At 44.4% G+C, this 57,671-nt stretch carries 53 protein-coding genes (2 of these 53 cut by a window edge); 21 read left to right on the plus strand and 32 right to left on the minus strand.

Annotated elements, in window-relative coordinates:
• The 3 genes in view from R7D93_RS14810 to R7D93_RS14820 are tightly spaced (at most 55 nt apart) and all read right to left on the minus strand, a layout consistent with a single transcriptional unit that may run on beyond the window.
• A protein-coding gene (locus tag R7D93_RS14810) for an Hsp70 family protein (RefSeq protein WP_225496851.1) crosses the window boundary here: on the minus strand, nt 1-1,478 show its 5' portion. The gene continues 1,348 nt to the left of window position 1, outside the view; the window shows 1,478 of its 2,826 coding nt (coding positions 1-1,478); it begins with the start codon at nt 1,476-1,478; its stop codon lies off the left edge, out of view.
• 55 nt (nt 1,479-1,533) lie between these two features.
• Nucleotides 1,534-3,498 carry an Hsp70 family protein gene (locus R7D93_RS14815; protein WP_225496853.1) on the minus strand — a complete coding sequence of 655 codons (1,965 nt, stop codon included), beginning with the start codon at nt 3,496-3,498 and terminating at the stop codon, nt 1,534-1,536.
• The gene (locus tag R7D93_RS14820) at nt 3,498-4,130 is read right to left on the minus strand and encodes a DUF2760 domain-containing protein (protein WP_017634945.1); all 633 of its coding nucleotides are present in this window, start codon (nt 4,128-4,130) and stop codon (nt 3,498-3,500) included. Before R7D93_RS14820 ends, R7D93_RS14815 begins: the two co-directional genes overlap by 1 nt.
• 291 nt (nt 4,131-4,421) lie before the next feature.
• On the opposite strand from R7D93_RS14820, the gene R7D93_RS14825 reads away from it, so the two are divergent.
• Together R7D93_RS14825 and R7D93_RS14830 are read left to right on the plus strand one after the other, a co-directional pair.
• A complete protein-coding gene (locus R7D93_RS14825; RefSeq protein ID WP_005377686.1) occupies nt 4,422-5,963 on the plus strand; it encodes a sensor domain-containing diguanylate cyclase in 1,542 nt (513 codons plus the stop codon).
• Between the two features lie 83 nt (nt 5,964-6,046).
• Nucleotides 6,047-6,577, plus strand: coding sequence for a 3'-5' exonuclease (locus R7D93_RS14830; protein ID WP_033905248.1), 531 nt, complete (start codon nt 6,047-6,049; stop codon nt 6,575-6,577).
• A gap of 241 nt (nt 6,578-6,818) precedes the next feature.
• On the opposite strand, the gene R7D93_RS14835 is transcribed toward R7D93_RS14830, so the two are convergent.
• The 3 genes from R7D93_RS14835 to R7D93_RS14845 form a co-directional block, all read right to left on the minus strand.
• Nucleotides 6,819-7,259 carry a TerB family tellurite resistance protein gene (locus R7D93_RS14835; protein WP_017820644.1) on the minus strand — a complete coding sequence of 147 codons (441 nt, stop codon included), beginning with the start codon at nt 7,257-7,259 and terminating at the stop codon, nt 6,819-6,821.
• Between the two features lie 189 nt (nt 7,260-7,448).
• Nucleotides 7,449-9,389 (minus strand): alkaline phosphatase D family protein, encoded by a 1,941-nt coding sequence (locus R7D93_RS14840; protein ID WP_064353898.1) that lies wholly within the window; start codon nt 9,387-9,389, stop codon nt 7,449-7,451.
• Between the two features lie 9 nt (nt 9,390-9,398).
• On the minus strand, nt 9,399-9,746 hold the full coding sequence (locus R7D93_RS14845; protein WP_213886725.1) for a hypothetical protein: 348 nt from the start codon (nt 9,744-9,746) through the stop codon (nt 9,399-9,401).
• A gap of 235 nt (nt 9,747-9,981) precedes the next feature.
• Between R7D93_RS14845 and R7D93_RS14850 the strand changes: the two genes are divergently transcribed.
• A complete protein-coding gene (locus R7D93_RS14850) occupies nt 9,982-11,286 on the plus strand; it encodes a MipA/OmpV family protein (protein WP_054865630.1) in 1,305 nt (434 codons plus the stop codon).
• Nucleotides 11,287-11,351: 65 nt separating this feature from the next.
• The gene (locus R7D93_RS14855) at nt 11,352-11,738 is read left to right on the plus strand and encodes a hypothetical protein (RefSeq protein WP_225455410.1); all 387 of its coding nucleotides are present in this window, start codon (nt 11,352-11,354) and stop codon (nt 11,736-11,738) included.
• A gap of 94 nt (nt 11,739-11,832) precedes the next feature.
• Here R7D93_RS14855 and R7D93_RS14860 read toward each other — a convergent pair whose 3' ends face one another.
• Entirely contained in the window at nt 11,833-12,417 is a 585-nt protein-coding gene (locus R7D93_RS14860) for an FMN-dependent NADH-azoreductase (RefSeq protein ID WP_005377667.1), read from the minus strand.
• A 185-nt stretch (nt 12,418-12,602) separates the two neighbouring features.
• Here R7D93_RS14860 and hrpA point away from each other — a divergent pair, with 185 nt between their 5' ends.
• The 5 genes from hrpA (at nt 12,603) to R7D93_RS14885 (ending at nt 20,425) form a co-directional block, all read left to right on the plus strand.
• Complete coding sequence (gene hrpA / locus R7D93_RS14865) at nt 12,603-16,589, plus strand: ATP-dependent RNA helicase HrpA (protein WP_225496855.1); 3,987 nt, start codon at nt 12,603-12,605, stop codon at nt 16,587-16,589.
• A gap of 182 nt (nt 16,590-16,771) precedes the next feature.
• Nucleotides 16,772-17,251 (plus strand): outer membrane beta-barrel protein, encoded by a 480-nt coding sequence (locus R7D93_RS14870; protein ID WP_021033871.1) that lies wholly within the window; start codon nt 16,772-16,774, stop codon nt 17,249-17,251.
• A gap of 199 nt (nt 17,252-17,450) precedes the next feature.
• The gene (locus tag R7D93_RS14875; protein WP_213966940.1) at nt 17,451-17,966 is read left to right on the plus strand and encodes an outer membrane beta-barrel protein; all 516 of its coding nucleotides are present in this window, start codon (nt 17,451-17,453) and stop codon (nt 17,964-17,966) included.
• Nucleotides 17,967-18,328: 362 nt separating this feature from the next.
• Complete coding sequence (locus R7D93_RS14880; RefSeq protein WP_225496857.1) at nt 18,329-19,909, plus strand: BCCT family transporter; 1,581 nt, start codon at nt 18,329-18,331, stop codon at nt 19,907-19,909.
• 126 nt (nt 19,910-20,035) lie between these two features.
• Nucleotides 20,036-20,425: an ATP-binding protein gene (locus R7D93_RS14885; protein ID WP_225496859.1), complete on the plus strand. Its 390-nt coding sequence runs from the start codon at nt 20,036-20,038 to the stop codon at nt 20,423-20,425.
• A gap of 19 nt (nt 20,426-20,444) precedes the next feature.
• Here R7D93_RS14885 and R7D93_RS14890 read toward each other — a convergent pair whose 3' ends face one another.
• The 16 genes from R7D93_RS14890 to R7D93_RS14965 all read right to left on the minus strand — a co-directional run bounded on the left by R7D93_RS14890 (nt 20,445) and on the right by R7D93_RS14965 (nt 38,854).
• On the minus strand, nt 20,445-21,083 hold the full coding sequence (locus R7D93_RS14890) for a sugar transferase (protein ID WP_205390866.1): 639 nt from the start codon (nt 21,081-21,083) through the stop codon (nt 20,445-20,447).
• 10 nt (nt 21,084-21,093) lie between these two features.
• Complete coding sequence (locus R7D93_RS14895) at nt 21,094-22,284, minus strand: glycosyltransferase family 2 protein (protein ID WP_225496861.1); 1,191 nt, start codon at nt 22,282-22,284, stop codon at nt 21,094-21,096.
• Nucleotides 22,277-23,395, minus strand: coding sequence for a glycosyltransferase (locus R7D93_RS14900; protein WP_054574133.1), 1,119 nt, complete (start codon nt 23,393-23,395; stop codon nt 22,277-22,279). Before R7D93_RS14900 ends, R7D93_RS14895 begins: the two co-directional genes overlap by 8 nt.
• Nucleotides 23,396-23,616: 221 nt before the next feature.
• On the minus strand, nt 23,617-25,050 hold the full coding sequence (locus tag R7D93_RS14905; RefSeq protein WP_005377649.1) for a GumC family protein: 1,434 nt from the start codon (nt 25,048-25,050) through the stop codon (nt 23,617-23,619).
• Nucleotides 25,047-26,171: a glycosyltransferase gene (locus R7D93_RS14910; protein ID WP_225496863.1), complete on the minus strand. Its 1,125-nt coding sequence runs from the start codon at nt 26,169-26,171 to the stop codon at nt 25,047-25,049. The genes R7D93_RS14905 and R7D93_RS14910 overlap by 4 nt, the downstream gene beginning before the upstream one ends.
• Nucleotides 26,172-26,286: 115 nt before the next feature.
• Nucleotides 26,287-27,651 (minus strand): O-antigen ligase family protein, encoded by a 1,365-nt coding sequence (locus R7D93_RS14915; RefSeq protein ID WP_162497020.1) that lies wholly within the window; start codon nt 27,649-27,651, stop codon nt 26,287-26,289.
• A complete protein-coding gene (locus R7D93_RS14920; RefSeq protein ID WP_017820656.1) occupies nt 27,648-29,078 on the minus strand; it encodes a lipopolysaccharide biosynthesis protein in 1,431 nt (476 codons plus the stop codon). Before R7D93_RS14920 ends, R7D93_RS14915 begins: the two co-directional genes overlap by 4 nt.
• Complete coding sequence (locus R7D93_RS14925) at nt 29,071-30,243, minus strand: glycosyltransferase (protein WP_225496865.1); 1,173 nt, start codon at nt 30,241-30,243, stop codon at nt 29,071-29,073. Before R7D93_RS14925 ends, R7D93_RS14920 begins: the two co-directional genes overlap by 8 nt.
• A gap of 11 nt (nt 30,244-30,254) precedes the next feature.
• A complete protein-coding gene (locus R7D93_RS14930; protein WP_225496867.1) occupies nt 30,255-31,439 on the minus strand; it encodes a glycosyltransferase in 1,185 nt (394 codons plus the stop codon).
• Nucleotides 31,440-31,583: 144 nt separating this feature from the next.
• Entirely contained in the window at nt 31,584-32,654 is a 1,071-nt protein-coding gene (locus tag R7D93_RS14935) for a glycosyltransferase family 4 protein (RefSeq protein ID WP_017820658.1), read from the minus strand.
• On the minus strand, nt 32,629-34,155 hold the full coding sequence (locus tag R7D93_RS14940) for a sigma-54-dependent transcriptional regulator (RefSeq protein WP_031778967.1): 1,527 nt from the start codon (nt 34,153-34,155) through the stop codon (nt 32,629-32,631). The genes R7D93_RS14935 and R7D93_RS14940 overlap by 26 nt, the downstream gene beginning before the upstream one ends.
• Nucleotides 34,156-34,463: 308 nt before the next feature.
• On the minus strand, nt 34,464-34,844 hold the full coding sequence (locus R7D93_RS14945; RefSeq protein ID WP_225496869.1) for an Hpt domain-containing protein: 381 nt from the start codon (nt 34,842-34,844) through the stop codon (nt 34,464-34,466).
• 11 nt (nt 34,845-34,855) lie between these two features.
• Nucleotides 34,856-35,542, minus strand: a complete 687-nt coding sequence (locus tag R7D93_RS14950; protein ID WP_005377635.1) for an AAA family ATPase — start codon at nt 35,540-35,542, stop codon at nt 34,856-34,858.
• Entirely contained in the window at nt 35,542-37,644 is a 2,103-nt protein-coding gene (locus R7D93_RS14955; protein ID WP_213872005.1) for an SLBB domain-containing protein, read from the minus strand. Before R7D93_RS14955 ends, R7D93_RS14950 begins: the two co-directional genes overlap by 1 nt.
• Complete coding sequence (locus R7D93_RS14960) at nt 37,641-38,507, minus strand: OmpA family protein (protein WP_065274524.1); 867 nt, start codon at nt 38,505-38,507, stop codon at nt 37,641-37,643. The genes R7D93_RS14955 and R7D93_RS14960 overlap by 4 nt, the downstream gene beginning before the upstream one ends.
• Nucleotides 38,508-38,533: 26 nt before the next feature.
• Nucleotides 38,534-38,854: an STAS domain-containing protein gene (locus R7D93_RS14965; RefSeq protein WP_017634929.1), complete on the minus strand. Its 321-nt coding sequence runs from the start codon at nt 38,852-38,854 to the stop codon at nt 38,534-38,536.
• Nucleotides 38,855-39,276: 422 nt separating this feature from the next.
• On the opposite strand from R7D93_RS14965, the gene R7D93_RS14970 reads away from it, so the two are divergent.
• Complete coding sequence (locus R7D93_RS14970) at nt 39,277-40,122, plus strand: DNA ligase (RefSeq protein WP_005377629.1); 846 nt, start codon at nt 39,277-39,279, stop codon at nt 40,120-40,122.
• Between the two features lie 15 nt (nt 40,123-40,137).
• Here the strand turns inward: R7D93_RS14970 and R7D93_RS14975 are convergent, their stop codons facing one another.
• A complete protein-coding gene (locus tag R7D93_RS14975; RefSeq protein ID WP_081107491.1) occupies nt 40,138-41,136 on the minus strand; it encodes a DUF3080 domain-containing protein in 999 nt (332 codons plus the stop codon).
• 134 nt (nt 41,137-41,270) lie between these two features.
• Complete coding sequence (locus tag R7D93_RS14980; protein ID WP_005377626.1) at nt 41,271-42,641, minus strand: MATE family efflux transporter; 1,371 nt, start codon at nt 42,639-42,641, stop codon at nt 41,271-41,273.
• A gap of 392 nt (nt 42,642-43,033) precedes the next feature.
• Here R7D93_RS14980 and R7D93_RS14985 point away from each other — a divergent pair, with 392 nt between their 5' ends.
• Nucleotides 43,034-43,645 carry a riboflavin synthase gene (locus R7D93_RS14985; RefSeq protein WP_005377625.1) on the plus strand — a complete coding sequence of 204 codons (612 nt, stop codon included), beginning with the start codon at nt 43,034-43,036 and terminating at the stop codon, nt 43,643-43,645.
• Between the two features lie 75 nt (nt 43,646-43,720).
• Here the strand turns inward: R7D93_RS14985 and R7D93_RS14990 are convergent, their stop codons facing one another.
• Nucleotides 43,721-43,915, minus strand: coding sequence for a CPXCG motif-containing cysteine-rich protein (locus R7D93_RS14990; protein WP_017634925.1), 195 nt, complete (start codon nt 43,913-43,915; stop codon nt 43,721-43,723).
• Between the two features lie 253 nt (nt 43,916-44,168).
• Complete coding sequence (locus tag R7D93_RS14995) at nt 44,169-45,035, minus strand: fructosamine kinase family protein (RefSeq protein ID WP_005377623.1); 867 nt, start codon at nt 45,033-45,035, stop codon at nt 44,169-44,171.
• 224 nt (nt 45,036-45,259) lie between these two features.
• On the opposite strand from R7D93_RS14995, the gene R7D93_RS15000 reads away from it, so the two are divergent.
• The 3 genes from R7D93_RS15000 to R7D93_RS15010 all read left to right on the plus strand — a co-directional run bounded on the left by R7D93_RS15000 (nt 45,260) and on the right by R7D93_RS15010 (nt 47,731).
• Nucleotides 45,260-46,234, plus strand: coding sequence for a response regulator (locus tag R7D93_RS15000; RefSeq protein ID WP_151514771.1), 975 nt, complete (start codon nt 45,260-45,262; stop codon nt 46,232-46,234).
• Nucleotides 46,234-47,196, plus strand: a complete 963-nt coding sequence (locus tag R7D93_RS15005) for a GGDEF domain-containing protein (protein WP_025766666.1) — start codon at nt 46,234-46,236, stop codon at nt 47,194-47,196. Before R7D93_RS15000 ends, R7D93_RS15005 begins: the two co-directional genes overlap by 1 nt.
• Nucleotides 47,197-47,386: 190 nt before the next feature.
• Nucleotides 47,387-47,731, plus strand: a complete 345-nt coding sequence (locus R7D93_RS15010; RefSeq protein WP_005377620.1) for a DUF3802 family protein — start codon at nt 47,387-47,389, stop codon at nt 47,729-47,731.
• 45 nt (nt 47,732-47,776) lie between these two features.
• Here R7D93_RS15010 and R7D93_RS15015 read toward each other — a convergent pair whose 3' ends face one another.
• Nucleotides 47,777-48,271, minus strand: coding sequence for an NlpC/P60 family protein (locus R7D93_RS15015; protein ID WP_025998640.1), 495 nt, complete (start codon nt 48,269-48,271; stop codon nt 47,777-47,779).
• Nucleotides 48,272-48,405: 134 nt separating this feature from the next.
• On the opposite strand from R7D93_RS15015, the gene R7D93_RS15020 reads away from it, so the two are divergent.
• The 5 genes from R7D93_RS15020 (at nt 48,406) to R7D93_RS15040 (ending at nt 52,313) form a co-directional block, all read left to right on the plus strand.
• On the plus strand, nt 48,406-50,424 hold the full coding sequence (locus R7D93_RS15020; RefSeq protein WP_225496871.1) for a methyl-accepting chemotaxis protein: 2,019 nt from the start codon (nt 48,406-48,408) through the stop codon (nt 50,422-50,424).
• Nucleotides 50,425-50,631: 207 nt separating this feature from the next.
• Entirely contained in the window at nt 50,632-51,051 is a 420-nt protein-coding gene (locus R7D93_RS15025) for an NUDIX domain-containing protein (protein WP_053307086.1), read from the plus strand.
• The gene (locus R7D93_RS15030; RefSeq protein WP_225496873.1) at nt 51,041-51,454 is read left to right on the plus strand and encodes an NUDIX hydrolase; all 414 of its coding nucleotides are present in this window, start codon (nt 51,041-51,043) and stop codon (nt 51,452-51,454) included. The genes R7D93_RS15025 and R7D93_RS15030 overlap by 11 nt, the downstream gene beginning before the upstream one ends.
• 211 nt (nt 51,455-51,665) lie before the next feature.
• The gene (locus R7D93_RS15035) at nt 51,666-52,046 is read left to right on the plus strand and encodes a hypothetical protein (protein ID WP_005377611.1); all 381 of its coding nucleotides are present in this window, start codon (nt 51,666-51,668) and stop codon (nt 52,044-52,046) included.
• 48 nt (nt 52,047-52,094) lie between these two features.
• Entirely contained in the window at nt 52,095-52,313 is a 219-nt protein-coding gene (locus R7D93_RS15040; RefSeq protein WP_005389537.1) for a hypothetical protein, read from the plus strand.
• Nucleotides 52,314-52,416: 103 nt separating this feature from the next.
• Here R7D93_RS15040 and R7D93_RS15045 read toward each other — a convergent pair whose 3' ends face one another.
• Complete coding sequence (locus tag R7D93_RS15045; RefSeq protein WP_031781345.1) at nt 52,417-53,232, minus strand: sterol desaturase family protein; 816 nt, start codon at nt 53,230-53,232, stop codon at nt 52,417-52,419.
• Nucleotides 53,233-53,372: 140 nt separating this feature from the next.
• Between R7D93_RS15045 and R7D93_RS15050 the strand changes: the two genes are divergently transcribed.
• Nucleotides 53,373-54,122, plus strand: coding sequence for a tRNA-uridine aminocarboxypropyltransferase (locus R7D93_RS15050; RefSeq protein ID WP_054576894.1), 750 nt, complete (start codon nt 53,373-53,375; stop codon nt 54,120-54,122).
• Nucleotides 54,123-54,296: 174 nt separating this feature from the next.
• Nucleotides 54,297-55,205, plus strand: a complete 909-nt coding sequence (gene nagK / locus R7D93_RS15055) for an N-acetylglucosamine kinase (protein ID WP_005377586.1) — start codon at nt 54,297-54,299, stop codon at nt 55,203-55,205.
• Nucleotides 55,206-55,408: 203 nt separating this feature from the next.
• Here the strand turns inward: nagK and R7D93_RS15060 are convergent, their stop codons facing one another.
• The 3 genes from R7D93_RS15060 to mobA form a co-directional block, all read right to left on the minus strand.
• Nucleotides 55,409-55,675, minus strand: a complete 267-nt coding sequence (locus R7D93_RS15060; protein WP_005377584.1) for a DUF2960 domain-containing protein — start codon at nt 55,673-55,675, stop codon at nt 55,409-55,411.
• 74 nt (nt 55,676-55,749) lie between these two features.
• Nucleotides 55,750-57,528, minus strand: coding sequence for a bifunctional molybdopterin-guanine dinucleotide biosynthesis adaptor protein MobB/molybdopterin molybdotransferase MoeA (locus R7D93_RS15065; RefSeq protein WP_225496876.1), 1,779 nt, complete (start codon nt 57,526-57,528; stop codon nt 55,750-55,752).
• Nucleotides 57,525-57,671: the end of a molybdenum cofactor guanylyltransferase MobA gene (gene mobA, locus R7D93_RS15070; RefSeq protein ID WP_225496878.1), read on the minus strand. 441 nt of this gene lie beyond the right edge of the window; 147 of the gene's 588 nt are visible here — the last part of the coding sequence; its start codon lies beyond the right edge, outside the window; it ends in the stop codon at nt 57,525-57,527. The genes R7D93_RS15065 and mobA overlap by 4 nt, the downstream gene beginning before the upstream one ends.

The raw sequence follows: 57,671 nt of genomic DNA on the forward strand, positions 1-57,671 counted from the left end.
GCTTTGCCCATCTTGTTCTTCTCTTGAAGGTGCAAGAAGTAAGAACGCGCTGCGCCACCACCAATTTTTAGCTGTGCACCACGACGCGCTTTACCAAATGCAACAGCACCTAATGCAACAGACCAATCTGGATGTGGGTTATCTAATACCGTAATCGGAGCGCCGCGCCAATCGGACAGTAGGGTAGTCACTCGCTCAGTCACAAGTTCACTATTGAACACACCACCGTTGAGTAGCAAACCTACCGGAATGGCATTTTGTTTGTCGTCTTCAATGCGAAGAGCGGCACGAGCAACTTGTTGGTGCTGAGTTAAGAACTCGGCTACGTGCTTGCTCACCGCTGGGTCAGCAACGTATGGAAGACCAAACTCGACAACCGCGCTGCGGCGTTTGTCCGGCACTTCACTGAAATCAGAAAGCGGGAAGAAGCCATCTAAAGCGATTTGGTGCACTTCTTGTTTGCTCAGCCCAATACTCTTTGTTCCGCCAAGAAGTTTTGAGCCGCTGCCCAGCATGGTGATTTTTACTTCTTCAGGTGCACTCGCTGAAAGCAGGTTCTCTTTCGCCTTGCGAGTTTGCTGAATCAACTTAGTCAGGCTTGCTGCAGTGAGCTTCTTACTTTGTTCCCCTTTATTTTGAGAAAGGCGGCTCTCCGCAAGGTGTGCTAATGCTAAATCGAGGTTATCACCACCAAGCATCAAGTGTTCGCCAACGCCAATGCGGTCAAGGGCTAGCTCATCTTGAGAAGAGAAACTGGCTTCAATCAAGCTCAAGTCGGTAGTACCACCGCCCACATCACACACCAGAATCAGCGGTAACTCTTTGAGTTCATCAGCTGCGGTTTGCTGGTGGCGTGCGTACCAGTCGTAACATACGGCTTGTGGTTCTTCGAGCAGGACGATTTTCTTTAAACCTGCCAACTCCGCCGCTTCAAGCGTAAGCTTACGAGCGGTTTCATCGAACGATGCTGGAACGGTCACAACCACATCTTGGTCTTCTAGCTTATTGCTAGGGTGACGGTAGTTCCATGCTTGACGAATGTGGTTGAGGTAGCTTGCGCTGGCAATGACGGGTGAGACTTTATCTACGTCTTGCGCGCCAGCCCAAGGAAGAATGTCTGAACTACGATCCACTGCTTGGTGCGATAGCCAGCTTTTAGCACTGGATACCTGACGTCCTTCCACCTTAGCGCCTAATTCACGAGCCCATTCACCCACGATCACATTACTAATGTCGCCAGATACAGGTTCGTTTTCCCAAGGGAGTGTTAGGTCAGAGGGAGAGATTTGACCAACCGCAGGGTGATAGCGGAAAGAGGGCAGCAATGGTTTACGAACCACTTCACCCGGCCCAATCAATTGGTCGATGTCGAATAGGGATACTTCGGATTGTTCAAGGTTGTCGGTGATTTCACAATACGCCACCACAGTGTTTGTGGTGCCAAGGTCAATACCAACAAGAAAACGAGGAGATGCCATACAAACCTTCGTGTATTTAAAAACGGCACCCGATTGGATGCCGTTTGATTTCTATTTATTCTTCTTCGTTTGAGTTGCTTTTCGCGTCTTCGCGCACATCGAACTCAACATGCCATTTTTGACCGTTATCAGCGGCAATGGCTTCTAAGTAAAGCGTACCAAGCTCTGTCACGCGAGAGGCTAGGGTTACCGGAACCACTTCACCTTCACGACGACCTTCAGATACAGGCAGCGTTACTTGAATTTCTGGTAGCTCTTCGAGCTCTTCTGGTGCCCAGTAGTCTAGGTGAGTACCCGCTAGGTCATCACGACGAACGGTTGAGCCGAAAAATTGGAAGTTAACCGGCTGACCAATGATCAAACCAAACTCTTGGCTTGGTACGTCAACGCTTGAACCTTCTTCCATACCAAATGGTGCAACACAAAGTGCTTCCATTGGAGGCGCCATGCCCGGAATCGCTGGCATCGCACTTTCGATACCCACGTAGTACGCCGAAGCAATACCACCACGGATACGAACGCCTTGACCACGACGTACAGAGCCGTAGTAAGCCGCACCGCTAGCAACCGCAAGGTCTAGGTCTACACCTGTTAGGCGTTTTGCCATTTCCGCATCTGCTTCAATTAGCCATTCGTTGATCGTGTCTTCTAGACGAGTTGCTAGAAGTTTCGATTTCAGAACACCACCGTTGAATAGGATTGCGGTTGGCTTGATGAAGTCAGCTGATTGCGCTGCATCCGCACCTGGCATACCAGGCATGTTAGCGAATGGGTTGAAATCTTGAGCTGCTGCTTCGCCGCCATTTCCTGAAGCAGAAAGGGCATTAGCTTGCTTAGACAAGAACGCTGCGATGTGACGAGTAATACCTGCATCTTGCGCGTAAGGCAGACCCATTTGCGTTAGTGCACCACGGTTACGTTGAACAGGGTGGTCAGTAATCGCAACTTGAGGGAAGAAGCCGTCAACCAGTGTTTGTTGTACTTCTTCTTGAGTCAGTTCTGTTTTCAGCGTTGCGCCAAGCAGTTTAGAACCACGGCTTGGTACTACGATTGACACTGACTGAAGTTCGCTGTCGTTCAATAGCGCTTCTTTCGCGTCGCGACATGCGTGTGTCATTGCCTGAACTTGCCATGGCTGTAGCTCTTTACCTTCTTGGGCTAGCTTCATCTTCAAGCGGTACGCAAGTGCAAGATCCATGTTGTCACCGCCAAGTAGGATGTGTTCACCTACCGCGATACGGTTCAGAGTTAGGTTGCCGTCGTCTTCAGTTACTTCAACCAAAGAAAGGTCGGTTGTACCACCACCGATATCGACCACAAGTACGATGTCGCCAACTTCAACTTCGTCGCGCCATTTGTCGTTGCTGTTATCGATCCAGTTGTAAAGTGCAGCTTGTGGCTCTTCTAGAAGCGTTAGGTGCACAAAACCAACGTTGCGTGCTGCTTCTGCAGTTAGATCGCGAGCAGCAGGATCAAAAGAAGCAGGAACCGTAATGGTTACGTCTTGATCGGCAAGGTTGTGATTTGGGTTCGCGTGATTCCAAGCGTCTTTTAGGTGCTCTAGGTAAAGCTCTGTCGCACGAAGAGGGGATACTTTTTCCACTTCTTCTGGGCTACCTGCTGGCAGGAAAGCATCACGACGGTTCACACCTGCGTGGCAAAGCCAAGATTTCGCACTTGCAACAAGACGAATTGGTGTTTTTGAACCTAGGTTACGTGCAATTGCACCAACTAGAGCTTTTGGCTTGCTCGACCACGGAAGAACGCGTGATTGCGGGTTCATTTCGTGTTCGTGCGGCTGGTAAAGGAAAGAGCCTAATTGGCTGCGAGTCTCTACCGTACCCGGCGCAGTCAACTGCGGGATAGGCATCACTTCAACGCGAGCGTCTTCGTCGTGAGTATCAACAAAAGACATCACACAGTGTGTTGTACCTAAGTCGATACCAACACTGAATTTAGGCGTCTGTTGAGTTTCAACAGACGCTTCTTGAGAATGGTTTTCTTGGTTCATGTGTTCCATTACAGCTCAACCTCAGCTGGAGCGATCACAGATGCGTCGTAGTTCTCAGCCAGTTTAGGCAACGTCATTGATGTTGCCTTCCAACCTTTGTGAACTAGCGTGCCGTTAAATGGCGCGCTGCCTGTTACGTTGCCAGTTAGGCGGATTTCTTGTGGGTTGAAGCCTTCTTCAACCGTAATGCGAGTTTCTTCGTCTTCGTTACGAACGTGCGCTAGCGTCACGTAGTCGTTCAGTACTTTCTGACCGCCAGTGTGGATTACGCGAGCAGCTGCGCCTACTTCTTCATCAGAGAATGACGTTAGGTCTTCTTTTAGGAAGTCAATCAGACGAGCTTCTTGTTGCATGATAGAAAGCAGCTGCATTGCAGAGTCCGTTGATGCGGTTGCAAGTTTTGATTCAACTTCTACAACACGCTCTACGACTTTCTCTACTTCCACTACTTTTTCTACTTCAACGATCTTCTCAACTGGTTTCTCAACCTCGACGATTTTCTCGACTGGTTTTTCTACCACTTTCTCGACCACTTTTGATTTGCGCGACACTGCAACTAGAAGAAGCAAAACGCTCGATGCGGTTAGGCCAGCGTGAAGCATATCGAACGTTTGAGGAATTAGGTTCAAATCAATGTTCATGACGTTTTTTCTCTTTCTATTGATTTATTGGTGCTCAGTATTGGCTCATATTTGTTCACTAAAACGATCGTCTTTGCGATCTTGCACCAAGTTTAGACATTAAAATGATGACGGATGGTAGCATATTCAAGGCTTAAGGCTGTAATAATTCGTGACTATACCGTACGAACAGCGTGAAAAATCGACGATCAGACTCCCCAATATAGGTTGTTGCTTGATGTTTGTGCATTGCTAACGCAGTATTTCAATAGATCCCGAAGTTTAACTTACGGAAGTATCAAAAATTACGATATGACACAAAGCACCGCTCATAAGAGCTTTATAAAACGACATTCAGACTCTATTTTAGCTTTTTTGGCGACTTTATGTGTCACTGCTGGTGTAGTTGGTGCTGCTTATACAATGCAGCAACGGTATACACAGACGACGTTTGATACTTTAGCCGACCGACAAGCAGAATCACTTAAAGCAAACGTCGAGAATGATCTAAAGTTCATTGGTGCGGGCGCAAACTTTTTCCATTCGATTGAGCGAAGCTATTGGCCATCGTTTCCGATGTATGCGGAACAAGTGATTAACAGCTCGCGAAGTCTCATTGGACTTCAATGGATGCAAAAGGTCGAATTCGAAGATCTTGATGAACATATTTTAAAGACCCGTCAAAAATTTCCAAACTTCCAACCGTTTACCGTTCCTAAAGATGGTCCCAAAACCTACGGGTACATTTTTGAACACAATGAGCCAATTTTTATCGCGTCGGATATCTACCCAAGAACACCGGAAAACCTTTCTCTATTGGGTTTCTATTTTTCGCGCAAACGCTTCGATTTAATCTTGGATGATATTTCCGAAAATGGGCGAGCGAATGTCTCGGATAAAGTTCGCTTACTGCAAGATGGTTATGACAAGTCCATACCTAAGACTGGGTTGCTGGTGTTCCATCCAGTGTTCGACTTCGAGAACAAATATTTATTAGGAGTAGTGACCGGTGTTATCCGAAGTACGGTTTACTTTGAGGATTTGATTACGAAAACCGCGACGGAGCTCGATATGTCGGTGCGCGTAGAAGATTTGGGATTCGACGCAGCAGATGACCCTGTTCTCTTTCAAAGTGCTAGCTGGGATAACATTCGAGGAACCGTTATAAGCCGAACCATTCAACTGCCTAACCGTGAATGGCGTATTGACTTTAAACTTTCTGACGCAGTCTCAGCTTGGGAGCGTTCTATTTTAGCGGGCACGACGCTAGCCGGATTGGTAATCGCCTTTTTGATCAGTTGGATTGTGAATTTACAGTCTCGAGAAAAAGAGCGCTTAGCGGTCATGTTGGAGCTCAAAACCGTTGAATTAAAAAGAATGGCAGAGCGAGACCCTCTAACTCAACTACTGAATCGCCGAGCATTCAACGATCACTTGCTTAATCAGATAAACAAAGGTGTTAACTTCGCCTTGGTTGGTTTTGATATCGACCACTTCAAAGTGATTAATGACAAACACGGCCATTTAGGTGGAGATGAAGCGTTGCAACATGTCACTAAGCTGGTCAGTGCTAATTTAAAACCGGGAGATAAGTTTTACCGCGCTGGTGGTGACGAGTTTTGTATTATTTCTAAAGTCATTGATAGAGCAGTGCTAGAAGCTTACCTAGAAAAGTTACGGAGTGTTGTGGCAAGTACGGCTTTTGATTATGGTGATGCGTCAATCATCTGTACGTTGAGTATCGGTGCGGTTATCCATAAAGAAGAAGATCCTGAGAGCTTGTATCACAAAATGGACAGTCAACTCTATTTGAGTAAAAAAAACGGCCGTAATAATGTGTCGATCGGCGATTAAATGGGCGCACAAATTCGAGTTTTACGCCTTGTTACGATAGAATCGCACGCTTTAAATTTTTATGTTAGGAACCAAGGCAAACTATGAACCATAACCGTATTGTATGCTTCGATTTAGAAATGTGTTGCTGGAACGAAAATGGCGTCGGCAGCACGGGTGAAATTATCGAAGTGGGGTTAGCTGAAATAGATTTGTCTAAAGGTGAGATAGTCAAGCGTGCTCAATACTACGTGAAACCAGAACACGATGAAGTGTCTCTGTTTTGCGCTGAGTTAACGGGCATCACACCACGTAAGATTGAAAAACAAGGACGCCCACTAGAAGAAGTGCTTAAATCCATGGTTAAGAACTTCGGTGGTCGCAACAAAATCTTTGCATCTTGGGGGCGAGATGACCTCATTCTTCTAGAAGAGTGTAAGCAAAAAGGTATTGAAGCACCGTTCACAGAGTTCATCAACTTAGCGACACTCTACCGTATTCAAAATCGTCTTAAAGATAGACGTATAGGCCATCGAGCCGCTCAAGAAGCAAAAGGAATAGACTGGGAAGGGCGTCAACACTCTGGCTATGTAGATGCATACAACTTAGCTAAGCTTGCTTTGACCATGTTTTAGTTATTCGAACCTAGCTAGCTTGTAATTAAATAATCATCCAACCATTGTTGTTTTGTCATGCAGTCTGTTTAGTGTGGAAAGAGCTAAACACATACCTTGACCAGTATTTTAATAACAATGTCGTTGGCTTATTGAAAAACGCGCAGAGTGCGCGTTTTTTTATGGCTACAGAAGCGATATCTGTTGTCATTCTAGGGGTAGCTTAGAGTTAGCCAGCGACTTATATACTCATCTCGTCACTTTACTGAGACTGTAACTTCGCTCGAATGAACTCGCTGTGATCAACATAGAGTAGCTCTGCTGTTTTACGGATCACCGCGTCTTCTAGCGGGTCAATTTCGCCGTCTGCGTAAGCGACTTCCCACATGCTTTTGATTAAGTTGTAACGAGTTTCTTGAGTCAGTTCTCTTAGTTGAGAGGTAAAGTCGTACAGCGAAGCGGAATCTTTTATTTTCTGTTGCGCTTGCTCTAACAAAGTATTTGATTCTTCTTCATTTAACGAAAGCAGTTTCATCAATAAAGAGCGCTTTGTTTCTTGTTCTCTATCATCGACACTATGGTCTGCGCCAGAAACTTCACAAAGCAAACACGCGATAGCCATGTTAGGGGAAAGTGTGTTGGTTTGGCTTAAATCAGAGCCATCAATGAGTTGTTTAAATAATGATGTGAGAGAATTAAACATAATGAACACCGAGCTATTGTTTATTTGGTTAACATGGTAATAAATACGGAAGATCTCAAGGTGCGATACCAAATTTAGCACGCCGTTGACATTTAAGAACGGCCACTTTCTCCCCAAAAAAACTAAACTCCTGAGTTAGTTCAAGGTGACTTGCCTCTTACAAAGGGCAAGTCATTTTGGGATTGATACTCAGCTTTCAGCACGTGTCGGTGGAAAATGAACTTCGTCACCATCACTCGTCAGAATACTAATTTGACTTGGTTTGCCTTCATCATCAAGGCGTAGCTCACCAATGGCACTATGGTTAACCAAGCGATAAAAGTTGTGCGTACTTGGTGCGCGTTTGTAAATCTTGAGTCGTTTACGTTTTGTGAACCAGTTTAAAGGTGAGCGAGGGCTGTATAGCAGTCTATCTAGGCCATCACAAATATTGAGCAGTTGTGTAGGGAACTGATTTTTAATTCCACTACAGGTGATTTGATAGATATTCGGACTGTTTTTTCGATAGCGGAGCTTAATATCGTATGCAAAAGAGTAGTGTACGTCGCCAGAGAGAATAACAAAGTTAGTTGGTGTCTTTGTGTGTGTGAAAATACTAATAAGAGTATTCGCACTTCCGGGGTGAGCCATCCAGTTTTCAGCATCAACCATCAATGGTTTACCAAGCATGGTCACCACACGTTGTAGTGCTTCGATAAATTTCACACCAAACATTGGCGCGGCAGAAACAATAACAACTTTGTCTTGGTGCACGAGTTCTTGGTGGAACTCAATCATCGCTTCCCAGTCCATTAAGCCAGAAGGTTTGTTCATTTTAGACTCAGAACGCCAGCGTCTGGTTCGTGTATCTAGCACGACAACTTTTGGTGTCGTAGGAATGGTGTAGTGCCAATTCTCAAAGCGATACAAATATTGAATAAATGCATCTTGGGTTTGCGAGGTTCGCTCATCGATAAAGCGTTGAGCGAGGCTCATAAATTCATCATTGAATTTTTCTGGCGCATTTCCCCAACCTTGGCAAACCCAGTAAGCAATCAAGCTATTACCGATAATGCGTTTTGCAAACGTGTTGCTGTATGCGGCTTGTTCCCAGCCTATGGTGAGATTCCAATCGTCGGTGACATCGTGATCATCAAAAATCATATAGGTTGGAATGTGAGCGAGTAAGCGTTGAACCTTGTCCAGACCTGCGACGAATTTATCAATTTGTTTTTTTTCTTCGCGCCATTGCTGCTGCCATTTGGGTTCAAGAACTTCTCCGCCGACAGTAAATTCGTTTTCTAATAAACGATCCGTTCGAACAAGCTTCCACAAGGTCGGAGACCAAACCAATAAGTACATTGCAAAGCACTCAGCAAAGCTTATTAGGTGATTCTCACACTCTTTGGCGCTGAATATTGGTGTCCCTCGGTGTGGAAAAAACTTACTTAGTAAACTGTCATCACTCACATAATGAGGCAACAATTTATCTCGACCATAATAGCAAGCAGGGTGTTGGTAGAGCTCATTGGTATTTTTTATCGGAGCTTGATCGAATTCTTCGCCTGGCAAACCCAATAAAGCTATGACTTGCTCAATGGCATCGAGAGTGGGGCCTGCAACATGGTCTGCATAGATTTGATCACCACTCATGATGAGCATATCCGGTCTTTCTTCAATGGATTGAGACGCGATTTTATGATCCGCAGCGACCAATGTATCATCACTGAAGTGATGGGGATTACGGCAAGAGCCATGTAGGAGATAATCCGCTTTTTCACTAACGAGGAACTCAATACCCAAGTTTGGCGTATTATCTCGCTCATAAGTCAGGTGAGGGAGCAGTTCCGTCACTAATCCATATTGCGTTTTTATTTGATAGCGTAACGCTTGATGGGTTGGAAACTCGCCTTCTAATTTAAGTAAGCAACACCACGCATTGAGGCCGATTTGAAGCTGTTCTTTTTGTTCACTTAAAGGGGCTTGATAAAGGATGGAGGCATTTTCATCCGTAATTTGCACCATACCCTCCAAGCGTTGGGTGGTGACTAGCCAAATATTGATTTCAGTTGCGGTCACTTTACGTAGGATCGGACCTGCAACGACAAGAGGAAGTGAAGAAATTTCAGTCGTGTTCATCAATGCTGGCAAAACGGCTCCTTATGTGTCAGCTTCTTCTAATATTTCGATAACTTGCGAGCTACTAAGTTCATGTCCCATAAGGAACAAACCAAGCATCGCATCGGCTTTTGACGCGTTATCACTGTCTTCATCCAAAATTTGCTGAAGCCGAGTTCTAATTAAGTCGATTTCGTGTTCGACGAAGCCACGCCCTTCTTCGTCACCTTGACCATCTTCTGGTGCATTATCAAAGTGCAAAAACAACATGTCACCATCGAGTTGAGTCCCTATCAACCTCTCTGGCAGCCATGCTTCTCCCATCACAATGTCTGGGTCTGTGTCTGCGGGTAAATGATTCAAGGTAGAGATGAGTTCTGATGCTTTCACTTTTTACTTCATTATGTTTGATTTAGAACTAAGCTAGAGTTTAAGCGCTTGTTGTAATGGTAAAATATTCGCAAACAAGCTCACCTAGTCATGCAATATTAATATGATCATGGGACTCAAACTGTCACGAGGATGACAACATTTGCCATTGTAACGGCTATCATCAGCAGAACATAAGCTTTTAATGGCAAATCATTGATGTTTGCCTGCTTCTCAACCAACATTTTTCGAACTCATGAAGAGATTAATTCTAACAACACTCGCTTTACCTTTAGCTGCGGCAGTTTCTTCTGCGCATGGTGCAGACGAACAAACGTGGGGGATTGCTGCGATGTATCGCACAGCATCGATTCCGTTTTACACCGCCGATAATGACTCTACGGTGAGTACATTTGTACCAATGATGTTCTTTGAAAACGAACATGTGTATATCAATGGCATTGAAGGTGGCGCTTTTTTGTATAACGAGAGTGATTCCGACTGGCGCGCGAGCGCACTCATGCGATTGAGATTTGTCGATATTCCCATGTCGCTACAAAATGCTAATGAAGGGGACAGAGTCGATTTCGGTGGGCAAGTGCGTTATAGCATTAACGACACTTGGCGCGCAGAAGTAGAGTTGATGACGGACGACGAACTCCAGTTTCACTCTAATTACCGCCTTGCTGCCAATTATGTATTTGGTGATTGGGAATTAGAGCCATCGATTACGATTCGATACAAAGACGCTGATTTCAATAGTGAATATTATTCCTTTAAGGATATTACTGGCGAGAGAATTGGAGCTGGGCTTGACACCAATCTTGGTATTAAAGCGCGTTACCATGTAACTTCAAATTTGTATTTATTGGGTGAGACGAGTGTTACTCGCTTAGATGATAACGCCTACAACAGTCAGCTTGTAGAAGATCGGTATCAGGGAGAAGTGTTTGTTGGTTTTGGCTTTTTCAACGATAAAAGCCAAGCTCCGAAACCAACACTGAGCAATAAAGCATATCTACGTATTGCGCATGGTTGGGCGACGCCTTCGAACATCGGTGAAATATTTAGCTTTGAGAGAGAAAGAGACCCATACGACAATCAACTTACTTCATTGTTTTATGGGCATCCATTAACGGATGAGCTGTTTGGTTTTCCTCTTGATATTTATTTAACGCCAGGGTTGGTTCATCACTGGTCGTCCAGTGTTCAGTCTGCGAGCACAGAATACGTCATGGCGATTAAGGCTTATTATACGGTTAATTGGCCTACGACTTGGCGATTTGGTGTAGCGGAAGGTATGTCATACATTGATAGCATTACCTATATTGAAGGCACAGAAATGGAAGACAAGGGTTATACACCAAGCAAGTTGCTCAACTACCTAGATTTCTCGTTTGATGTCAATGTAGGCGATCTCTTCAACCAAAAGAGCTGGAACAATATGTGGGTGGGCTATTCATTGCATCACCGCTCGGCGATTTTTGAAAGCGCTTCCCAGTTTGGGCGAATTAAAGGTGGGAGCAACTACAATACTATTTATTTCCAGTTCGAGTTTTAGCGCATCGCGAGATGCATATAGGTCGGATTTGCAACTGACTTATTTATCGCCCATTATGAGTAAAGATGAATAATACTATGCTGCTTTCAACGAGAAATTTCGTATATCGTGCCAGAGTTAAGGCTGTTTGTGATGCATCTGATGAATCGGATGGCATGAGCACCATGAGTATCGACTCCTCATTCAATATTCAAATTGAAACGATAAATTGTACTAACTATGAATTTGCTAAACGCTTTTTTGCCATTCACGGAGAAGGGCATTTGGAGGGAGATGAATGGTTGGTGTTGTACGTCAACTCTCTTGACGTTAAGGCGGGAGACAATATAGAAATCCGTAGCGATGTCGCGTTTAATGCGATGATCGAGAATATGATAAGCGAAGCTGAGCGGTCTTTAGAAAAAGTCTACCTCGATGCAATACGCAACTTGGAGAAAGTGAATCGTCTTTGACGATGTAAGAGACCCTATAAATACGATCAAGGCATCAGGATCCAAAAAGGGATTAGCGCGAACCAATCCCTTTTGTATTCTGGTTTATTCTAACTTACGCCATTGTTGCAAGTTGGCTTTGCGCTTCTGAAATGCCTTTTGCAGCTGCATCTTCACCCATGTTTAGCGCTTCTGCGTAAACAAATTCTACATCAGTGATTCCTACAAAACCCAGTACAGTGCGTAGGTATGGCGTAACGTTGTCAGTTGGTGAATCTTTATGAATACCACCACGAGTCGTTACTACAATCGCCTTTTTACCTTCAATCAAACCTTGAACGCCGTTTTCTGTGTATTTGAATGTCACGCCTGCACGAGCAATCAAATCAATCCAGTTTTTAAGCTGAGTCGGGATGGTGAAGTTGTACATTGGAGCGGCAATAACCAAAGTGTCTGCGGCCTTTACTTCTTCAATAAGGGTGTCAGACAAGTCGACTACCGCTTGCTGTTCTTGTGAAAGATCTTCCGTAGCGCGCAGTGCAGTCGCAACGGCGAAGTCCAAAACAGGTAGCGGGTTTGCAGCCAAGTCACGAACAGTAAGCTTGTCTTGGTCTACATTTTTGATGAAGTCTTCAACCAATTTGTTTGATTGAGAGTAATCGCCAAGGATGCTTGATTTTAGAGCTAGTACACGAGACATAATGGTTATTCCTTAAATAAGTGCTTTCGACTATGGGAGCCATTATAAGCAACGTGAGTGAGTTCAAAAGCCTAGCGATTCGCTGAACATGTTCGAAAAAATTGAATGAGCTTTCGGTTATCTTGTTACAGATCTTGTGTGATACAATCCGCGCAGTTTTTGTAATGAAAAGAATAGGAAACGCTTTGACTTCGTCACAGCCCCCAAAAAAGAATCTAGCTGAAGAGCAAGCGACACCGTCAAATGGTGCGCAAAAAGCGACAGCGAAACAAGCTCAAACACCTCAGGCTCAAGTGAATAGTGCTGCATCTCTGCGTAAAGCGCTGAATCAGTGCATGATGCGCGACCGTTTCCGCTTGAGTAAACGTATTTCTGGTGCAAGCAAAATTAAGAAGGACGCAGCGCGTAATGCTGTGTTCGACGAAATCGCATTAGACATCGCCAAATCCATGATGGTTGTGGAGCAACGTAGTAGCTACAAACCAACGATTGAATACCCTGAAATTCTTCCAGTCAGCCAAAAACGCGACGATATTGCGAAAGCGATCGAAGAAAACCAAGTGGTTATCGTCGCGGGTGAAACCGGTTCAGGTAAAACCACTCAGCTACCCAAAATCTGTGCTGAGCTTGGTCGCGGTAAATTTGGTCTGATTGGTCATACTCAGCCTCGTCGTCTTGCAGCGCGTTCGGTTGCTAACCGTATTGCCGAAGAGATGGAAACCAAGCTTGGTGAGTTTGTTGGTTACAAGGTTCGATTCAACGATCAGATCTCTGAAAATACCCAAATCAAATTGATGACGGACGGTATCTTGTTGGCTGAAATTCAGCATGACCGTTTCTTGAATCAATACGACACCATCATTATAGATGAAGCGCACGAGCGCAGCCTCAACATCGATTTCATCTTGGGTTACTTGAAAGAGTTGCTGCCACGTCGTCCTGATTTGAAAGTGATCATCACGTCGGCAACCATCGACCCAGAACGCTTCTCAAAACACTTCAACAATGCACCAATCATAGAAGTATCGGGTCGTACTTACCCAGTAGAAACACGTTACCGCCCACTAAGCGGTGATGACGACAATGATCGTGACCAGCTTGAAGGCATCTTCGAAGCGGTAGATGAACTGTGCGATGAAGGTTTAGGTGACATCCTGATTTTCATGAATGGTGAACGTGAAATCCGTGATACCGCAGATGCATTGTCCAAACGTAATCTGAAGAGCACGGAAATTGTGCCGCTTTACGCGCGTTTGTCGGCAGGTGAGCAGAATAAGATTTTCCAACCTCATACTGGTCGCCGAATTGTACTGGCAACCAACGTGGCAGAAACCTCGCTAACTGTTCCGGGTATTAAGTACGTTATCGACCCGGGTACGGCGCGTATCAGTCGATACAGTTACCGTACTAAGGTTCAGCGTCTTCCAATCGAGCCAGTTTCTCAGGCGAGTGCGAACCAGCGTAAAGGTCGTTGTGGTCGTGTGGAAGAGGGTATCTGTATTCGTCTGTACTCAGAGGAAGATTTTGAGTCACGCCCAGAGTTTACTGATCCTGAAATCCTACGTACCAATCTAGCGTCGGTTATCTTGCAAATGACGGCACTTGGTTTGGGTGATATTCAAGCGTTTCCGTTTGTGGAAGCACCGGATAAACGTAACATCCAAGACGGCGTGCGTTTGCTGGAAGAGCTTGGTGCGATTAACTCTGAGGTAAAAGATCCGAAAAAACGCCTGACTTCCATTGGTCGCCAATTAGCGCGTTTGCCAATCGATCCGCGCTTGGCGCGTATGGTATTGGAAGCGCCAAAATATGGTGCGCTTAAAGAAGTGATGATCATCGCAGCTGCCTTGTCGATTCAAGATCCACGCGAACGTCCTTCCGACAAACAACAATCGTCAGACGATAAACATCGTCGCTTCTTCCATGAAGAGTCGGACTTCCTGACATTTGTGAATTTGTGGGAATACATCCAAAAGCAGCAAAAAGCCTTGTCTAGCAATCAGTTCCGCAAACAGTGTAAGCAAGACTATTTGAACTACTTGCGCGTTCGCGAGTGGCAAGATGTGTACTTCCAAATTCATCAGTCGATGCGTGAGATGGAGTTCAAGCTTAACGACGAGCCCGCTTCTTACCATGGCGTACACAGTGCCATTTTGGTTGGTTTGCTGTCGCACATCGGCATGAAAGACCAAGAAAAGAATGAATATCAAGGCGCTCGTAATGCTCGCTTTCATATCTTCCCAGCGTCGGGGTTATTCAAGAAACAACCTAAATGGATTATGTCAGCCGAGCTGGTGGAAACCTCAAAGCTTTGGGGTCGTATCATCGCAAAGATTCAACCAGAATGGATTGAGCCGTTAGCTAAACACCTTATTAAACGCAGTTACAGCGAACCACACTGGTCGAAGAAACGTGCGGCGGTGATGGCGCACGAGAAAGTCATGCTTTACGGCGTACCAATTGTACCGAAACGCTTGGTCAACTACGGCAGTATCGATTCGACCGTAAGTCGCGAAATCTTCATTCGTAGTGCATTGGTTGAGGGTGAATGGGAAACCAAACACGCGTTCTTTAAGCAAAACCGTAAGCTTCTGCAAGAAGTGGAAGAGCTTGAGCATAAATCTCGTCGTCGAGACATCTTAGTGGATGATGATGAGCTGTTTGATTTCTATGACCAACGTGTTGGTACTGAAGTCGTTTCTGGCAAACACTTCGATACGTGGTGGAAAAAGGCATCTAAAGAAAATCCGGAACTGCTGAACTTTGAAAAAGAGATGCTGTTCAAGGGTGATGCTAGCCATGTGACCGATTTGGATTACCCGAACTTCTGGCATCAAAATGGTTTGAAGCTCAAATTGAGTTACCAATTTGAACCAGGCGATGATAGTGATGGTGTCACAGTGCATTTGCCGTTGCCGATTTTAAACCAAGTTGAACCAGCGGGCTTTGACTGGCAGATCCCAGGTTTACGCCATGAGCTTGTGGTTAGCTTGATTAAATCGTTGCCAAAGACAATTCGTAAGAACTTTGTGCCTGCGCCGAACTATGCCGATGCATTCTTAGCGCGCGTTACGCCAATGGAAGCGCCGCTGTTAGATTCATTGGAGAAAGAGTTGCGACGCATGACGGGCGTAGAAGTGCTGCGTGAAGACTGGAACTTGGAACAAGTACCTGAGCACTTGAAAGTGACGTTCCGCGCGGTTGATCATCGAAATCGCAAACTGAAAGAACATAAAGACCTTCACGAATTGAAAGAGAGCTTGAAAGACAAAGTTCAAGAAACGCTTTCTAAAGTGGCGGATGACGATATTGAACAGCAAGGTCTGCATACGTGGAGCTTCGGTGAATTGCCGAAAGTGTATCAACAAAAACGTGGCGGCTACGATGTAAAAGCGTATCCGGCGCTTGTTGATACCAAAGACAGCGTTGAAATCAAACTCTACGAAACGGAGTACGAGCAGATAACGGCAATGCGTGCTGGTCAGCGTCGCCTAATTTTATTGAACGTACCGTCGCCAATTAAATATTTGCACGCCAACTTACCGAACAAATCGAAGCTGGGTCTGTACTTTAATCCATACGGCAAAGTGCTTGATCTGATAGATGACTGCATTGCCTGTGGTGTCGATAAGCTTATTGAAGAGCAGGGTGGTTTAGTTTGGGAGCCAGAGAAGTTCGAAGCGTTGAAAGAACACGTTCGTGCTGAATTGGGTGACACCGTTGTAGAGATTGCTCAACAGGTTGAGACTATTCTGACCACGGCGTTTAGCATCAATAAGAAGCTAAAAGGCAAGATCGACTTCACAATGGCGTTTGCTCTGTCCGATATCAAAGCACAAATTGAAGGCTTGATCTTCAAAGGCTTTGCAACGGAATGTGGCTGGAAACGCTTGCCGGATATTCTTCGCTACATGCGCGCGATAGAGCGTCGTATGGAGAAGTTGCCAATCGATCCAAACAAAGATCGTTTACATATGCTGAAGATTGAATCTGTGACTCAAGACTATAAAGAGTTGCTGAACAAGATCCCGAAAGGTGTGGCCATTCCTGAAAATGTAAAAGAAGTGCGTTGGATGATTGAAGAGCTTCGCGTGAGTTATTTTGCTCAACAATTAGGCACTCCTTATCCTGTTTCTGATAAACGAGTCAAAAACGCGATTGATGCTTGCTAATCAACCAGTAAAATAGTGTCAGGTTTGTAATTATCGCTTAAGAAGTTGCTGGTACACTAATTGCTAGTAACTCAATAAGCATTATTTTTTAGTTCTGGGAGGCAATAGTTCGCCTCCCTTTATTTGTAGTACCAACGACTGAGTTATGCAGACGTGGGAATAATAAAGAGTAAAGGTAGATGATGAAAAAAACTCTATTAGCAGTGGCGCTACTTGGCGCATCTTCTGCGGCAATGGCGGATTCTTGGATTTACGGTGGTGCAACAGTAGGTCAGTCTGACTACAAAGGTGAGACAGACACATCATACTCTGTTCACGTTGGTACAGGCATTCTACCTATCATTGGTGTTGAAGCTGGTGTAACACAACACGGTGAATTTAACGTAAATGGTCAAGACACTAAGCTAACTTCTTACTACGCAGCACTTAAGCCAAGCATCGACTTCGGTCCGCTACACGTGTACGCAAAAGGTGGTTTCCATCAGTGGGACAAAAAAGTTAAAGGCGGCAAAGACGATGACGATTTGGACCTAATGTACGGTGTGGGTGCTGAGTACTTCATTTTTGGCCCAATGTCTGTTGGTGCTAGCTACATGAACTACACTGCTGGTAAAGACGATATCAGCACGTTCTCTGTTAACGCAACACTACATTTCCTATAAGCGTCAAGCTTTCTAACACCATATGAAACACACCGGCTTTATGTCGGTGTTTTTTTGTCTGGAAGTCACAAAACAAAAGTTGAACATAAATTATTCACTTTTAGAGTCTTAAAATGCCTATGCTTTCCAATATATAGTGGCGATTAAATGCGCATATTTGCGTAATGTTTCGCTTAGGAATCGATCAGGAAGGGATAGTATGAAAAAAACACTCTCGTTATTCGCTCTAACGTTGTGCTCAACGTCAGCAATGGCTGACTCTTGGATTTACGCTGGTGGCCAAATTGGTCAGTCCGATATCGACAGCGAAAATGATACAACCTACGGTATTCATGTCGGTACTGGTATTTTGCCGTTCATTGGCATTGAAGCAGGCTACTTTAATCACGGCAAAGTGGATTTATCTTTGAGTGGCAGCAGGGGTAGTGCTGATTTTGATTCATTCTATTTAGCGGCGAAACCTAGTATCGACTTCGGCCCGTTACACGTTTACGCAAAAGGCGGCATCAATGCATTCAACGTTGATTATGACGGTGGACTTGGAAACTTAGACAAAGATGATGGCGTCTCTTATATGTATGGTGTTGGTGCCGAATACTTCTTGCTTGACAATGTGTCTGTGGGCGCGAGTTATCAAGCGTTTGGCGTGGATATTGAAGGCGATAGCGATACCGTTAGCAGCGTAACAGGGAACATCACCTTCCATTTCTTATAACGCTCGCTGGATGAAAGGTTTGCTGATTTGGTTTCGTCGTTAATTGTGAAACCAAATCAGCGCAGGTCTTCTCTATTTGCGCAGTGACTGGCTATGAACTTAAGTATTTCTTGTGTCTTTTCTAGTCTACAACCTACGACAAAATCAATCGTTAGACCTCATAATTTTTGTGTTGATATTATTTCCCCTTTATCTGTCTCGAATTGAGCTTAAAATGCAATAAATCACGACTTTTTGCAAAAATATGTGATTGCTGCTAAAATTCGTCCCGCTTTAAAACTTTAGAGTTCAAATTAATGGAGGGCGGTATTGGAGTTCTTCTCACCTGAGGGGCGTTTCAAATTCACGTTAAATTTGTATTTATGGATAATGCATTTAAAAAATATAGTATTGATACAACCGATTATCAGGTTGGACAGGATAACGTTCAAAAGTGGGGATTCGATATACATAACCCGGTTTTTGGCATTAGTGCGGGGCTAGTTGTTTTCTGTCTGATTTCACTTCTTCTTGTTGAGCCAACCACTGCTCGTGACGTATTAAACGGTCTAAAAAACGGAATTATCGAACAGTTTGATGCGTTCTTTATGTGGTCGACAAACTTCTTCTTATTGTTCGCCGTTGCTCTTCTTTTTTCTCCGCTAGGTAAAATCCGCTTAGGAGGCAAAGAAGCAACGCCGGATCACTCAACCGTTTCTTGGTTGTCGATGCTTTTTGCCGCGGGTATGGGTATTGGTCTTCTGTTCTGGAGTGTGGCTGAGCCGACCGCGTATTTCACTGATTGGTGGGGAATGCCACTTAACGCAGTACCATACACCGAAGAAGCAAAATCCCTCGCGATGGGTGCCACTATGTTCCACTGGGGTGTGCATGGTTGGAGTATTTACGCACTCGTTGCACTAGCATTAGCGTTTTTTGCATTTAACAAAGGTTTACCACTTTCATTGCGCGCGGCGTTCTATCCAATTTTTGGTGACCGTGCATGGGGCTGGTTAGGTCACGTTATTGATATCCTTGCCGTTTTGTCGACGCTATTTGGTCTTGCAACGTCGCTAGGTCTGGGTGCTCAGCAGGCGACCAGTGGTATTAATCATGTCTTTGGTCTAGAAGGCGGCATTGGTACACAAATGATTGTGATCACCTTCGTTACCTTTATCGCGGTGCTATCAGTGATTCGTGGTATTGATGGTGGTGTTAAGCTACTGAGTAACGTCAATATGGTGGTTGCGTTTGCGCTGCTTATTTTCATTACCTTCATCACGTTTGATACGGCGTGGAGCTCGCTACGCGACACAACAATGGCTTACATTGAAAATATTATTCCATTGAGTAACCCTCACGGTCGTGAAGATGAAATTTGGATGCACGGCTGGACGGTATTCTACTGGGCTTGGTGGGTATCTTGGTCACCGTTTGTTGGTATGTTTATCGCGCGTGTGTCTAAAGGTCGTACGGTTCGAGAATTCTTATTCGCAGTCATCGTTATTCCTACAGTTGTTACTTTGATTTGGATGTCTGTGTTTGGTGGTATCGCGCTTGACCAAGTGGTGAATAAAGTTGGTGAGCTAGGTGCAAATGGCCTAACTGATATTTCATTGACTCTGTTCCATGTTTACGATGCGCTTCCGTATAGCTCAGTGATTTCAATGCTTTCTATCGTGCTGATTCTGGTATTCTTTATTACATCGTCAGACTCTGGCTCGCTGGTTATCGATAGTATTACCGCCGGTGGTAAGATTGATGCACCAGTACCGCAACGCATTTTCTGGGCGTGTATTGAAGGTGCAATTGCAGCCGTAATGCTTTGGGTTGGTGGTAAAGAAGCCCTGCAAGCATTGCAATCAGGCGTTGTTGCAACAGGATTACCGTTTACTTTTGTTCTGCTGTTGATGTGTGTCAGTTTGGTGAAAGGGTTAAGAACTGAACTGCCAGCTTACAAATAAATACAACGCGATCCATGATTGAGTTTAAATGCCGAGCCTAATGTGCTCGGCATTTTTTATTTCTACTTTTCTTTTCCAATAATTTCGTTACAGTTTAGGCTGATTTCCACCTCATTAAACTGCATTATGTCACTGGCTAAACTCATTCTTATTCGTGGACTTCCTGGTTCAGGTAAAACAACCTTAGCAAAACAACTGGCAATAGAGCTTGGTGCTAAGCATTTTGAAGCTGACATGTATTTTGAAAATGATGAAGGTGATTATCACTTTGAACCGGTTCAATTACCTCAAGCGCATGAGTGGTGTTTTCAGCAAGCTAGAAAGTGGTTGAACAAAGGGAGAGTCGTGATTGTGAGCAATACGTTTGTTCGACATTGGGAGATGAAGCGTTACATGGACTACTGCATGAAGAAGCGCATCGAGGTGGAAATTAAAGTGTGTCACGGAGCGTATCAAAGCATTCATGACGTGCCACCAGCGACGATAGAAAAGATGCGCCGCCAGTGGCAAGAGTGACCGTTACCAGAACCGGAAGTTATTGACCTCGTCCGTCAATCATCACAACGAATGTTTTGCTCATGATTGAAAGGTCCATTGAAATCCAAGAGTAAAACGAACCTAAGCTTAGTGCGTAACTGTGGTCAAACCCAACTTTGCGTCTTACATCTTCAATGCATGCATCATAGCCTTGGTTAACCTGAGCTAAGCCTGTGATACCCGGTAACACGCCATATGTGCGCTCTACAAAGTAGGGGATTTCATCTTCCAATTTCTGGTAGAAAGCTGGGCGTTCTGGGCGCGGCCCAATCATCGACATTTCACCTTTCAACACATTAAACAGTTGAGGTAGTTCATCTAAACGCGTTTTGCGTAAAAAGCGTCCTACTGGCGTGATGCGGGGATCATTTTCAGTTGCCCATACTGCGCCAGAGCGTTGCTCTGCATCAATATACATGGTGCGAAACTTCATGATTTGAAAAAGATCCATTTTTTCTGGTGTGCAGCGTCCTACTCGCAATTGGCGATAAATCACAGGGCCTTTCGATGTGGTTTTGATCGCTAGCGCGATAAATGGGAAAAGTGGTGCAGTGACGACCAAAATAAGCATTGCAACCAGTACATCAAACGTTCTTTTCGCGTGGCATACATTTGAATCGTAGCGTGAGTTTTTCATGATGCTTTCCTTATTGGTTGACGCGTTTCCAACGTCCATTTTCCATTCCGAGTAAATACTTCATACCGCCGATAAAGTTGGCGAGATGACCAATGACGATGTAGCTAATCAGCTTAAAAGGTTTAATTGTGTTAAGTGCTGGCATCAAGTAAGTGATAAGCGCGATGCTATAAATACCAACTTGTGCGGACAGCATTACTTGAAACAGCGGATTGTGTGCCAGTAGTAGTGAGCAAATAAAGCAAACAATCATCAAATAGGGTGTTGCTAAGCGCAGAACCTTTCCCGATAGAAAAGCAAAGGCAGTGCCACGATAACGAGGTAGCAGTAATTTCTTTAATTGCATGAGCTGCTGCATGTTACCCGCTGAAATTCTTAGGCGCCGCTTGAAATCTGCGTTGTCTGAGCTCTGTTCTAGTTCAAGAGCCAGCATGTTTGGCTCGTAAATAGCGCTATAGCCTCGCAAAACGATTCTCATAGGGAGAATAAAGTCGTCATTAATGGTGCTAACTTCCAGTGGTTCAAATAAGTGAGTTCTGAAAGTGTAAAACGCACCGTGGGAACCAATCGTTGAACCTAACAAAGATTCTTGGTGCTTTACTCGAGACTGGTATTGCCAATACGCCGCTTCACCTTGGTTATCAGTGCTCATTATTTGATATGTTGCGTTAACCACTCCAACGTTCTCATTTTGATAATGCTGACTAGCTAGCAACAGAGAATCGCAAGAAATCAATGCCGACGTGTCACTCAGTGCGGTAATGTCCGAGCTAACATGACGCATTTCTTCGTTGAGTAGGGCAACTTTACCGCGATTGATTTGGTGATCATTAATAATGAACAGAGTATCAGAGCAGATTGCTTCTTGAATTGTCGCTTGAGCAATCTCGGCTGTGTTATCTGTGCAGCCATCACATGCGATCACTACTCTTAACTTATCCCTTGGGTAATCTAGGCTCGCAAGGTTACGGATCTTCTCTGCTATCCATTGTTCTTCATTGTAGGCGGGCACGATGACAGTAATAGAGGGTAGCTGGCTGTCTGTTTTGGAGGCTTTGTAAGCTCGCTCTACAAATGGTGCTTTGGTTTCGGCTTGCCGTTTTAAAGGAAGCCATTTAAGGAGCAGTGGGTACCCAACGTGATGATAGACAATCAAAAACGTGGATAAACCAAACCCTATAATCCAAAGTAAATCATTCATAGCTAGCCTCCTTGGCCAAACGTGAGTAGCGACTCACCATGTCTCTGATATCAAAGTGTTTGAGAATAAAAGTTCGAGGAGAGCGGTGTGATGATTCCAGTTGTTGTGATAACGCTTCGGCCAACGAAAACACGCGATTTGCTTCAACCAGTGTGCTGTTGTTCGGACAGAGCGTCTCTTTCACGCCGCCAACATCCGTTGCGACGCAAGGAATGTCACATGCTTGAGCCTCGAGGGTTGAGAGAGGAAAGCCCTCTTGAAGTGATGGTAAGCAAAACAAGTCTAGGCTTTGGTAAAAGCTGGGCATATCGTCCACCAAGCCTAAAAAGGTTACTCGATCTTCAAGTTTTAACGTTCTAACTTGTGCTTCCAATTGAGTTCGCTGAGAACCATCACCTGCGATTGCTAGGTGTGTGTTTGGCGTAAGATGAGAGAAGGCTTCGATAAGCACTTTATGGCCTTTAACTGCTTCTAGACGCCCGGCAACGCCAATCACGATTTTGTCGGTTGGAAGTTCAAACAAGTGTCTTGTTGCCGTTTGGTCACCGCTTTTAAACTTCTGACAGTCAATCCCGTTATGGATAGTACAAACTTTGCGATACTTTAACTTAGTCTGTATTTGATGGGCGACAAAGTTCGCATCGGCAACCACTTGCGGGCGAATCATCGTTAGCAAAAGGGACTGTAGTTGAGCTGATTTTTTGTTATTAAGGTGCCATGCGTCGTGCTCGGTATGAATCACTACAGGTACGTGCGCTAAACGTGCAGCAATACCACCGTACAGAAGTGGGCCGATATGGTGAGTGTGGACCACATCAGGCTTAAGTCCTTTGAGCATGGAAGTTAGCGTACTGATGGTTTTTCCGCTGAATCCAGGTTTCTTATTAAGAAAGTGCAGTTGGCCTTGGTAGGGCAATAGTTTTTGCCAACCTTGTAGTGCATGTTCTTTGCTTCCTTCTAAGCTCACGACAAAAACGGAATGGTTTGGCTGCGCAAAACGAAGCATTTCTAGTACGAGCGTTTCTAAACCACCAGGAGCTAAGTGTTGCACGACGTGTAATATCACTTTTTTGCTGTGCTTAGTGTTATTGTGTTTTTGTCTGAATTCCATTTTCAAACCCTCGTTGAGTTCTTTGTTTATTTAGGAATTGCAGACTGCGTGCCAAAAAATTAATCATTTAAAAACAATAGGTTAATATTGATGTTTGTGAGACTTTATGTTTATTCTCAATTTGAGATTCATATTAGTGGACATGCTATGAGGCTGTATAAGGCAGTAGTAAAAGAAAAGCACTCGCCGACCGAGTGCTTGTAAATGAGTTCTTATGGCGCTTAGTTTCCGTACACTACGTTAGGTAAAGTGGTGATGACAGGAACACCAAGGTGTTTTTCTAATGCTCTTTTAGAGCGGATAGAGTTATCGGCTAACTCTAGTATCGTCGCTAATCCAATGCCTAAACCAGCGCCACCAATAAATCCTAAAATGACAAATACAAAACTAGGTAAGTTAGTTGGAATCGTTGGCGTGAACGGTTCATCAATGATTTTTACGCGCTTATTCTCTTCAAACTCTCCCAAAGAACCCGTTAGTTGGGCCATCTCATAGCGTTCGACGAGTTCATCATACATTTCTCTCTTCACTGCGACGTCACGAGCTAAGCGGTTGATTTCTGTTGCTGTGCTCCCAAATTGGTGCGCATTTCGCTCTAATTCTTGGATCATGTCTCGCAAGCTGTTGGTTTCTTCCGTAAGTGCTTCAAAACGTCCGCGCATCATTTGTAATTGATGTAGTTGGGAGACAAGTAGAGGCTGTGCTTCGCCAAGACTGTTTACTGTGGTATTGCTCGCGATATCCCATAGTTGAGCACTGTTTAGTTCTGGTTGTTTAGAGTTCAAGAGTACCGAGCGTTCCTGCTCCAACCGGTTTAATTCTCGCAACTTACCTTGCACCAAACTATGCGCCTCTGTGTATTTAGCGCGAAGCAGGGTAAGTTCACTACGAATGTCGATGATTTGCTCTTCCAGTTTACCGATAACCGGGTTCGTTTTGGATAGTTGTTGATCCAAACTGCCTAGACTTCGTGAAACACCAGCAAGCTCCGCCTCCTTTTCGGCTAGCGTTTGTTTGAGGCTAGCAAGGCGAGTAAGGCTTTGAGCTTGCATTTCGGGTGTCGCGTCTGAGTAAGTATTTTTATACTCTGCAAAAGCTTGTTCAGCCTTGTCTAGTTCTTCCCTGCGTTTGTTGATATGGATAGTCAAAAAATGACTCGAATCTTTAATCGAAGAACGCTCAGGAGCCAAAAGCTGTTCGACAAAATGCTCTCTGACAGAGAGCAGCATCGACTCCATTCCTTCTGATTTACCACTTTGCAATTGAATTTGAATGAAGTCTTTACCGAGTGGCTGAACAGACAGGCGCGACGCAAGATCTTTTATGATGAACTCTTGCTCTTTTGCACTCATCTCGTCATTGATCAGCGATTGTTCTTTTGCGACAGAATACAAAACGTGTCGGCTTTTTAGCAGAGTACTGAGTGCGCTCAATCGGTCTTTAAGCATTGTTGAGACGGCAAGGTCTTGAAGGAACGGGTTCATTTTCGCTGTCTCTTGAATAAGCATGCTGGTATGAGCAACATAAGTCGTCGGAACCAGTTTACTTACGATGAAACCCAGCACCGGTAAGACAAGCATAGGAATAACGATCATGTAGCGACGTCTCCAAGCTCCATGCAACAGTACGCTGAGGTTTTCTCTTAAATCGTTCATAGCGCCCTCACTAATTTATCAACTTGGTTGGCTCTTGCTTCCCAGCTTTGCTGTTGAACAAATGACTTTGAATCTGTCGGTGGCGGTAGGAGGTGATCGAGACTGGCACGCACGTCTTCGACATCTTGAACCACATGAAGCATATGTTTGTAGGGCATTAATGCAGGAAATGGTGTGCTGATAACAGGGGTTCCTGTTGCCAAGTACTCAAGAAGTTTAAGCGGATTACATGCCTTGATTTGAGCGTTATCAACAAAGGGCAACCAACTGGCATCCCAGTGTTGGGAGTAACGTGGCAGAGTGTGATGCGCTCTCGGGCCCAGGTAGTATACGTTGCATCTTTGTGGAAGTGGATTATCACTGAACTCGTTAGGGCCGATGAACACGAGATCCCAGTCAGGCGCTTGGTCTGCGACTTGGGCAATTAAGTCGTAATCTAACCATTCAGACAAACTACCATAAAAGCCCAGCACTTTGCGGCCGTTGTCAGGCAAGTCTTTGGCCTTCGGTGCTGGCTCAGAAAACAGACTAACGTTGACACCATGAGGCAAAGTGACGGTTTTATGTGATGGAAACTTGGTGGAGAGCGTATCGCTTGCCGTAAAGATAACGTTGGCCGCATTAACAAGAGTACGTTCGTGCTTTGTTACCGTGTCGTGGTCAACACCAGCTAAAGCGCTAAAGTCATCGCCACAATAGTAAATCAGTCCACGTGGGTTCATTTCTGCACAAACATCGGCAGCAGTCGGGAGCGACGTCCAAAATACAGGCTTATCAAAACCAAGAGCTTGTAATTGTTTGTTGAGTTGGTGTTTCATCATCTTAGCGGCCACTTTTCTTGCTAATGCAGAATTAGGGGCAGGAATGGTGAGCAAGTTGATGATGTGAATGTTTGGGTTTGTTTCAGAGTCCAATGTTGGCTTGTGTGAGCCTACGTTATGAAATACACGAGTGAGTTTGTTTAACGCACGCTGTATGTCTTTAGAATCCAGCTTAGGTTGACGAAGGCCAATGGAGTTCACCCAAAGGATTCGATGGTTCGCTGCTAGTCGCTTGACAATATGCTGAGTGGAAGAGGGTAACCCACCAAAATCTTCTCCAAATACTACGATGTCCGTCATGTGGCTCTCCTTGAGTCTTGGTTATGTGATTACTAATTAAGTGAGTAATCACAATGCGTGCCAAGGAATTAGCCATTTTAAAACAGTGAGTTATGGGTTTTGTTTATGTTTGAAACTAGGATTTCTCATTTTGACAGTCACTTTGAACAATTCGGCTAACGACAACTGTTAATGCCGCTAGAATGTAAATTGGCCAGGTGAAACCTTGAGTCAGAAAAGTGCCTGATACGATGGTACCGATAAGCCCACTTAACACGGCGTTTGCTCCTACAGAGAGGGTGTAATCTGATTTTGGTGTCAACAATGAGATGGAATGCAAAGAGGTGCGGATCAATGACACAATTAAAGTAATGAACACCGCGAGCCCGACAAAACCCGTTTCTGCTAACACGCCAAACCAAGTACTATGGACCGCGTGGTTGATACCATCCCAGTGTGGGCTGTAGAAATAGTAATTAAAGTAAAAGTTATCTAGACCTACGCCAGTCAACGGATGATGCAGCGCCATTTTAAATGCCGCTTCCCACGCATAAAGTCGCCCCATCGCAGAGGCATCTATACCATCCTCAGCGGCTCCCCCCGATTCTCGTCCTGAAATACCAGCGAATGCGTAGAGTACGATCGCTGCGATAGCGCCTAATACCAAGACTAATGTTTTGCTTTTGATGTGTTTAAAAGCAAAGTAGGCAAATACAGACAGTGAACCTAGTAACCCCCCGCGGCTCTGCGTCTCAATGATCGCAAAGAACAAAACCAAACAGGTGATAAGGGCAAAGAGCCTGAGATGCTTGGGGGAATGCTTCTCCATCAATTGACTAACGGTAAAGGCAAGGGGAAACATCAGCACTAGTGCCAAATCGTTAGGATCGCCAAGTACTGAACCTATGGATCGTCCTATCGACACGCGCGTCCCTTCAACCAAATCAATGCCATTCGCAGCGTTTTGTAATGCCACTAAGCCAATCAATAATCCGGCGAAAATAATTGCTTTTGACATCTGTGCGAGCTGTGAAGGTTTAGTAATAAGCCAGGTGATGGCCAACGTCATAATGATGATTTTCCAATAGGTGTTTTTGAACACCGTTATTGCGATATCACGACTGGAAGCGAATATGATTCCGATGATCACCAGACCCCAAAATATACACAGCCACTTTAATGAAGGGTGCCAAAAAGCTGTAATCTGGCGGCTTATAAGAAGGTGAAAAGCGAGTGCGGCGAGTGCCCCCAATGATAACAGTAATGGGATCTTGAAGTTATAGATAACAGGAAAGGCTTCGTGAATACGAAAGAATGAAAAAATAACGAACAGTGTGACAAGCCAAAACGTTTGATTGAGAACAAACAGTAACGCGAGTGGTGCGAAACACAACGCAACAATCAAAATGGGATGAGGCATAACAACCCAAAGCAGGCCGATACCGACAGTGATCGTCAGTGCTGCGATGGACTGTTTTGTTCTCACCTTGGTTTCATTCATAACGAGTATCTCTTCACCTGTCCACGCCGTTTCACTATGTATCGAGTGAGAGCATTGAGCGTCTCTTTACTCATGTAGCGAGTGGCTATCCCTGCCAGCAAACTGCATGTCAAAATGCAAATTGCGATGGCGATTCCTATTGATTGTGAAGAGTGAAGCAGGAACAGTGCCACACCGGATATAATCTGTAATAAAACCATCAGACTTAGGTGAAAAGGCAACGTCATACATTGTTGGCCTACTACATAAGTCAGGCCCAGCTTACACAGTTGTGCGTAATAAAGCGCAATGAACACACCATAAATACCCAGAGAAGATAAGCCAAACAGCAAAGCAATCGCAACGCACGCAGAGACGACATTTATACCCAGTAGCCAGCGAGTACGACGCTTGTACAAAATGGAGATGTTAATCAACTCACTCCATTCTTTTAACATGGCGATAGGTAGCAAGAATAAGCTGAATAGTACCGCCTCATGATAGGTTTCTGGCAGTAAGTAGGTGATCATCACCATTGCTAATGTGCCGACCACTACACTCAAACCTGTAATGTAAATCATACCTAAGTGTGTGATGCGCACTGCTTCAGTGCTCTTGCGCCCTTCTAAGTAGTTAAATCGACGTGGCATCCACCACATGCCAAACGGCTGCACTAAAATACACATGCCCACTGCAAATTTTACCGCTATCGCGTAAATCCCTAACGTCGCAAGAGAAGTGTTGGCACCAATGAACCAGCGTTCAGCGCCATTGAGACAAAATGCTACTAAACCGGCCATCATCATTGGTAGGCAGTAGTTTAGGTATTGTTTTGCCAATGTCAGCTTAGGAAGGGTGACATTGTAACGGTTAACGATGTGCAGCCAAACAAATTGAGTAATAGCAGCCAACAAGCCCCCCCACAAAACAGAAATAACATGGGGATGAACAGACAGCGCCGCGACGATAAAAATGACCTGAAAAATGGTGGTAGTGACCATGACGTTAAGCAGTGTTCTTGCTTTGTCGTCTTGTGTTCTTAACCAGGCAGTGCCGATTGCAATACTGCCTTCTAGAACGATGGCAAACATAACAATAGCAAATTCGACTCGCGTAAAAGGCGCGGGAATGGGGGCGATTAAAATGATAGTGAGCAAGCTAAGAGCGACGACGCCAGCGATGAGTAAAGCAAGTGAGTACAGCTGGTTTAGTAGGCTTGTGCGCGTATTTTGATCCTTTTCAACGCCGACGAATCGATAAAGCGCTTCATGCAAAGCGAAACTGACAAACAAGGTCGTAACAACACCAAAGGTTGTTAGAAGCTCAAGCTTGCCCATTTGTTCTGGTGAGAGAAAGTGGGGCAATACAGGCAGCATGATTAGGCTGATGCTTTTATTGATCACTAAGGCGATAGCAAATAGCGTCATGTTGGTCATTGCTTTAGACATGATCATATCCTTTGATGTCTCGCGGTGTCTTGAGTGTGCAATCATTGTTGGTAGCAATTTCGGCAGCAAGGTGCTGGGCGATTGGCAAATAACAACGTTCGGCTGTGTATAGTTGAGAAACATTGAGTGCTTCGATACCCATCGTTACTTTCATCCACGGCGATTCATTCAAAAGGCGAATTGCGTTGTGTAGCGAAGCCACATTGTTAGGCGTGTATTTAATACAATTTCGGCCGTGAGTTAACACGCGGTCCCAATAACTATCATCATGTGGAATGACGACACACATACCTGCAGCGAGAGCCTCCAAAATAGATAACCCAAAAGGTTCGTTGATACTGGTGGAAACAAACACACCACACTGTGAACGCAATTCATCTAAGTTGTTTGGGCACTCATGCCATTCAACACCTTGTGTGTTGAAGTCCGGTGTTGAATATTCCACACCTGCCACATTAGGTTTGATGTAACACACGGTGGATTTGATCTTTTTCGACTCATCAAGTGTTAAAGCATCAAGCAAAAGATCGATGTTCTTCCATTTTAGTAAGCTAGCTGCCCAGAAAACGCGGCTTGAAATCGGATTCGCTTGTTTTGGCCAGCGATCTTTCGATAATCCATTAACAAACGTAGATGTATTCAAACCACACCAATAGCGTTCGGTGGCTGGCTTCTCTGTTTTGAGGTAGGCCTGTAATGCTTCTACCATTGATTCGCGGGTGTTTGCCAAGTAGTAAATTGCCGATGCTTTTACTAAACAGTAGCCAGCAGATCTCGATCGTCCAATAGGACCATGAACCATCTGTACCACAGGCTTTTTGCTAATTAATCGTAGTAAGTACAAAGGCATATCATTACTTGGGCAAGATAGGCCCAAAAAGCTATCTATTTTTGGCAGCTTCATGCACGCGTAGAGAAGTTGGAGAAAGTAGTAAGCGTTCATCAACCAGTAGGTCAGGCCATGAGTCGAGTTAAATGGTGATGGTTTTATTTTTATAACTTGCACACGCGGTGTATCACTAAGCAGTGACGCCCAATGCTCTGGATTTATAGTGAGTAGATAACCAATCACGTTCAGCTTATCGCACTGCTTAAGGAGCTCTGCATTCGCGATTTTGGATCCACCTTGCATTGGGATGGCGTCGAACATCAATACACGTTTCATGACCGGGCTCCTCAATTGATGCTCAACCAGCGTGAAAGAGGCTTCATGCAGTGAGTCATTGGCATTGGTGTAATGGCGTTGTTATTAAGTTCACCTTCGTAAATACGTTCAATAGCGTTGATAGATGCAGTCGTCGTTAAGTGCTGGCTAGCATGTAGGTAAGCGTTTTCCGCCAGCTTGTTTCTTAATGCCGCGTCTTGCATGACTTGTTGAATCGCGTTTAACAGGCTCGCCATTCCACTGTTCTGGTACAGCAATGCAGAGTGATTATGCTCGAACAACTCAGGAATGCCTCCTGTTTTAGGAGCCACGATAGGCAGTTGAGCTAAAGCCGCTTCCCCGAGCACGAGACCAAAGGCCTCTTCATAGGCGCCGCTAATAAAAGCGTCTGCATTACCACACATCCACACTCCGGCATTGTGTTGTTCTCCGACAAAGTGCACTCGTTCTTGGATACCAAGATCCGATGCAAGCTGTTGCAATGCTTCTCTTTCTTCGCCGTCACCAACAATAACAAGGTGAGGGTTGCGGTGGTGGTAGTTGTGCATGCGCATTGCGCGAATAAGGCGGTCGAACCCTTTGCGCTTAATCAGCGAACCCACCGACAGAAAGGTAAAGGCCTGTGATGGGATTCCGAGGCGATCTTTAATGTCGATGGGTGTATCCACGCCTTGAAGTGACACGCCGTTGTGTACGACATGAAGTTGGTTTTGCGGGTAGCCGTCCTGAAGAATTTCGCGTCCAACATCTTTGCTAACGCAAATCAATTTTGGAGAGAGGTGAAGTCCGAGAGAGAAGCGATCGCGCAATGTATAATGGCAATGAAGTTGCGTGACAAGTGGTATATGATTCATGCGAGCAGCCAAACACATCCATTGACAAGGGCCGCCGCTATTGACGTGTACCAAGTCGATGCTGTGCTTTTCGATCAAATCTGAGCCTTGTTTGATAAGGCTATTCCACCCGCTAATATCCCAGCGTGGAGCGCTCCAACCACCAACCAAATTGAAGGATGAATGTTCCGCTTCAATTCCGAGCGAATGGCACTTATCGATTAATGGTTGGCAGTTTGACCATACGAATGGCTCAAACTTATTGCGGTCGATTCCTGAAATGAGATCCAGAAGCACCACTTCACTGCCGCGAATCCAATTATCACCATAATGAACATATAGAATGCGTTTTGGCGTAGTCATAAGTCACCTCTGTCTCATCATTAATCTGCGTTAACTGCTGAGCTGCAATAGAGATGCCAAAATATGCTATTAGTTTATGTGATTGAATCTTATATGATATTTATGTTTGGAACTCATCATTCTCATATTGAGAACCAATATGGATTAGTGATCCGTTTCAATTTGATATTTTTGTAGCAATACGGGAATCACACTTTGCGCTGAGAAATCATCAATGATGGTTTGTCGAGCATTCTGGCGAATGAGTGATTGTTGCGCTTCACCAATCGACATCCAGTCATGAAGACATTTAGCAAGAGAGGGAATGTCTTCGACGATAAAACCATTTTTACCCGTTTGGATAATATCTGGAAGACGACCTACACGTAAGCTCATCACGGCAATGCCTCTCGACATGGCTTCAAGCGCCGCCATTGGAAGACCCTCATAACGAGAAGAAATGATAAGTACGCTGATATTTTCCCAAACACCTTCCATATCGGTTTGATGGCCTAGGAAAGTCACGTTTGAAGGGGCAGTTTGATTAAGCGACTCTTTTTCTGGGCCATCACCGTACACACTAAACTGTAATGTTGGACAGAGCCTCGCTACCTCAATAAATTGATCGGCGCCTTTTTCCTGACTCAATCGGCCGACAAAAGCGATCTCCTGATAGTTGAGTTGACTGTTGGGAATCGAAACAAAGTTATTCAGCAGTTCTGAAGAACAAAAAACTTTGCGCTGAATACTTGGACTGACAGCAAAGCAATGGTCAGATAGGCTGCCGGAGCTTCTATCAAGCCAATCGTATAGCCATAGTTTCCCTGAGGACGATTCACCAGCATGATAAGTTGAAATCAAACGAGGAAACGTACGGGTGAGCAGTTTGGCGCAGCGCGACAAAATCGACGCTTTATAACCATGGGAGTGAACCACTGAGGGTTGGTGATTGGCGACGGCGCTTGTTAGGTGTTTAATTTTTAAAGCTTTATTGGGCTCGCCAGACAAATAGTTTAAGTAACTCACAGGGATCGCGGCTTCTTTTGCCTTCTGTACAATCTGAGCGGCTGGTGAATACTCAGTGGTTAGCACAACTCGAGCTTTGTGTCCAAAGGCGATTAATCCCCGAGCTAGCTCGATAACGTGACTTTCAATGCCACCGAATAGACGGCTATCAAGCAAGATCCAAATTTCACCAATGGCAGGTTTATCAAGATTGTTCGAGATTAATTTCATCCGCTTCCCACGCTTGTTTTTTTCGGTAAACCGTAGATGGGCTTAACTCCAGCATGACAGCGGCGTTGAGGACGTTGCCATCACAGTACGCGATTGCGTTTTGAATTGCTTCACGCTCTACTTGCCACATAGGACGAATGGTTCCATCAGCGTTAAAGTACGGTGAGGTAGCAGCAGAGGACGGTGTACCAGGCAGCTCCGCTGCGGTAATCGACGGTTCGACCGCAGAAGGTGAAGGTTCCTCAGTATAAACAGGTGGTGGTGTGATTGGTGCAATGTTTGCTGACTCTTGAGCAACATGCGCAGGCGTCGTTGTTTTCGTCACTTTAGACTTTTTAGTAAGTTGAGCGGGTAGGTGGCTCACCGTGACTTTTTCGTCGTTATTAAGCACCACAATGTTACGTATGATGTTTTGTAGTTGCCTTACATTACCCGGCCATTCGTAATGCTTGATGATATGTTGAGCTTCGCTGTCGATTGTTGAGAATTTCTTTTTGTCCTGTTTGGCGTAAGTGGTCAAGAAGTGCTTGGCAAGCGTGACGATGTCACTTCCTCGTTCACGTAATGGGGGCATATCGATAGGTATAACGTGCACACGGTAGTATAAGTCTTCACGAAAACGACCTTCTTCTACTTCTGTTAATGGATCTCGGTTAGTGGCACAAATGATTCTCACATCTACTTTCATTTCTCGAGTGCCACCAAGAGGGGTGTAAGTGCCCGTTTGTAGAAAACGGAGCAACTTCTTTTGCATCTCAAGTTCCATTTCACACAGCTCATCAAGAAAAAGCGTACCACCATGTGCCAGCGTCGCCGCACCTTTTCGATCTGTTGTTGCTCCAGTAAAGGCCCCTTTAACGTGACCAAAAATCTCACTTTCCATCAAATCTCGTGGAATAGCCCCACAGTTAATTGCAATAAAAGGCTTGTCTTTACGGTCGCTCTGGCGGTGGACGGCTTCAGCACAAACTTCTTTACCTGTGCCGCTTTCTCCCACAATAAACACACTGGCAGAAGTTGGCGCAACAGCATCAATGGTCTTGTATACCGCCTGCATCGGGAGGCTTGAACCGATGAATCCGTGATAGTTGTGGCGATCAAACTTGGACTGAATATTTTCCACCAAATCTTCCAATTTGGCGCGTTTGAGGTGCAATGCGACTGATGTTTTTAGGCGATCAGCGTTTATGGGCTTTTCTAAGAAATCTTCCGCACCTTTTTGAATTAGATTAACGGCTAAGTCGACGCTGCCGTGTGCCGTAGCAATAATAACGGACGTAGGAATGTCATTCTGGTTGATCCAATCCAACACGTCTTCGCCAGACATGTCGGGCAGTTTCAAATCGAGAATGATGAGCTGAGGTTTGCTTCTTTCAATAAATTGAATCGCTTCGCGACCTGTCTCGACATGAAAAATGTCATAAGGTTCGTCTTTCACATACTGCTTATAAAGTATGGCTAGTGAAGTAGAGTCCTCTACCAGTAACACCCTTGGTCTCATAGTCCCATCCCAACGTAGTTTGTTTCATTTTTTATGATTTTTGTCAGCACTACTATTTGGCATTATGAGTGGTTTATAGCTCTCTAGTGCTGAAAATTCTCAATTTGAGAAAAGCGTTATTTAAGTATTAGCACAAGGTAGGAAATTTGCGAAAAATCCATACTTTTTAATTGATTAAGTTATACCCAAATAATTTCAAGGTGTGTGGCTTGGAGAGGGTGACTGAATTTGGAGCCTAAATTTCTGAGATGATGTCGGCATCGCGCTTTATCAAACGCGATGCTTCGCTAGGGAGTAAGACACTGATACTACTCAAACCCTTGATCTTTTCGCTTTTCTAACGCATCAAACGATTCATTGGCGAGTTGAGGAAGTGTTTCACAAAGCTCCAATGCTTTTGGTATTTTTCCTTCGACACAGTACTTCTCAATCATTCTTGCTTGTCTTGAAAGCGTTCGATTGCCTAGAGCGAGAGCAGAACTGCCCAGTGTGTGAACCTCGAACTCTAATGTTTGAAGGTCTTTTGTGCTTAATGCTTGCTCTATTTTCTCCATGCGATCGCGTGACTCTTCGACATAGTGATCAATCAAGGTAGGGATGATTTCGGCGCACGTATCTTTGATCATTTGCTGAAGAATATGCTCATCCACTAATTCTTGCTCGATAGTCAATGTGTTATTTATCGTCATAATAGCGCTCCCTATAACATAAACAGTTCGCTTTTTTTAATTTGCTGAGACAGTTTTTCTTTCCACTTTTTTGGTAAGAAACGCAGCTTGGAAACTTGGCGGATTAACTCATCTTTCAGGCTTGGAGTGTGCTTCATGTTCAGTACAGAACCAATCAAGTTCGCATCGCTAGCATCGAGTAGCTTTTTGGCTTGCTCGAGCTGGGTTGCAGTCGTAGAGCCATAATGCGCTACTAACAAAGTAGCATCACATACGCCAGCAATCACTTGAGGCGCAATATTGCTTCGGTTGACACTGAGAAGTGGTGATGTATCTATCACGACGCGCTCGTACTGCGTTAACCATTGTGCAATGTTTTGTTTCAGCGTTGTTGGGTCTCGGTACGCTAACTGAGTACTGGCGAGAGATGGAGCAGGGAGGCCGACTAAAGTTTGGTGTGTATTCTCTCGTGTGATCAAATGGCCAACCTTCTCGTCATCATCAAATTCGTGAACAGTGTGATAAGCGGGTTTGAATAAGTTAAGGTCTACATACAAAGTATTGTGGCCTGCTAAAACCAAGCGCTCTGCAAGAGATGAAGCCACGGAAGTGACACCATCTTCAGATTTACAACCCACAACACAAATCGTTTTGTGGCCTTTCTGTTCACTCTGAAGATAAATTTGCTCAATCTCAGCGTGAGTTGCAGGAATAGTCATTACAACGCTCCTATTAACACGATGGTTGTGGTGATTTGTAAAATATCTCTTAGTCCGGCCCTCGCTTTTTCAACAAAGCTTTCGTCTTTATGGGGAATGTAAATTGTGTCGCCTGCGCGAATGACTGGCAGCTCATAAATGTTGGCTGTTTTACTAAAGTTCACCAAATCAAATGTTCGGGCTTGGCCTTGGCAGCAAGACATATTGACCACACTGATCTTTTCAAGGTAGGCATTATCAGTTGGTCCTCCTGCTTCCGCTAAGAGATCAAGCACAGTCATGTTGTCATTGAATACGTACCGCCCTGGGTCTCTTACTTCACCTAATACGCGTACCGTGGACTCTTTTGAACGATCTAACCAGTTTTTGTTTTTTTCTGGAATGTAAATGGTATCACCGGGACGAACGTGGGGCAGAATTGACTCATCGCCTGTTTCAAAGTACATCGATAAATTCAATTTACTCACTTTGGCATAACCTAGGCCTCGGTGTGTGACACGGATGTTGTGAATATCTGCATCCATTGTCGGTCCATCGGCGGCAGATAAAATATCCAGAAAATGCATATCTTCGGTGAAACGATAGCGCCCAGGTGCATTGATTTGCCCGAAAACGTATATCGATGCGTCAGAGCTTTGGCTTACCCATTGCGACTTATTATCGGATGGGTCGTCAGGCAATGCATGTACCCTTACGACTGTACCAGCGGAAACTCGAGGTAGGCTTGATGTTGGTGAGCCATCCAGAATGTATTGGTCTAAGTCAAATTGTGTCATTTGACCGTTATTGGCGACTTCAATTTTGGTGGTATCAGCTCGTCGAGTTGGGCCACCAACGTGTGCAAGCAGATCAATCAAATCCATTTCGTCTGACCACTCGATGCGTCCAGGGCGAACAACTTCTCCCATCACTGCGACCGCTCGACTAGGTGCTACTTTTAACCAAGACTTCTCATTGAAATCGGTTTTCTCCGGTACGAAAATCGCGTCTCCTGGTCCAACATTTGGTGGTCTGGCTGAAGATAGTCCTTCTGTATGCGCGGTAAGATCGAATTTGATGACTTTGCCATCGGCTTTTATAACGCGAATTTGGCGAGATTCTGCGTAGCGAGTGGGCCCGCCAGCGTTGGCGAGGATATCCATGAAGCTAGCGCCTTGCTTGCCTTCGTATGCCCCAGGATGGGCGACTTCACCCATCACGTAAACCACATTTGCACCTGCTTTGATTTCTTCTTCCTGTTTTGGGACAAAGATGGTGGCACCTGGCAGGATCTCCGGCAGTAGGCTTTGGTCTCCAGTATCAAGGTACTTTTTCAGGTTAAACATGGTTGGGTTATTGTTTGTTATCACGCGAATTTGCTCGACACTGGCATATCGTGTCACGCCGCCAGCTCGCATTACGACATCAACTAGCGTGGTGTTTGGCTTGTATGAGAACGAGCCAGGTGCGTTGACTTCACCAAAGACTTTGATTGCACGAGCGGAATCTGCGCTGTCACCTGAATTCGCGAGTTTTGCTGCATCAAACTCTTGCTCAATATTCCCTACGAGTGGGGAAGCGGGAACAAATAAGACATCCAGTGATTCTAGTTTTGGCAGCTGGCTATTGTCACCCGTATCAAGGAAGCGTTTGTAGTCAAATTCAATGCTTCTATTTCCACGTTTCACGATCATTTTATCAAGCTGAGCCCCTGCGCGCAGGCCGCCAGCTTCGTAAACAAACATTTGAATGTTGGACCCAGAAGGTAAGGTATACTCACCGGGTTTGACCACGTAGCCTTGAACGGACACTAACAACTGTTGCTGTTTAATAAAAACTCGAGCGTTGTTAACGTCACGATACACGGTCTTTAGCCTGTCGATAATCACGTCTTGGAGTTGTTGTTCATTGTAGCCGGCCACTAATACAGGGCCGACTTCTGGTAAATTAATTCGTCCACGACGATCAACCTGAAACCCTTGGTTTAACGACGCCTCTCCAGGTAAGTTAACCTGTATTAAATCACCGACCTTAACAGTATTGCTCTCATCCGCTATGGAAGAAGGTACCCACGCGACCAGACACAACAACATTAAGAGGATAAATGGTTTCATCGTGTTCATAGCGCGCCTCCTGCCGTTGGGTTGCGGTTTATTGAGCTATCGCTATCTGAATTAGGGCTAATAACCTCGATGCTTACTCGACGATTAGTTAAACGCACGGCGGATGTTTCACCTTCATAGAGTGGCAGGTTATCCCCGACAGATTTGGTAGTGACTCTCTCTGAAGTGATACCAAATACGGTTAGGTAACGCTTTACTTGTTCCGCACGCGCTTGAGCAAGTTTCTGGTTGTAATCGGGTGTTCCAGTTGCATCCGCATGCCCCGTTACTACAAGAGATAGGTTAGGGTGGTCACGTAAAATGTAGGCTGCTTCTGCCAAATGTCCCATGTACTTCGGGTTGATTTCTGCTGAATCGACAGCAAACTGGTTGTCGATATTAAGTAGTGCATAGATATCCGAGACTATGTTTAGGTCGCTACGTAGTGCTTCAATATCATCGGGCGGTGTGCAAGTTGTTTGGCTCAGTACGTAGTCGAGTTGTTGTTCGAGCTGGTTTAAGCGTCGACGCTGAATCACAAGGTCGTTGGCAGCGTCGAGTAAAAGCCCACCTTCCAACTCGCGCGCAATTCTATTTTGTTTTTCAAGGGCCTGAACAACTGCCGCAGGAAAACACCAGCGCGCTCCCTCTTGGATTAGTGCGTCTAGATGTAACTTGGTCAATTGCCAATCAAACCTTAACCCATGTTCTGGACCTAAAGGCTCGTCAGGCATCACTGGGGAAAACTGATAATTCTCGATCGAGATATCTTGATAGCTTTCCGCCAAGCCACCTTTCCCGTGTTCTGGGTAGTCAAACGACGAACAACCAAACATGCCGACAACAAGACCGCTTACTGCATATCGTCGTATAAGATTTACCATGCCAACCTCCGTTTAAACCGGTATTTTTAGTGTCCTTTTGAGTTAACGGGAATGGCATGGTTGATACGAAGCAAGCTCATGATTTCTAAAGGTTGGCCTGATACGTTTTCAATACTCATGCTTCTTTCACGTTCAACTAGACGCTTATATAAGTAAACAATGGCACCAATCCCTGAAGAATCAAGAAATTGGACGTGCTGTAGGTTAATTTCGACTTCTTTGTGATGATTGTTGTGAATTACTTCATCAATGTGATGTTGTGCTTGTCGACAGCCACTTGCGTCTAAGTCACCAAAAAACTCAATGGCTAACTTGTCTTGATTGATTTCTAGTTTGCGTAATTCCATGACTCTGTCTCCGTTTGTTTTTCTAATTGGATATAGAGCAGGTAACGTGCCAATTTGAAATTAATGAAAAATCAAACAGTTAAATATTGTTAATGATATTGTTCAATTTGAGAAAGGACTGATTCTCAAATTGAGAATCAAAAATGCACAGAGAAATGGTTTGCTTATAAGAGGTGTTGAACCTAAAGAAGTCATTAGAGCGGGGGATCTCGTCATGATTAGATTCCAACTCGATTGACGAACCATCCGCCTTAAGTGAACAACGTGTAACGACTAAATGCAAAACCTGTCTAAAGTTTATGATTATCTTTGCAAATTATTACTAATGTTGATTGTTATGAGTCGAAGAACAACTAGTAATAAATAGGTCATCGAGAGGACTTACGTTTCAATAAAGACGATTTTTTGTACAAGGTCTTCTTATGCCATTAAAAATGACATTAATTGCGCTGGCTGTTATGGCAGCGTCTTCACAGCTTCAAGCGGATACTTCTCTCGCACCACCAGTTTCTCTTGCACAAAGCTACCAGGATGGTATTGATGTGTCTGAATATTGGTATAGCGAAAAACTTGATGGTGTTCGCGCTTATTGGACTGGGCAACATCTCGTGACGAGAAATGGTAATCGAATCTACGCCCCAGATTGGTTTACAGGACCTTTACCTGATTATCCGTTGGACGGTGAACTTTGGGCTGGGAGAGGTAATTTCCATCTTGTTCAGCAAACGGTGTTAGATAAAACTCCTGTAGAGTCTGCTTGGCGACATATCGACTTTATGATCTTTGATATGCCATATTCCGCTGGTGATTATCGGAAGCGTTATTACAACATCAAAGACTTAGTGCTTGAAGTCGACCAGCCTCATATCAAATATGTCGAGCACCGAGCGATTCAAAATGAAGCTCATCTGTTTACACAGTTGGATAAAATTTCAATATCCGACGGTGAAGGGGTGATGTTGCGGAAGGTATCAAGCCGCTATCAGGCTGGACGCGGTAGTGATTTGCTTAAACTAAAACGATACTCAGATGATGAAGCGTTAGTTGTGGGTTATAAGCCAGGAACAGGGCGCTTGTTAGGTATGATGGGAGCAATGTTAGTTCGCTTACCAAATGGCATTGAGTTTTACATCGGTAGCGGATTTACCGATGAAGTACGTCGCCAGCCTCCGAAAATTGGTTCAACCATTACATTTAGATATAACGGTTTTACACATACTGGTAAACCACGTTTTGCTCGATTCTTGCGTGAAAGATTGAAGGAATAGAACGCTCTGCACTTACTAGTTGCCAACGGTTACGCCACATCGTTTGAAGAGACCCTGCCAAAACTGAACGTGGTTTAGGGTTTCTTGCCTAAATGTCCTATGTGCCTCAATGATGCCATACTGGTGACCATGGAGTTGCATACGGTTCTCCACCAAAGTGGCACCATCATTAAGTTGTTGATAGGTACTGTCTAAATAAGCCAAATAAGGTTGCACTTCTTCAACGTAAATGGATTGAAAGACATTTCTTAAGTAGCGGAACTGAGTGGTGTCTCTGTTCGGCCCGCACAATACATTGCTCTGGTTCTGCTCAAGTAGTTGAGTTGTCGCTTTTAACCAAAGGGATGTGTTTACCATTGAATAGTAAAGTCGTCCGAGTAAACGAGATTTCTCTAACTCTTCTTGATATTGCGTAACTTCCACATCGGGTAGACGTGAGACCGCGCGGTGGGGTAAATCATACATTTCGCTGAAAATACGATAGACATCGTTAATGCGTGCAATATCATTCGTCGTATTTTGAGATAGCCAATCAGAGGCAGTTAGTTGCTTTTGCATGGCGTCACTTACGAGTAGTAAGTTGTCGAGATGAATGTCTAAATGTTGCCACTTGGTTGCGTAAAGCTCTGCCAATGTCGCGCGTTCTTCATCGCTAAGTGGAAATTCGGATAAACATCGATTCATGACTCTTAAAAGGGCAGTTTGATAATCAAAATCATGAAAGGCATCCTGCACCTTTCCAAGTTGTGAGTTTTTCTCGGCAAGTAAATTAAAGAGTCCGCACTGTCGTAATTGATAGCTCTCTAGCAGGCCAATAGATAGCCTTGGCAATGGCTCGAACAAAACGCGTTTCGCAGGAATCGTTACCGTAGACTGTAATGTTATTGGAATAGCAGGAACTTCCAATACATTGGCTACACGTTGATGATACTTATCAAACATGGCGTTCTCTGGATTGAACCAGTTATCACAACCATTAAGAATCAAGATTAAGAACAATAAAATAGACCGCACAAATATCCTTTTTTCTAACTTCGTATCCGTTGTCTAGAGAGCAAAATCAACCGCTTTGTAATCTTGTTATAAGTATACTCAACCGTGTGATTATTCGATCAAAAAAGCCAGCGGATGCTGGCTTTTTTTACTTTTTATTGAACTGAAAAGTTCAATTGCACTTCTGGCTCTTGGCGATGCATCCAACGCATTCTGACGCCTAACATAAAGGCAGCAGAAGATAGGCCGATGATAAAACCAAGCCAGAAGCCTTGTGCTCCCATTGGCTCAACAATCCAGTCTGTACGGCCAAGGACGTAACCAATTGGGAGCCCAAGAATCCAATAAGCAATAAAAGTACGGTTGAAGATGGCTCGCATGTCTTTATAGCCGCGTAATGCACCAGCTGCGATCACTTGAACCGCATCCGTACATTGATAAACAGCGGCAAACACGAGCAGGTGCATCGCTAGAGTGATGACCTCTGGGTTGCTAGTATAAAGCTCGGCGATCCACTCACGAGACAAGACGGTTAAAATCGCTGTGAGAACGGACAATGCTAGACCAACCATAATGCCGACTCGTGACGCTACGCGCGCGCCATCTACGTTTTCTTCACCAAGTCGATGGCCGACACGAATGCTTACTGCTGCACCAATACTCATTGGTAGCATAAATACCAACGAGGAGAAGTTAATCGCGACTTGATGCGCTGCCACAATGATAGGACCCAGTGGTGAAACGAGCAGTGCAACAACAGCAAACAGTGTCACTTCAAAAAACAGCGCTGCAGCAACAGGAAAGCCGAGCTTGAATAGACGAACTTGCGCTTTCCATTGTGGGCGATGCCATTCTCCAAATAGGTTGATGCTTTTCAATCGCTCTGATGTCATCACGTACAGCAATAGCATGGCAAACATGACCCAGTAAACAATCGTGGTTGCTACACCACAGCCAACACCGCCTAATTCAGGTGCACCAAACTTGCCGTACACGAAAATCCAGTTTAGAGGAATGTTGAGCAGCAAACCGATAAAGCCAATAACCATTGCCGGTTTCGTCAATGACATACCATCCGTAAAGCTTCTAAGCGTTTGGAAAAGTAAAAAAGCGGGTACTGCTAATATAACGGCATGAATATATCCCACCGTTTTTTCAGCCATCAGTGCTTCAACATCCATCAGCCCGAGAATAAACTGGGTTTGAAGCAGGACTGCAATTATCGGCACACTGATCAGCAATGCCAAAACGACGCCTTGCTGAATTTCAAACGGGATTTTCACTCGACGACCAGAGCCATTTAACTGTGCGACAACAGGGACCAATGCCATTAATAAACCCACCCCAAACAAAATGGATGGTAGCCAAATACTTGAAGCGACAGAAACCGCAGCCATGTCGGTGGCGCTAACGCCGCCAGCCATTACGGTATCAACAAACCCCATACCAGTTTGAGCGACAGATGCGATCAATACCGGGGTCGCCAATTTGATAAGACTTGATGCTTCTTCTTTATAGCGATGCACGAAAAATACTCCAGAGCGGAACAATAAGTTGAAAGAATGAGAGTACTCGAGGGCAAAAGATGTGGTGAACGGATCTGATGGTTGATTTTAGTCACGATAAGGTGAAAAAATGCCTCGGAGAAACTCCGCGCAAATGATAAACAATTGTATGTTTATATTCCATAGCTAGGTAGTGAATAGTCGATAACACTGACTGGACGCTCTCTACGCTAAGGATACGCTTTTACTGAGAACAGCAGCGAATCATGGTAATGTTGAAACATGCATGAGAACAAACCAGTGTTCATTGAGCCATGGCTTTATCGTCTGCGGTCTTTATTTCCGGCCCGTAGCGCAGTGTTTAGGGCTTAGTCTTCGACTACAGTTGGTATTAAATCAATAGGTAAAAAGAAATGTTTACAGGAATAGTTCAGGGTACGGCGAAGGTCGTTAAAATTGATAAAAAAGAACGCTTTCAAACGCACGTTGTCGAGTTAAGCGATGAACTTTGTAAAGGGTTAGAAATTGGTGCATCCGTTGCACACAACGGATGTTGTCTAACTGTGACTAAGATCGAAGGCAACCTTATCAGTTTTGATTTAATGCAAGCGACATTGGCTCTTACTAATTTAGGTCGGCTGGTGGAAGGGGATAGCGTAAACATTGAGCGCGCGGCTAAGTTTGGTGACGAAATAGGCGGGCATAGCATGTCTGGTCATATTAGTTTAACGGCAGATATTGTCGATATCATCGATACGCCCAATAACCGCACGATTTGGTTCCAACTGCCGCAAGAATCAATGAAATATGTATTAGCGAAAGGTTACATCGGTTTAGATGGTTGCTCGCTAACTATTGGTGAAGTTGAAGCGTGTCGTTTTTCAGTACATCTAATTCCAGAAACCTTGCAGCGAACGCTTTTCGGAGTGAGACAAGTAGGGGAGCGCGTTAATATTGAGTTTGATCCTCAGACTCAAGCAATTGTTGATACTGTTGAGCGCGTTCTTGCAGCAAAACAGCTTTAGAATGAGAAAAAGGAGCCTAGTGCTCCTTTTTCATTTAAGCGTTTTTATATTTCTGATGTTCACATGCTCGAGCTGCTATTCGTAATTGTCATCGATAAATAGTTCGACCTTATCTTGTAACTCATCCACTCGCATATTTAGGTGGATAGCGTGGCAACAAGCTGGGCAATCATCATAAAACTCTTGGTCACCATTACTTGCATCCAATGTAATGCCGATAGAGTGTCCGCAATGCGGGCACTTTACATACCTTTCGGTATAATTTTTCATACAACAACTCCTAATCTCGCAGGGCTTTTAAACACACTATTCATCAAGGAAGCACAGCCCTTTACTTACTTTGCCTACAAGGAAAATAGGCACAATCCAAAGTTAAGTCTCCTTTGATATTAGGTCGAGTTGTTGCTAATTGAGTCGAAATAAGTACAAAACTTGACCCCAAACTCAACCTTGAGCTTAGGGTGATTTTCTGTAGTGATGTGCCTCGAGATTTTACATCTTGAAATATGCAGTGGCTTCCAAATTAATAAGAAATGATTTTATTAATAACCAGTTGAGCCTGTTCCAAGTAATGGCCGCCAAACAAATTACAATGGTTGAGAACATGGTAAAGGTTATAGATATCTTTACGTTCCTCATAGCTTGAAGAAAGTGGCATAACCGATTCGTAGCCTTGATAAAATTCTGGTTGAAATCCACCAAAAAGCTCTGTCATCGCAATATCACACTCCCTGTCCCCCCAATAGCACGCAGGATCGTAACAGATAGGACCGAATGCAGTGAGTGCCGCATTTCCATTCCATAAATCGCCATGCAACAAAGAAGGTTCCGGAGCATGGTTTGCTAGCCGCTGTTTTACGACATCGATAAAGTCATCGATATCAACCAAGGTGACGCCTTTTTCTTTAAGGAGCTGTAATTGCCAACCTATGCGTTGCTCAGCAAAGAATACACACCATTTCTTGTGCCATTTGTTGGGCTGTAGAGTCGAACCGAGATAGTTGTCGGTATCAAAACCAAACTCTTTTTGCTCGCCCCACTGGTGTAGGTGAGCTAATTGTTGCCCAAATTTAAAGCTGTTGGGACCATCTTCTAATGGTTTCGTTGGAAGGTAGTTAAGAATTAGGAATGAGGCATTTTTGGTTTTACCAACCAATACCACCTCAGGTACAAATAGGGTGGATGTTTCACGCAAAAGATGCAGGCTTTCAGCTTCTACCTCAAACTTAGACAAAAACTCGCGATCGTTAATTTTCACAAAATAACGTTGCTCACCATCATTGATCATGTAGCTTTCACTGATATCCCCACCAGACAGCCTTACTTTTTCCGTGATCTGGTAATCGAACAATAAAGTATCAGAAAGCTGTTGCGATATTGCTTGCCACATACAAAACCTCGCGAATCTATTTGACCACCAATAGTTTAGGATAAATAGCAGGGAGTTGGCGTTATGTTGAGCATACTTAGTAAAGAAACCTTCCTCTTAGTGTAGTCAATTTGTATAAATGTGAATCAAATCGCTTATAAGCCTCTGATTTGTTGGCTTAGCATATGGAGATGAACGTTTACAACAGGTATTATGATTTTTTTGACGTTAGTTCCATTGGTGGCATGAAAATACTGATATGTGATGACTCAGCTGTTGCAAGAAAGCTTATTGCGCGTTCTATCGTACAAGATACATCATTGCATCTTATTGAAGCGCAAGATGGTTATGAGGCGCTTAATATTCTTGCTGAGCAAAATATCGATATTTTGTTTCTCGATTTAACGATGCCCATAATGGATGGTTTTGAGGTCCTCGAATCATTACCTGTTAGTCAGTACGCGACCAAAATCGTCATTATTTCTGGAGATGTTCAACAAGAGGCAAAACAGCGCTGTCTCGATCTTGGTGCTCAAGCTTTTATCGCTAAGCCTCTGACAGAAGAGCAGGTGCTCCCACTATACGAACAATTAGGGCTGCATTATGCGTTCAAACCTAGTCATTCGGTTGATTCTAAAAGCCAGGGTTGCGAAGAGCTTTCCTTACTAGCCAAATTCCGTGAAATTGCGAACATTGCCCTTGGTAAAGGGGCTGCGATTATGGCCGACCATTTACATGAGTTCATCCAACTTCCTGTTCCTCATGTTGGACCTTTGTCCTACGGCGAGCTTCATATGACACTGGTTGATGTGGTTGGGCGTGACAGTTCCGTTGCGGTAGCGCAGAGGTTTGTCGGTGGTGGTATTCACGGAGAGGCACTGGTGTGCTTACGTGGTAGGGATATCAATCAGATTGGGGAAAAATTAGGTTACCTCCTTGAGTTTACGCCTCATAATGAAATCATCTTGAATATCTCTAACCTACTGGTCTCGTCATTTCTCACATCATTGGGCGATCAACTCGACAAGCAGTTCTCACTTCGTCAGCCAGGCATTGTGGATACCTTAACACCTTATTGTGAAGAGCAAGGCGAGTTGGGTGAGCTCTTTACTATCGAATACACCTACATGGCAGAAGCGCTCGATTTCGAGTGCGAGGTACTGTTTTTAATTGATAAGCCATCCGTAGAAATAATCTATGAAATCATGGAGCTAATCTAATGTCCGATATCACGCTGGACATAGCAGACTTTCATTGGGTCACACAAATTCTCGATACGATGGATTCAGGGCTTATTGTTTTGGATCAAGAGTATAAAGTGTGTGTGTGGAACAGTTTTATGCAGTCATACAGTGGCGTTCTATCACAAGAAATTCTTGGTGAATGTTTATTTGAGCATTTTGAAGAGCTGCCAAGAACTTGGCTAGAAACCAAGATAAAAGCTGCCGCCGATCTGGAAACTCGTTCTTTTTCTAGCTGGGAAAACCGACCGTACCTTTTTAAGTTCAACAATTTTTCTCCGGTTTCAAACAGCAGTGATTTTATGTATCAAGATATCGTGATCACGCCGTTAATTGGGCTTTCAGGAGAGGTCAGCCACATAGCGATTCAAGTCAATGATGTTTCTGAAACTGCGAGAAATCGCATTCATTTGAAAGAAACAAATCAACATTTGTCGGAAATCAGTCGCAAAGATGGTTTAACAGGTTTATTTAATCGCGCTTATTGGGAGCAATCATTGAAAGATGAGTTTGCTCACTTAAAAGTTATCGACGGACCATGCTCATTAGTAATATTCGATATCGACCACTTTAAGAAGGTGAATGATACTTATGGTCACCCGACAGGGGACGAAGTCATTCGTCGAACCTCTGCCTTGTTGAGAAAAACAGCAAGAAGCAGTGACATCTGCGGTCGTTTTGGTGGTGAAGAGTTTACGGTACTACTTCCTCACACAAACCAGGAGCAAGCTTGCTATTTCGCAGAGCGTTTGCGCAAAAGAATTGAGCAAGAGATCGTGAAAGTGGAAGATTTTTTGATTAATTACACGATAAGTATTGGTGTTTGCGAGTATAAGCCTTATTTTGAAACTCACACTCAATGGTTAAAGAGTGCCGATGCTGCGCTGTATCGTGCAAAAGAAAATGGTCGTAACCAAACCTGTTTGCATGAAAATGACTGAAATATAAAAAGGTTTGAAGAAACCCTGTATCCGAATTCAGTGAAGCAAAGCTCAATTGTTTGAAAATCATCCAGTTGGCTCGTGAATGTTTGTTAATATGAAATAAGTTAATGAAATTTTCTCGGCATGTCTTACTATTGAAACTATTCTGCTTTCAGCTTCGAAGGCTTGCAATAAACGGAGAAAAACAGTGGTTTTAGAAACCGATGGATATCTCGCTCTTATCGAGCACTTGTCTCTAAATCTAGATATTTTTACGACCGAAATTGGCGACACTGGATCCGAAAGCATCGAAGATGTTGTCACCGATATGGTGGCTTCAAACATCATGGCGATTTTTGAGCAAAATCCAGAACTTCACTCGAGCGTACGCTTCAAATTGTTGAAAGAGGCTGATGCAGTTGTTGAAGATCTTGGTGAGATATTGGCTGGGGTATGGCATAAAAAAGCGACCAATGAACAGATCACGTTCCTTGATGAATACATCGCTCTGGTCAAAAATCTGTTCGATAATGCTGTTGCGACTTACGACTGATATTGTTTTAACTTACAGCAATGTCCGGTTAAAGAGTGAGAGGAGTTACATTGTAACTCTTCTTATTTGCCAAAACTTAGATGCCCAGTATGGGTTGTCGATTCTTGAAATAATCACACCTCTAGACGTCGATGCATGCATGAACTGCTTGTTACCCAAGTAAATTCCGACATGATAAGTTGTACGTCTTGTTTTAAAAAACACTAGATCCCCTTGCTTGGCATCCGTCCAACTTAACTCCACACCTTGCTTTGATTGCTGCTTCGTTGTCCTTGGTAACGAGAGCTGATAAGCCTCAATAAACGCTTTTTGTACAAATGCTGAGCAATCAATTCCAGATTTCTGTGTCCCGCCTAAGCGATAAGGCGTGCCGTGCCACTCTGTGTAAAAGTCGAACAAGTCTGGGTTGTCCGACAATAGCTGATTTGTAGGTGTTGTCACCTGTGCTTGCTCACTAGGCTCAGGCCCAGAAGAGCAGGCGCTTAGTAGCACACTGATTATCAAAGGAAAATATACTCGACGCAAATCACCACCTGTCATCTCTATGACTCACAACTGAAATATTAGTGTCATAACCAATCCATAGTATGGGCTGCAAATCACGGTTTTGTCTCACAAATGTGACGGAATCACTGCAGAACCGATTCAACCTTAAGAAAGAATAAAAATTGATTATGGCAAAGCGAAAACGCTCACGCACATCACTTTCACTGATTCAGGCTGTCAGTGCAACATTTTTAACTATCATTGCTCTTGTTATAGCCCTTTCTGTCTCAAGTTTCAAAGGAATGGAACAGGTAGGGGAACAATTTGAAGACTTGTCGCAAAAAGCATTACCAATCGCGATGGCAAACGCAAAGTTAACCAGGAATGTATTGGAGATGGTTAAGCTACTCAACCATGGTATGCAGATTACTGAGCCGAAAGAGTTGCCTCTCATAAAAGAGCAAATCGACTCTCTTGCAACTCAAAGCACAACTTTGGTTGTGAAAGCGTCTGGTGTAGCTCAGCAACTCTCGGAGGAGTTAGACACCAAACTAGCGCGTTTACATAACATCACGCAGTCCATTTTGTTGAAGCAATCTTCGGTGATACAAATTCAAATGGATATTGATGCCGCTGTTGGTGGTTTTCGCTATGGGCTTAGCTCTATCGGCCCGGAAATGAATCGAATCAGTTCGTTCCTTAGTGCTGATAATCCTGAGTCGAGCGATGCCGCTAACCGTTTCATTGCTTCTGCAAGCTCAATGGAAAGTACGTTCTTAGTCATGATGATGCACTCAGAATTAAACAAAGCCGAAAAAGAATACCGAGAAATGCGAAATCGCATAGCAGGTATTAAACTCGCCTATGAAGACTTCCAATCTTTCCATCCTGAAGTAAGTGAATATGCAAGCTTAACCGCACCATATGAGATGGTGAAACAAGGCTTTAGTGAAAAGGGCGTGCTGCGTTTGATCCTCGCCAAACTAGAACAAGGGGAATTGCAACGTTCAGAGTTTAAACAGGCTTCGATGCTTGCGGATGAAACCATGCGGTTACTTGATCAAATCTCCCAAACCGCTGGTCAGTTGATCGATGAAAAGGAGCGGGTGGTCAACGAGACCATTGAATCGGTGAGCGTTGTGCTCGTGTTTGCGGCGTGTGTGATTTCTTTTATTATTCTGGTTACTTGGTTTAGCCTAAAGTCATGGACAAACCGAGGGTTAAGGAATGTACTAACGCGTCTTTCAGCACTTACCGAACATGATTTTCGTGACAAGGCAGAAGAAGTCGGCCCCTATGAGCTGAAGGAAGTAGCACGAAAGTTGAATCAAGTAATCGATTCCACTCATGACTCCATTCAAACGGTGACGCGCAATTGTGAAACGCTTTATAAGACGGCAGAAGTAAGTCACAGTGCAGCCGAACAAACAAGTGATGGGTTGGCAACACAAAATGAAGCGTTGTCGAGTATGATCACGACCATAACGCAGCTTGAAGCCTCTATTCGTGAAATAGCAATGGTGACAAATGCATCTTCACAGGACTCGCTCCTTGCAACCCAACACACTGAAAAAGGGGTTCAAGTCGTGGAACAAAACCGCGAACGTTTGGAGTCATTAGAAAGCTCTTTGGATGTAAATGAACAGTCAATGTTAGAGCTAGACCAGCGTGTAAAACAGATTCGTGAAATGGTCGATATGATCAGTGGGATCGCGGACAACACCAACTTACTTGCTCTCAACGCGGCAATAGAGGCTGCCCGTGCTGGTGAGCAAGGGCGTGGATTTGCGGTTGTCGCTGATGAAGTTCGCAAACTTGCAAGTGATACCTCTCAACAAACTACGAACATCCGAGAAATGATGAGCGAGCTTATTACTGCCGCAGAGCGTTCGCGCCAAGCAGTTAATGATTCAAGAGAAGAAATGACCCACGCGCTACAGTCCAGCAATGAAGTGAAATCGACATTTTCTGATATCAACCTCGCGGTTAAGCACATTCAAGAACGTGTTGAGCAAATCTCAGTTGCTACAGAAGAACAAGAACGAGCGACGGCAGATGTATCTCAATCCATCACGCATATTTCTGATCTTGGCGAACGCACAAAGCTGCAGCTTGAGTCTATGGTTGAGAGTTCTGAGCAAGTGGCGGAAATTGCCGGGCACCAGCAAGCAATGCTGCACAAGTATGAGCTTCATCAGACCAAGTAAATGAGATGTTTCCACCGACTAAAAGCAGAACCTCGGTTCTGCTTTTTTGTTACGGCTACCCATTCAATGGCCCCTATTTGCATTGCAAAAGTGAGTTACATCTCATCTCGTTCATTTCTAAAGGGTTTAGTTATCACAACGTGATGTTAATGCTTTGTTCGAGGGACTCGTTGACTAGAATGTCGCCAGAATTCAAAGGAATGAATCATGCAGTTATCACAAAGAGCCAGCCTCATACTAGTTAATCATCACCAAGAGCTTTTGCTTATCCACCGCGTTCGAAACGACAGACAGTATTGGGTTTTCCCTGGCGGCAGTGTTGAAGCAGGTGAGAAACCTGTTGAAGCTGCTAAAAGAGAAGCGCTGGAAGAAACCTCAATAGAACTTGGCTCGGTTAAGAAAGTTTTGGAACTCGAAAATCAAGGTCGCTTAGAAACCTATTTTCTTTCTTATGTAGGGAACTTAAAAGTGAAACTAGGGAGTGGGCCAGAGCAAATCAGAAAATCAGATGTTAATCAGTACCATTTGAAGTGGGTGCGTGTAGAGCAACTTCACTCGATTTCTTTATATCCAGAGAAAGCTAAAGCCTTTTGCTTGAAGCATAAGGAGTGGTTTTGTGATCGATAAAGTTTGCCCCGTCGTTCTACGTAATCAAAATCAAGAGATCCTACTTTTTAAACATCCGTTGGCGGGTGTTCAGCTCGTCAAGGGCACTGTTGAAGTGTTTGATGAAAGTTACATCATAGCAGCCAAGCGGGAGCTCGCTGAGGAGTCTGGTATCACACATGTTCGTTCCGCACGATATTTATGCTCATGGGACAGTGGCTTTCAAAATCAAGTATGGCATTTTGTTTTGTGTGAGTGTGCTGGCCTCGCTAATTCATGGCTGTTTCATACGCAAGACGATGGCGGATATGATTTTGCGTTCTTCTGGCACGATGTCGAGAGCGGCCTTCCCGCGAATGCACATACTGTGTTTCAGCGCGGGCTGGAAAAGGTACGAGAGTTGATAAACCAAGGCGTGATTTAAAGGAGGATTTTGTCATTGCATTGGCGGATTTGGGCGAAACGCCACAGCAAACACTATGCTTCTACTAGAAGCAAATAAAGAAGGTAGAGCAGCCGTTACTGTTCTCATCGTGTTGATAATGGCACTGTCGATCTCAAAAATGGCGATGAGATTACAAATGTTTAAGTGACTTCTATATGCTTTGCTCATTCATTCAGATAAGGAAACGGTAATGGATAAATTCGTCGTGTTTCTCTTATGCCTTTTTATGACAGTTGGCGGAGTGGTTCATCTTTATGACAACATTGTTGGTGGCTTTTTACCTTACGATTTTGCGCCACGCTGGTTGAATATGTATTGGAGCGCTTTGGGACTATTGGACTTATTAGCAGCGTATCTATTGGTCAAGCATCGCCGCTCTGGCCTAGTCGTTATGTTATTGATTCTTATAACCAATGTTATCTTTAGTTCCCACGCTCACTATACATTAGAAATATTAGATAACAACGTCGCCCTACAAATGAAGACACTGTTTTTAGGGTTCTCATTTGGGGTATCTATCTGGTTATGGAATGCGCGAAAACATAGTCAATCGCGCCAAATATTTCGTTAATTATTATTTTCACAACACTCGATTAAGGATTGTAAACAGGGACTCGTTATGAACGATTTTAAAGACTTGGCCAGTTTTGCTGGTTTCAGCGTACTGACAGGTTTGAGCTTTGCCACCACTTTCTTCAGCCTTGCTTTTCTATACAGCTCAATAGAGGCACAGCAAGTAATGAACACCAATGCTTTGGCATGTGCAGTGCTTGGTGTTGTTGGTTTATTTGTTGGTATTACTCAGTTAAACAAAAAGCGTCAGCTAGCAGAAAACTAATCTGTTCTTACACATCATGAGGATGAAGTAGTGTTTAACAGGGGTTTAGGCTTGGTCTATTCGTTTTGTTGACATACTTCATCCAACAATATTTTTTCAACCATTACTTCTTCTCTTTATTGTAGCGAAAGGGCTGCGTTAAAAGCTTATCTAATCTTTGCTCTTCTTCGTCTCTAATTTCCGGCACACCAATAACAACATCATCATGACCCAACTTAGGCTGAGCTCGGTATGTCCCAAAAAAGCGGTCCCAAACTGAAAGGAAAAAACCAAAGTTTGAGTGGGTCTCTTTTACTATCACTGAATGGTGCACGCGATGCATGTCTGGTGTAACGATGACGTTTCGCAGTTTTTGGTCTATGGATAAAGCCAGTTTTGCATTACTGTGATTAAACATCGCGCTCGCATTAAGCACAATTTCAAATACCACAATTCCGATAGGTGAAACACCTAAGATAAACACGGCTGCAATTTTTACTCCCATTGAAATGATTATTTCGAAGGGATGAAAGCGTGCGCCTGTAGTGACGTCTATGTCGAGATCGGCGTGATGCATTCGGTGAATCTTCCACAGCGGCTTTACATGATGAAAGACAACATGCTGAGCGTAAATGACGAAATCAAGCAAAATGACGGTTAGAAAAATATTTAACCAAGCGGGGAGGGACAGAATATTGAGCAGCCCCCATTGTTGCTCCTGAGCTATGACCGCAGCTTGAAAGGCGGCGATAGGCATGATTAAAGCAATAACTAGGCTGTTAAAAGCGACCAATGACAAGTTATTGACCCAGCGAAACCTGCGCGAAGCGGTCAGTGTTTTTCTAGGCAATTTGTTTTCCCAAATGGCACAAAGCAATAATACGCCAAGGAAAAAGCCTAATCTGAGCCATGAGGGTTCTTGAAATGTCGTTTCTGTCACTGTCATTCCCTTATTTGTTTCTTTATCTATGACCGAGATAAGAGTGAAATTATTTCAACACACTGCTGATGGGCTTATCTTGAGGCGAAACCATAATATCAGTAGAATCGCGCTCTACTTTTTACTTGGCATTACTTACCATGAGAATTCACGCTTTCCACCGTTTATATCAGTACCGACAATCTATCTCAACCAAGCCTTTCAACGCGCGTGGATGTAAAGTGGTTCGTTGCCAATATTGCCAGGTTTCTGAGCAACACTGTTTGTGCAACCTTCAGCCAAACATCAAGGCCAATATTGCATGTATGTTGATTGTTTCTGAAAACGAAGTGTTTAAGCCAAGTAATACCGGTCGTCTAATCGCTGATACGATTCAAGAGACTTACGTGTATCAATGGAACCGAACAGAACCGTCTGAAGAGATGCTAGCGCTACTACAGGATGACAGTTACCAACCGGTGATTGTATTTCCTGCAGACTATGTGGATGATCCCTCTCGTTTAATTGAAGATCTAGAGCCAGGGCGATTGGTAAAAGAAGATGTCGAGAACAAAAAATGGTTGCTGATCTTTATTGATGGTAGCTGGCGTGAGGCACGAAAGATATTCCGTCGTTCTGATTTTCTTAAATCTTTGCCTGTGCTTTCCATTGAGCCGGAATCTCTGTCTGAATACATCATGCGCCGCTCCGAGAATGAGCAGCATCTTTCAACCGCCGAAGTCGCGACATTAGTTTTAAAACAAGCTGGTGAGCCTAAAGCTGCGGAATGCCTTCAATTGTGGTTTGAAGCCTTCAGAGAAACTTACATGCTGAGCAAGACTCGAGTCAAAAACGACCCTAACCAGCCTCACTTGAAACGTTTCAAAGAGTGGATGAAAACCGAGAGCTGACTCTAAGGAATGAGCTTTTGTTGATGGTATGTTGTTCAACTGGCTTCGGTGAGGGGATAAATCTGCATTCGGTCACGGTTTGCAGGCGTACAGATATGGATAATGCCATCAGTTTATACTTTTGACTCCAGCCATTTTGAGAGTCGTTTGAAGCATTTTTTAGGAGAGAAATACATGTATTACGGCTTTGATGTCGGTGGCACTAAAATTGAATTTGGTGCATTTAACGAGAAGCTTGAGCGTGTAGCGACGGAACGTGTACCTACACCAACAGACAACTACGAGCTGCTGGTTGATACCATTGCGGAATTGGTGAATAAATACGATACAGAGTTTGGCTGCGAAGGTACGATTGGTCTTGGCTTGCCAGGTATGGAAGACGCCGATGATGCAACGGTACTAACAGTTAACGTTCCTGCGGCAAAAGGCAAACCACTTCGTGCTGATCTGGAAGCTAAAATCGGTCGCAGCGTAAAAATTGAAAACGATGCAAACTGTTTCGCGCTTTCTGAAGCGTGGGACGAAGATCTTCAAGATGAACCATCTGTACTAGGTTTGATCCTTGGTACTGGTTTTGGCGGTGGCTTTATCTACGAAGGTAAAGTATTCTCTGGCCGCAACCACGTAGCGGGTGAGGTGGGTCACACACGTCTTCCTATCGACGCATGGTTCCACCTGGGCGAAAACGCACCATTACTTGGCTGTGGCTGTGGCAACAAAGGCTGTTTAGATAGTTACCTATCTGGTCGTGGTTTCGAGCTTCTTTACGCGCATTACTACGGCGAAGAGAAGAAAGCGATCGACATTATTAAAGCGCACGCAGAGGGTGAAGAGAAAGCAGTAGAGCACGTCGAGCGCTTTATGGAGCTGCTAGCAATCTGCTTTGCAAACCTGTTTACTGCAACAGACCCACACACCGTTGTACTTGGTGGAGGCTTATCTAACTTCGAATTGATTTACGAAGAGATGCCAAAACGCATCCCTAAACACTTATTGTCTGTAGCTAAGTGTCCTAAGATCATCAAAGCAAAACACGGTGATTCAGGTGGTGTACGCGGCGCTGCGTTCTTAAACATCAAGTAGTGACTGAAACCTTACTCGATACAAAGTAAGAAGAAATTTAAAGCCCCGTTTAGACCATCAAGGTAAAACGGGGCTTTTACTTGTATATCGAAGTAACTTATATACCCAAGTAACTTCTATATGCTTGGGTATAGAGCACGAACAAAAAATAGCATGCATAAAAAACTCGCGACGAATCGCGAGTTTTCTGTTTACAGCTAAGCTTATTTGTTCTTTTTGCCTACGCCTAGGTTTTCTTTTTGAGCTAGGGTGATTTTACTAAAGCCTAATTTTCTGAAGTAGTTGTCGCGGTAGTTGCGCACCGCTTTAGTGTCAGACACTGCTTCGATTTGTTGCTCCATCTTTAGGAACTCAGTGATATCGATACCTTCTGCCTCGGCAACTGCTTCTTGAATGTTGCGGTGTTGCTGGTATGAGAATGTCAGTTCTTTGTCTTGGTCTTTGTAAGTGTAAAGAATGGTGCGAGCCATAGCTGTCTCTCTGAAAAGGTTTCTGTATTAAACAAAAAGGCCAGACTCGCTGACCTTTGAATTTCTAGTTTGAGCTAGATTCTGCCTTGAAGTGGGATAATTGTCACGCTTTCTCCCGCTTTTACTGTATCAATAGCTGGGGAGATTTCGATCAAACAGTTTGCCTCACTCATTGAGCGCAAAATACCAGAGCCTTGCTTGCCTGTTGTACGAACGGTTAAACGGCCAGTTGCATCCAGTTCATAGACGCCACGGCTAAACTCGGTACGACCTTGTCGAGAGCGAAGGTTTTCAGTCGCGATGGCATTCACTTTCAGAGGCTTCCAGCCTTGTTCGCCTTGCATCTTACGCAGTGCAGGCTCAACAAAGTTGATGAATGAAACCATCACTGCCACAGGGTTGCCCGGCAGACCAAAGAACGGCTTGTTGTTGATTTGACCAAACGCTAATGGACGTCCCGGACGCATGTTGATTCGCCAAAAATCGATTTGACCAAGTTTATCCAAGGCAAGTTTGATGTAATCCGCATCACCAACGGATACGCCACCAGAAGTCATAACCACGTCCGCTTGCGCCGATGCGTTTTCCAATGCTTCAATCATTAACTGTTCGTTGTCTTCCAGAATACCGAAGTCCAAGATCTCGCAGCCGAACTTTTCAAGCATGCCCATGATGGTAAAACGGTTGGAATCGTAGATAGAATTCGCTTTTTGCTCTGTTCCCGGCGCTTGTACTTCGTCACCGGTGGAGAACACGGCAACTTTCAATTTTCGGAATACATTCGCTTCACCAAAGCCAAGCGAAGCGATCATGCCCATTTCTGGAGAGGCGAGGCGAGTGCCTGCGGTAAAGACGTCACTGCCGATAGCGAGATCTTCACCTGCTTGACGAACGTTTTGGCCTGCTTTGATATTCGCACCGTTAAAAGTGACCCTGTCACCTTCTTGAATGGCTTGCTCACGCATGACCACTGTATCGCCGTTACGTGGTGTTGGTGCGCCAGTCATGATCTTAACTGCTTGACCAACTTCCAGAGGCTGATCGTAAGCATGGCCCGCCATCACTTCAGCAACCACTTGGTAGCTATCACGGTCAACATCATCACTGCGGATGGCATAACCGTCCATCGCGGAGTTGGTGTATTGCGGCACATTTACTGGTGAAACGATATGTTCCGCAAGAACGCGGCCATAGGCGTTTTCAATCTTGCATGCTTCTATTTCCGAAACCGTGTTCACCAAAGAAAGGATTTTCTCTTGGCCTTGAACCACAGAAAGGAAAGCAGGAGAAAGTGTGTCGCAACATGCGGCTTCTTTCTCTTTGTTTTTTGGTGCTTTCGCTTCTTGAACATACTGAATAACGAACTGAGCAATCGCTTCAAGATCATTGATGTTCATTTGTGGCAGTTCAGAGTCCAACTCGCCGCCGTCTGAAGCGATAGCGATGATGTTTTCATCGTTTGGATAAAGCCAAGGCTTGCCGACTTCTTCACGGTGCAATTCGATTTTAGGAAACGCGATGTTTTTGCAGCCTTCGACCAAAACCACATCAAGCATGTCTTCATCAAAACGTGTTAATAGGAATTCAAACTCCGCTTCGGCTTCTGGCGTTTCTGTCATTAACGCAAAACGGTTGCGAGAAGCAATCAGCATTTGAGATGCGCCAGCTTTGCGTAAACGGTAGCTGTCTTTACCCGGCTTATCGACATCGAAGTTGTGGTGCGCATGTTTTAGCATGCCAATGCGTAAACCTGCTTCGGTCAGCTTTGGCAATAGGGCTTCAAGTAGCGTGGTTTTGCCTGTGCCTGAATAAGCTGCAAAACCAAGAATAGGAATGTTTAGCGTGTGTTTCATGATTCTAATTGTCCAAATTGCGCCAGTTCTTCCGGAGTGTTCAAGTTGACGAAACAGTTTGGTGAGTCGCTAAAGTCAACGTAACTAGTGTTGCACTCTTTGTAGAGCAGAATGATTTTGCGGTCGCCACGTTCTAAAAATGC

Origin of the sequence: Vibrio sp. YT-15, assembly GCF_033337445.1 — a bacterium.
GTDB classification, from domain to species: Bacteria; Pseudomonadota; Gammaproteobacteria; order Enterobacterales; family Vibrionaceae; genus Vibrio; species Vibrio alginolyticus.

Bases quoted from the DNA above. Each gene is read 5' to 3' on its own strand.
- R7D93_RS14815 (WP_225496853.1), bottom strand. From the start codon at position 3,498: ATGGAACACATGAACCAAGAAAACCATTCTCAAGAAGCGTCTGTTGAA.
- R7D93_RS14880 (WP_225496857.1), top strand. From the start codon at position 18,329: ATGGATAATGCATTTAAAAAATATAGTATTGATACAACCGATTATCAG.
- R7D93_RS15040 (WP_005389537.1), top strand. From the start codon at position 52,095: ATGAACGATTTTAAAGACTTGGCCAGTTTTGCTGGTTTCAGCGTACTG.
- R7D93_RS14935 (WP_017820658.1), bottom strand. From the start codon at position 32,654: ATGAAATTAATCTCGAACAATCTTGATAAACCTGCCATTGGTGAAATT.
- R7D93_RS14830 (WP_033905248.1), top strand. From the start codon at position 6,047: ATGAACCATAACCGTATTGTATGCTTCGATTTAGAAATGTGTTGCTGG.
- R7D93_RS14825 (WP_005377686.1), top strand. From the start codon at position 4,422: ATGACACAAAGCACCGCTCATAAGAGCTTTATAAAACGACATTCAGAC.
- R7D93_RS14870 (WP_021033871.1), top strand. From the start codon at position 16,772: ATGAAAAAAACTCTATTAGCAGTGGCGCTACTTGGCGCATCTTCTGCG.
- R7D93_RS14955 (WP_213872005.1), bottom strand. From the start codon at position 37,644: ATGAACACGATGAAACCATTTATCCTCTTAATGTTGTTGTGTCTGGTC.
- R7D93_RS14945 (WP_225496869.1), bottom strand. From the start codon at position 34,844: ATGACGATAAATAACACATTGACTATCGAGCAAGAATTAGTGGATGAG.
- R7D93_RS14860 (WP_005377667.1), bottom strand. From the start codon at position 12,417: ATGTCTCGTGTACTAGCTCTAAAATCAAGCATCCTTGGCGATTACTCT.
- R7D93_RS14920 (WP_017820656.1), bottom strand. From the start codon at position 29,078: ATGTCTAAAGCAATGACCAACATGACGCTATTTGCTATCGCCTTAGTG.
- R7D93_RS14915 (WP_162497020.1), bottom strand. From the start codon at position 27,651: ATGAATGAAACCAAGGTGAGAACAAAACAGTCCATCGCAGCACTGACG.
- R7D93_RS15065 (WP_225496876.1), bottom strand. From the start codon at position 57,528: ATGAAACACACGCTAAACATTCCTATTCTTGGTTTTGCAGCTTATTCA.
- R7D93_RS14900 (WP_054574133.1), bottom strand. From the start codon at position 23,395: ATGGAATTCAGACAAAAACACAATAACACTAAGCACAGCAAAAAAGTG.
- R7D93_RS14925 (WP_225496865.1), bottom strand. From the start codon at position 30,243: ATGAAACGTGTATTGATGTTCGACGCCATCCCAATGCAAGGTGGATCC.
- R7D93_RS14855 (WP_225455410.1), top strand. From the start codon at position 11,352: ATGAATAATACTATGCTGCTTTCAACGAGAAATTTCGTATATCGTGCC.
- R7D93_RS15000 (WP_151514771.1), top strand. From the start codon at position 45,260: ATGAAAATACTGATATGTGATGACTCAGCTGTTGCAAGAAAGCTTATT.
- R7D93_RS14910 (WP_225496863.1), bottom strand. From the start codon at position 26,171: ATGACGGACATCGTAGTATTTGGAGAAGATTTTGGTGGGTTACCCTCT.
- R7D93_RS14835 (WP_017820644.1), bottom strand. From the start codon at position 7,259: ATGTTTAATTCTCTCACATCATTATTTAAACAACTCATTGATGGCTCT.
- R7D93_RS14885 (WP_225496859.1), top strand. From the start codon at position 20,036: ATGTCACTGGCTAAACTCATTCTTATTCGTGGACTTCCTGGTTCAGGT.
- R7D93_RS14905 (WP_005377649.1), bottom strand. From the start codon at position 25,050: ATGAACGATTTAAGAGAAAACCTCAGCGTACTGTTGCATGGAGCTTGG.
- R7D93_RS15060 (WP_005377584.1), bottom strand. From the start codon at position 55,675: ATGGCTCGCACCATTCTTTACACTTACAAAGACCAAGACAAAGAACTG.
- R7D93_RS14930 (WP_225496867.1), bottom strand. From the start codon at position 31,439: ATGACTACGCCAAAACGCATTCTATATGTTCATTATGGTGATAATTGG.
- R7D93_RS14850 (WP_054865630.1), top strand. From the start codon at position 9,982: ATGAAGAGATTAATTCTAACAACACTCGCTTTACCTTTAGCTGCGGCA.
- nagK (WP_005377586.1), top strand. From the start codon at position 54,297: ATGTATTACGGCTTTGATGTCGGTGGCACTAAAATTGAATTTGGTGCA.
- R7D93_RS14960 (WP_065274524.1), bottom strand. From the start codon at position 38,507: ATGGTAAATCTTATACGACGATATGCAGTAAGCGGTCTTGTTGTCGGC.
- R7D93_RS14950 (WP_005377635.1), bottom strand. From the start codon at position 35,542: ATGACTATTCCTGCAACTCACGCTGAGATTGAGCAAATTTATCTTCAG.
- R7D93_RS14990 (WP_017634925.1), bottom strand. From the start codon at position 43,915: ATGAAAAATTATACCGAAAGGTATGTAAAGTGCCCGCATTGCGGACAC.
- R7D93_RS15025 (WP_053307086.1), top strand. From the start codon at position 50,632: ATGCAGTTATCACAAAGAGCCAGCCTCATACTAGTTAATCATCACCAA.
- R7D93_RS14875 (WP_213966940.1), top strand. From the start codon at position 17,451: ATGAAAAAAACACTCTCGTTATTCGCTCTAACGTTGTGCTCAACGTCA.
- R7D93_RS15015 (WP_025998640.1), bottom strand. From the start codon at position 48,271: ATGACAGGTGGTGATTTGCGTCGAGTATATTTTCCTTTGATAATCAGT.
- R7D93_RS14820 (WP_017634945.1), bottom strand. From the start codon at position 4,130: ATGAACATTGATTTGAACCTAATTCCTCAAACGTTCGATATGCTTCAC.
- R7D93_RS14965 (WP_017634929.1), bottom strand. From the start codon at position 38,854: ATGGAATTACGCAAACTAGAAATCAATCAAGACAAGTTAGCCATTGAG.
- R7D93_RS14890 (WP_205390866.1), bottom strand. From the start codon at position 21,083: ATGAAAAACTCACGCTACGATTCAAATGTATGCCACGCGAAAAGAACG.
- R7D93_RS14995 (WP_005377623.1), bottom strand. From the start codon at position 45,035: ATGTGGCAAGCAATATCGCAACAGCTTTCTGATACTTTATTGTTCGAT.
- R7D93_RS14985 (WP_005377625.1), top strand. From the start codon at position 43,034: ATGTTTACAGGAATAGTTCAGGGTACGGCGAAGGTCGTTAAAATTGAT.
- R7D93_RS15020 (WP_225496871.1), top strand. From the start codon at position 48,406: ATGGCAAAGCGAAAACGCTCACGCACATCACTTTCACTGATTCAGGCT.
- R7D93_RS14940 (WP_031778967.1), bottom strand. From the start codon at position 34,155: ATGAGACCAAGGGTGTTACTGGTAGAGGACTCTACTTCACTAGCCATA.
- R7D93_RS14970 (WP_005377629.1), top strand. From the start codon at position 39,277: ATGCCATTAAAAATGACATTAATTGCGCTGGCTGTTATGGCAGCGTCT.
- R7D93_RS15050 (WP_054576894.1), top strand. From the start codon at position 53,373: ATGAGAATTCACGCTTTCCACCGTTTATATCAGTACCGACAATCTATC.
- R7D93_RS15035 (WP_005377611.1), top strand. From the start codon at position 51,666: ATGGATAAATTCGTCGTGTTTCTCTTATGCCTTTTTATGACAGTTGGC.
- R7D93_RS15005 (WP_025766666.1), top strand. From the start codon at position 46,234: ATGTCCGATATCACGCTGGACATAGCAGACTTTCATTGGGTCACACAA.
- R7D93_RS14895 (WP_225496861.1), bottom strand. From the start codon at position 22,284: ATGAATGATTTACTTTGGATTATAGGGTTTGGTTTATCCACGTTTTTG.